This is a genomic window from Photorhabdus caribbeanensis (genome assembly GCF_018448885.1).
Classification (GTDB): domain Bacteria; phylum Pseudomonadota; class Gammaproteobacteria; order Enterobacterales; family Enterobacteriaceae; genus Photorhabdus; species Photorhabdus caribbeanensis.
On the sequence record NZ_RCWB01000031.1, the window covers coordinates 1 to 57,671 of the forward strand.

General features: G+C 42.3%; 49 protein-coding genes (1 of these 49 running past the window's edge). 20 read left to right on the forward strand and 29 right to left on the reverse strand.

Features of this window, described 5'->3' with window-relative positions:
- From EAE90_RS17855 to fbpC, 10 genes are all read left to right on the forward strand, one after another.
- The coding region (locus EAE90_RS17855; protein ID WP_214054609.1) for a type VI immunity family protein at window positions 1–377 on the forward strand (377 nt) is incomplete at its 5' end.
- 37 nt (window positions 378–414) lie between these two features.
- Window positions 415–1,560 (forward strand): DUF3396 domain-containing protein, encoded by a 1,146-nt coding sequence (locus EAE90_RS17860; protein ID WP_214054656.1) that lies wholly within the window; start codon window positions 415–417, stop codon window positions 1,558–1,560.
- A gap of 37 nt (window positions 1,561–1,597) precedes the next feature.
- Complete coding sequence (locus tag EAE90_RS17865; RefSeq protein ID WP_214054657.1) at window positions 1,598–2,743, forward strand: DUF3396 domain-containing protein; 1,146 nt, start codon at window positions 1,598–1,600, stop codon at window positions 2,741–2,743.
- Window positions 2,744–2,746: 3 nt separating this feature from the next.
- Window positions 2,747–3,019 (forward strand): PAAR domain-containing protein, encoded by a 273-nt coding sequence (locus tag EAE90_RS17870; RefSeq protein WP_214054610.1) that lies wholly within the window; start codon window positions 2,747–2,749, stop codon window positions 3,017–3,019.
- 1,852 nt (window positions 3,020–4,871) lie between these two features.
- Window positions 4,872–5,504: a response regulator transcription factor gene (locus EAE90_RS17875; protein ID WP_036782088.1), complete on the forward strand. Its 633-nt coding sequence runs from the start codon at window positions 4,872–4,874 to the stop codon at window positions 5,502–5,504.
- Window positions 5,501–7,045 (forward strand): MASE1 domain-containing sensor histidine kinase, encoded by a 1,545-nt coding sequence (locus EAE90_RS17880; RefSeq protein WP_214054611.1) that lies wholly within the window; start codon window positions 5,501–5,503, stop codon window positions 7,043–7,045. Before EAE90_RS17875 ends, EAE90_RS17880 begins: the two co-directional genes overlap by 4 nt.
- Before the next feature lie 73 nt (window positions 7,046–7,118).
- Complete coding sequence (uhpC, locus tag EAE90_RS17885) at window positions 7,119–8,459, forward strand: MFS transporter family glucose-6-phosphate receptor UhpC (RefSeq protein ID WP_214054612.1); 1,341 nt, start codon at window positions 7,119–7,121, stop codon at window positions 8,457–8,459.
- Between the two features lie 17 nt (window positions 8,460–8,476).
- Window positions 8,477–9,508 (forward strand): ABC transporter substrate-binding protein, encoded by a 1,032-nt coding sequence (locus tag EAE90_RS17890; protein ID WP_214054613.1) that lies wholly within the window; start codon window positions 8,477–8,479, stop codon window positions 9,506–9,508.
- Between the two features lie 134 nt (window positions 9,509–9,642).
- Window positions 9,643–11,721: an ABC transporter permease gene (locus EAE90_RS17895; RefSeq protein ID WP_214054614.1), complete on the forward strand. Its 2,079-nt coding sequence runs from the start codon at window positions 9,643–9,645 to the stop codon at window positions 11,719–11,721.
- Window positions 11,722–11,736: 15 nt separating this feature from the next.
- The gene (gene fbpC / locus EAE90_RS17900; RefSeq protein WP_214054615.1) at window positions 11,737–12,813 is read left to right on the forward strand and encodes a ferric ABC transporter ATP-binding protein; all 1,077 of its coding nucleotides are present in this window, start codon (window positions 11,737–11,739) and stop codon (window positions 12,811–12,813) included.
- A 40-nt stretch (window positions 12,814–12,853) separates the two neighbouring features.
- On the opposite strand, the gene EAE90_RS23955 is transcribed toward fbpC, so the two are convergent.
- The 7 genes from EAE90_RS23955 to EAE90_RS17930 form a co-directional block, all read right to left on the reverse strand.
- Window positions 12,854–13,066, reverse strand: a complete 213-nt coding sequence (locus tag EAE90_RS23955) for a toxin-antitoxin system HicB family antitoxin (RefSeq protein ID WP_246550901.1) — start codon at window positions 13,064–13,066, stop codon at window positions 12,854–12,856.
- Entirely contained in the window at window positions 13,063–13,197 is a 135-nt protein-coding gene (locus EAE90_RS24310) for a hypothetical protein (RefSeq protein ID WP_268747245.1), read from the reverse strand. The genes EAE90_RS23955 and EAE90_RS24310 overlap by 4 nt, the downstream gene beginning before the upstream one ends.
- A 94-nt stretch (window positions 13,198–13,291) precedes the next feature.
- On the reverse strand, window positions 13,292–17,686 hold the full coding sequence (locus tag EAE90_RS17910) for a Tc toxin subunit A-related protein (protein WP_214054616.1): 4,395 nt from the start codon (window positions 17,684–17,686) through the stop codon (window positions 13,292–13,294).
- Between the two features lie 47 nt (window positions 17,687–17,733).
- Entirely contained in the window at window positions 17,734–20,622 is a 2,889-nt protein-coding gene (locus EAE90_RS17915) for a Tc toxin subunit A (protein ID WP_214054617.1), read from the reverse strand.
- Window positions 20,623–20,756: 134 nt separating this feature from the next.
- The gene (locus tag EAE90_RS17920) at window positions 20,757–23,078 is read right to left on the reverse strand and encodes a hypothetical protein (RefSeq protein WP_214054618.1); all 2,322 of its coding nucleotides are present in this window, start codon (window positions 23,076–23,078) and stop codon (window positions 20,757–20,759) included.
- A 404-nt stretch (window positions 23,079–23,482) separates the two neighbouring features.
- Window positions 23,483–24,451, reverse strand: a complete 969-nt coding sequence (locus EAE90_RS17925; RefSeq protein ID WP_246550903.1) for a threo-3-hydroxy-L-aspartate ammonia-lyase — start codon at window positions 24,449–24,451, stop codon at window positions 23,483–23,485.
- A 67-nt stretch (window positions 24,452–24,518) separates the two neighbouring features.
- Window positions 24,519–25,139: a TetR/AcrR family transcriptional regulator gene (locus tag EAE90_RS17930; RefSeq protein ID WP_214054619.1), complete on the reverse strand. Its 621-nt coding sequence runs from the start codon at window positions 25,137–25,139 to the stop codon at window positions 24,519–24,521.
- Between the two features lie 236 nt (window positions 25,140–25,375).
- On the opposite strand from EAE90_RS17930, the gene EAE90_RS17935 reads away from it, so the two are divergent.
- Window positions 25,376–26,587, forward strand: a complete 1,212-nt coding sequence (locus EAE90_RS17935; protein ID WP_214054620.1) for a Tm-1-like ATP-binding domain-containing protein — start codon at window positions 25,376–25,378, stop codon at window positions 26,585–26,587.
- Between the two features lie 346 nt (window positions 26,588–26,933).
- Here the strand turns inward: EAE90_RS17935 and mtr are convergent, their stop codons facing one another.
- The 3 genes from mtr to tnaC all read right to left on the reverse strand — a co-directional run bounded on the left by mtr (window position 26,934) and on the right by tnaC (window position 29,881).
- Complete coding sequence (mtr, locus tag EAE90_RS17940; protein ID WP_214054621.1) at window positions 26,934–28,178, reverse strand: tryptophan permease; 1,245 nt, start codon at window positions 28,176–28,178, stop codon at window positions 26,934–26,936.
- A 79-nt stretch (window positions 28,179–28,257) separates the two neighbouring features.
- Window positions 28,258–29,658, reverse strand: coding sequence for a tryptophanase (gene tnaA, locus EAE90_RS17945; RefSeq protein WP_214054622.1), 1,401 nt, complete (start codon window positions 29,656–29,658; stop codon window positions 28,258–28,260).
- 124 nt (window positions 29,659–29,782) lie between these two features.
- A complete protein-coding gene (gene tnaC / locus EAE90_RS24735; RefSeq protein ID WP_214054623.1) occupies window positions 29,783–29,881 on the reverse strand; it encodes a tryptophanase leader peptide in 99 nt (32 codons plus the stop codon).
- A 549-nt stretch (window positions 29,882–30,430) separates the two neighbouring features.
- On the opposite strand from tnaC, the gene EAE90_RS17955 reads away from it, so the two are divergent.
- From EAE90_RS17955 to EAE90_RS17985, 8 genes are all read left to right on the forward strand, one after another.
- The gene (locus tag EAE90_RS17955) at window positions 30,431–30,862 is read left to right on the forward strand and encodes a bleomycin resistance protein (RefSeq protein ID WP_246550905.1); all 432 of its coding nucleotides are present in this window, start codon (window positions 30,431–30,433) and stop codon (window positions 30,860–30,862) included.
- A gap of 1,364 nt (window positions 30,863–32,226) precedes the next feature.
- On the forward strand, window positions 32,227–33,567 hold the full coding sequence (locus EAE90_RS17960) for an MATE family efflux transporter (protein WP_214054624.1): 1,341 nt from the start codon (window positions 32,227–32,229) through the stop codon (window positions 33,565–33,567).
- Window positions 33,568–34,444: 877 nt separating this feature from the next.
- Window positions 34,445–35,221, forward strand: coding sequence for a HisA/HisF-related TIM barrel protein (locus EAE90_RS17965; RefSeq protein ID WP_214054625.1), 777 nt, complete (start codon window positions 34,445–34,447; stop codon window positions 35,219–35,221).
- Between the two features lie 2 nt (window positions 35,222–35,223).
- Window positions 35,224–36,426, forward strand: coding sequence for a phosphoribosyltransferase (locus EAE90_RS17970; RefSeq protein ID WP_214054626.1), 1,203 nt, complete (start codon window positions 35,224–35,226; stop codon window positions 36,424–36,426).
- Between the two features lie 2 nt (window positions 36,427–36,428).
- On the forward strand, window positions 36,429–36,629 hold the full coding sequence (locus tag EAE90_RS23960) for an HAD family hydrolase (protein WP_246550907.1): 201 nt from the start codon (window positions 36,429–36,431) through the stop codon (window positions 36,627–36,629).
- 3 nt (window positions 36,630–36,632) lie between these two features.
- On the forward strand, window positions 36,633–37,091 hold the full coding sequence (locus EAE90_RS23965) for an HAD family hydrolase (protein ID WP_339921749.1): 459 nt from the start codon (window positions 36,633–36,635) through the stop codon (window positions 37,089–37,091).
- Window positions 37,092–37,275: 184 nt separating this feature from the next.
- Complete coding sequence (locus EAE90_RS17980; protein WP_214054627.1) at window positions 37,276–38,535, forward strand: adenylosuccinate synthase; 1,260 nt, start codon at window positions 37,276–37,278, stop codon at window positions 38,533–38,535.
- Window positions 38,536–38,551: 16 nt separating this feature from the next.
- Window positions 38,552–38,980, forward strand: coding sequence for an NUDIX domain-containing protein (locus EAE90_RS17985; protein ID WP_214054628.1), 429 nt, complete (start codon window positions 38,552–38,554; stop codon window positions 38,978–38,980).
- Between the two features lie 129 nt (window positions 38,981–39,109).
- Here the strand turns inward: EAE90_RS17985 and EAE90_RS17990 are convergent, their stop codons facing one another.
- From EAE90_RS17990 to EAE90_RS18070, 17 genes are all read right to left on the reverse strand, one after another.
- Window positions 39,110–40,264, reverse strand: a complete 1,155-nt coding sequence (locus tag EAE90_RS17990; protein WP_214054629.1) for a hypothetical protein — start codon at window positions 40,262–40,264, stop codon at window positions 39,110–39,112.
- Between the two features lie 61 nt (window positions 40,265–40,325).
- Window positions 40,326–42,968, reverse strand: coding sequence for a fimbria/pilus outer membrane usher protein (locus EAE90_RS17995; RefSeq protein WP_214054630.1), 2,643 nt, complete (start codon window positions 42,966–42,968; stop codon window positions 40,326–40,328).
- 84 nt (window positions 42,969–43,052) lie between these two features.
- Window positions 43,053–43,889, reverse strand: coding sequence for a fimbrial biogenesis chaperone (locus tag EAE90_RS18000; RefSeq protein ID WP_214054631.1), 837 nt, complete (start codon window positions 43,887–43,889; stop codon window positions 43,053–43,055).
- Between the two features lie 49 nt (window positions 43,890–43,938).
- Window positions 43,939–44,673, reverse strand: coding sequence for a fimbrial biogenesis chaperone (locus EAE90_RS18005; RefSeq protein ID WP_214054632.1), 735 nt, complete (start codon window positions 44,671–44,673; stop codon window positions 43,939–43,941).
- Between the two features lie 33 nt (window positions 44,674–44,706).
- Window positions 44,707–45,279, reverse strand: a complete 573-nt coding sequence (locus tag EAE90_RS18010) for a fimbrial protein (RefSeq protein ID WP_214054633.1) — start codon at window positions 45,277–45,279, stop codon at window positions 44,707–44,709.
- A complete protein-coding gene (locus EAE90_RS18015) occupies window positions 45,279–45,995 on the reverse strand; it encodes a fimbrial biogenesis chaperone (RefSeq protein WP_214054634.1) in 717 nt (238 codons plus the stop codon). Before EAE90_RS18015 ends, EAE90_RS18010 begins: the two co-directional genes overlap by 1 nt.
- Before the next feature lie 104 nt (window positions 45,996–46,099).
- The gene (locus tag EAE90_RS18020) at window positions 46,100–46,660 is read right to left on the reverse strand and encodes a fimbrial protein (protein ID WP_036781661.1); all 561 of its coding nucleotides are present in this window, start codon (window positions 46,658–46,660) and stop codon (window positions 46,100–46,102) included.
- Between the two features lie 473 nt (window positions 46,661–47,133).
- Entirely contained in the window at window positions 47,134–47,439 is a 306-nt protein-coding gene (locus tag EAE90_RS18025) for a helix-turn-helix domain-containing protein (protein WP_214054635.1), read from the reverse strand.
- A gap of 29 nt (window positions 47,440–47,468) precedes the next feature.
- Window positions 47,469–48,284: an MrpH family fimbial adhesin gene (locus tag EAE90_RS18030; RefSeq protein WP_214054636.1), complete on the reverse strand. Its 816-nt coding sequence runs from the start codon at window positions 48,282–48,284 to the stop codon at window positions 47,469–47,471.
- Window positions 48,285–48,310: 26 nt separating this feature from the next.
- The gene (locus EAE90_RS18035; protein ID WP_214054637.1) at window positions 48,311–48,856 is read right to left on the reverse strand and encodes a fimbrial protein; all 546 of its coding nucleotides are present in this window, start codon (window positions 48,854–48,856) and stop codon (window positions 48,311–48,313) included.
- An 11-nt stretch (window positions 48,857–48,867) separates the two neighbouring features.
- On the reverse strand, window positions 48,868–49,359 hold the full coding sequence (locus EAE90_RS18040; protein ID WP_214054638.1) for a fimbrial protein: 492 nt from the start codon (window positions 49,357–49,359) through the stop codon (window positions 48,868–48,870).
- A gap of 14 nt (window positions 49,360–49,373) precedes the next feature.
- Window positions 49,374–49,940 carry a fimbrial protein gene (locus tag EAE90_RS18045; RefSeq protein WP_214054639.1) on the reverse strand — a complete coding sequence of 189 codons (567 nt, stop codon included), beginning with the start codon at window positions 49,938–49,940 and terminating at the stop codon, window positions 49,374–49,376.
- On the reverse strand, window positions 49,933–50,517 hold the full coding sequence (locus EAE90_RS18050) for a fimbrial protein (protein WP_214054640.1): 585 nt from the start codon (window positions 50,515–50,517) through the stop codon (window positions 49,933–49,935). The genes EAE90_RS18045 and EAE90_RS18050 overlap by 8 nt, the downstream gene beginning before the upstream one ends.
- Window positions 50,518–50,541: 24 nt before the next feature.
- Window positions 50,542–51,291: a fimbria/pilus periplasmic chaperone gene (locus tag EAE90_RS18055; protein WP_214054641.1), complete on the reverse strand. Its 750-nt coding sequence runs from the start codon at window positions 51,289–51,291 to the stop codon at window positions 50,542–50,544.
- 95 nt (window positions 51,292–51,386) lie between these two features.
- Window positions 51,387–53,942 (reverse strand): outer membrane usher protein, encoded by a 2,556-nt coding sequence (locus EAE90_RS18060; RefSeq protein WP_214054642.1) that lies wholly within the window; start codon window positions 53,940–53,942, stop codon window positions 51,387–51,389.
- 19 nt (window positions 53,943–53,961) lie between these two features.
- Complete coding sequence (locus tag EAE90_RS18065; protein WP_214054643.1) at window positions 53,962–54,510, reverse strand: fimbrial protein; 549 nt, start codon at window positions 54,508–54,510, stop codon at window positions 53,962–53,964.
- 83 nt (window positions 54,511–54,593) lie between these two features.
- Window positions 54,594–55,133, reverse strand: coding sequence for a fimbrial protein (locus EAE90_RS18070; RefSeq protein ID WP_214054644.1), 540 nt, complete (start codon window positions 55,131–55,133; stop codon window positions 54,594–54,596).
- Window positions 55,134–55,817: 684 nt separating this feature from the next.
- Between EAE90_RS18070 and EAE90_RS18075 the strand changes: the two genes are divergently transcribed.
- A complete protein-coding gene (locus EAE90_RS18075) occupies window positions 55,818–56,390 on the forward strand; it encodes a tyrosine-type DNA invertase (protein WP_214054645.1) in 573 nt (190 codons plus the stop codon).
- 394 nt (window positions 56,391–56,784) lie between these two features.
- On the opposite strand, the gene EAE90_RS18080 is transcribed toward EAE90_RS18075, so the two are convergent.
- Together EAE90_RS18080 and EAE90_RS18085 are read right to left on the reverse strand one after the other, a co-directional pair.
- A complete protein-coding gene (locus EAE90_RS18080) occupies window positions 56,785–57,381 on the reverse strand; it encodes an AidA/PixA family protein (RefSeq protein ID WP_214054646.1) in 597 nt (198 codons plus the stop codon).
- Between the two features lie 39 nt (window positions 57,382–57,420).
- On the reverse strand, window positions 57,421–57,671 hold the final stretch of the coding sequence (locus EAE90_RS18085; protein WP_214054647.1) for an AidA/PixA family protein. Its footprint extends 331 nt past the window's final position; only the last 251 of its 582 coding nucleotides appear in the window; its start codon lies beyond the right edge, outside the window — the gene reads right to left on this strand; the stop codon is at window positions 57,421–57,423.

The window sequence follows — 57,671 nt, forward strand, 5'->3', positions numbered from 1 at the left end:
TGATCCGGGCCGGTCAATACCCGGACTTAACACCACTGCCGGGCAGTGTCCCGGAGAGTTATTTTGCTATTAACCAACTGATACGCCCAATACGAGTCATTCCCCGCGAAGGCCATTCCCTGCACTTTTATGGCGAAGGTCATTTTGATGATATTTCCACACTGGCCTGGTATGCCCGTTATGACCGGGGACCGCTGCATGTAACCCCTTTGAGAGGTGATCATCCGGCACTGGTCAGCGGGATCTGGCGAACCGATAGCCTGCCTGGCCAGCAGTATTTCTTTGCTCAGGGGGCGATGTCTTTTGATGTTGAAGGTGCAGAACCGGGCACAACCCTCTGGCATCTGGTACGGGAAGCGGCAAATATGTGGGAATAACAGATTATCCACCGACTCATAACTTACGGAGAAAATGATGGAAACTGTAGATGACTTTGCCCAGTTGAAATCACAACTGACCGCGTTTACCTTCCTCAATGGCGATGGGCTGACTGTTTCTCGTCTTGGGATTTCTATCACTCTGTTTTTTAAACAGGGTTACACCCAGGAGAAAAAACAGCGTATTCTGGCCTGTTACCGGCGTTTTCGGGAGGAGTTCGGCACTCACCTGCGTTTTCACCGTCATGAATTTAAAGGGTTAAGAAAATATTCACCGGAAAATATTGCCAAAGTGGAAGACGGTATTCTTAATCAGAAAAAAAACCAGCTTTCTAGCTGGGATGTTAGTGATGCTAGAAATCTTTATGAAGCTCCTCTCTATCTGATGCATTATCTGGATTCCCGAGAAATTGATGGTGACGATGATAGCTCCTACCTGAGTCTAGTGCTGCCCTGGAATTATTTGAAAGAGCAAGAAAGCATGGCTCGTTTTATGGCCTGGCTGGAGTTTCTGTGTGAACAACTCGAACCGGACAGTGGGGACTGTGGCTACAGTCTGGTCTTACCCAACGACTTCTATGACTACTTTCCTTTAGAGTATCAACTAGCGCAACGTTACCCTTCCCTGCAAGTGAACTCCGCAGTGTTCACAGCTAAATTACAGTATGAACACTCCATTCGTGGCATTAATTGGATCACCCTGCTGTCCAAACGATTTGTAAACCGATTGGGTGGGGAATTCTGGATACGTCAGGTGCTGCGCCCCTACCGGGATGTGGAGATTACCCCTTATTCCAATGGTCTGATGATCCGGGCCGGTCAATACCCTGACTTAACGCCACTACCGGGCAGTGTCCCGGAGAGTTATTTTGCTATTAATCAGTTGATACGTCCGATACGGGTCATTCCCCGTGAAGGCCATTCATTGCACTTCTATGGTGAGGGGCATTTTAATTCAACTTCCACCTTGGCCTGGTATGCCCGTTATGACCGGGGACCGTTGCAAGTAACCCCTTTGAAAGGCAACCATCCGGCACTGGTCAGTGGGATCTGGCGAACCGATAGCCTGCCGGGCAAGCAGTACTTCTTTGCTCAGGGTGCGATGGCTTTTGATGTTGAAGGTGCAGAGACGGGTACAACGATCTGGCATCTGATACGGGAAGCGGCAAATATGTGGGAATAACAGATTATCCACCGACTCATAACTTACGGAGAAAATGATGGAAACTGTAGATGACTTTGCCCAGTTGAGATCACAACTGGCCGCGTTTACTTTCCTAAATGGCGATGGGTTGACTGTTTCCCGTCTGGGTCTCTCAATTACCCTGTTTTTTAAACAGGGCTACACTCAGGAGAAAAAACAACGCATTCTGGCCTGCTACCGCCGCTTTCGCGAAGAGTTTGGCCCTCACCTGCGTTTTCACCGTCATGAATTTAAAGGGTTAAGAAAATATTCACCGGAAAATATTGCCAAAGTCGAAGAAGGCATTCTTAGCCAGAAAAAAAACCAGCCTTGTGGTTGGGTGGTCAGTGATGCCAAAAATGAAGATGAGGCACCTCGTTATCTGATGCGTTACCTGGATTCTCGGGAAGCTAATGGTGACGATGATAGCTCCTACCTGAGTCTGGTACTGCCTTGGGATTATCTGAAAGAGCAAGAGGGTATGACCCGGTTTATAGACTGGCTGGATTTTCTGTGTGAACAGCTTGAACCGGACAGTGGTGACTGTGGTTACTGTCTGGTCCTGCCCAAAGATTACTATGACTATTTTCCTTTAGAGTACCAACTGGCGCAACGTTACCCTTCCCTGCAAGTGAACTCCGCAGTTCATACAGCTAAATTACAGTATGAACACTCTATCCGTGGCATTAACTGGATCACCCTGCTGTCCAAACGATTTGTAAACCGACTGGGTGGAGAATTCTGGATACGTCAGGTGCTGCGCCCCTACCGGGATGTGGAGATTACCCCTTATTCCAATGGTCTGATAATCCGCGCAGGCAAATACCCTGACTTAACGCCACTACCGGGCAGTGTCCCGGAGAGTTATTTTGCTATTAACCAACTGATACGCCCAATACGAGTCATTCCCCGCGAAGGCCATTCCCTGCACTTTTATGGCGAAGGTCATTTTGATGATATTTCCACACTGGCCTGGTATGCCCGTTATGACCGGGGACCGCTGCATGTAACCCCTTTGAGAGGTGATCATCCGGCACTGGTCAGCGGGATCTGGCGAACCGATAGCCTGCCGGGCAAGCAGTACTTCTTTGCTCAGGGGGCGATGGCTTTTGATGTTGAAGGTGCAGAGACGGGTACAACGGTCTGGCATTTAATACGAGAAGCAGAAAATATGACGGAGTAAATAATGCGCAGTGTAGTGGAAAGTAAAAAAATTATCCTTAAAGGTGATACTACAACAACCGGAGGCGAGGTTTTAAATGGCTCCGATTTGGTAAACCAACAACTATCGGTTGCCTGTAAAGGCGACTCGGTGTTTTGTCCTGCCTGTAAACAAACCGGCGCGATTGCGGAAGGTTCTAACTTATTCAATATACAAGGAATACCTGTCGCGCAGGAGGGACACCTGGTTAATTGTGGTTGCCCGACCGGCGCTTGTCGATTACAGGTACGGTCATAACTCTCCAATGCTATACCCGTCATCTTTCAAGCTGCCTCTTTGTTGGCTGCACTCACTCACCCCGGTCACATAGTTACCTATGCTCCCGGGGATTCGCTCCCTGGCCGCCGCGATGCAACTTGAAATCCATAGAGTATAAAGCCTTTAATTGAAATACCCATAAAACCAGAGCAGGTTTTAAACGGTGATTAAAAGTTATTTTTTAAACGTATGATTTTAATCGGCATCTGGTTTTAATCGTTTTTTATCTTTTGGATATCCGCTTTTTGCTAAATTTAAACATTAATGATATATCGTGGTTTTACGTTTAAACGAACATTAATCATATCCGATTTATTTTGACTGACACTGTTTTACCGACATGATTTTACCAATATTGTCTTACTGGTAATTCTGCGAGTTTTTATAAATTATCACCTTTTGTTTTTTCTTTATAAGTCGCTGATAAATAGTTCTCTAGTATAGAGATACCATTAATGTTTCTTAGGATAACGCCTTTTTTAGCATTTAAATTCTGCTAAATTAATATTTTCATCTCTTCTTTATCGTATTTTTTATTGATTTTTTTCGTAAAACGGTGGTGCAAAAATACTTTAATGTCAATCTATTATATTAATGTTATTTTACGTGATTATGTCTTTTCAACTCTCGGTTAATGGTTAGTGAATTTCGACTAAACGTCATTAATCATGCCACTGAATATTTTTATTTTCTTGGTTAAATCAGTCTATTGAATAAAGTATTTAATCTCTCCCTGTTTATCTTTTTAAATAGTCATAGCTGGTTAAGCAAATGTAAAATAAGTGGAGTGTAGTATTACCGATTTACTGATAAGTGGATTGAACATAGCAGGGAATAGGTTGTTTTTAGTCACTCTATGCCTTTTAAAAAGCTGACATTAATGGACTACCTATTTTTTAATCCTTAGTTGATTAATCACCGGTAAAGTTAAAAAAGTAATGTTGAAAATATGATAAGCTTGTACAGTGGTTTTCATTCTGAGTGGTTATCTGTTTTTAATTGTAAATCGGCCATGACGAAAGGTTTTTACATTTTCTGAACCGTATTTAACCTCCTTGTTTTCATTAAACTGACATTTAGATTTCCTCCTTTTTCTATATTTGATTTTTTAGGTTTAAAACCAATGAGGGTAACAGATAAATAACGGTATTAAGATTAACGCCAATTTATTTAATCATTTTTAATATTGCCAGCTTGGTTTTCTACAACTATAGTCTCTGATTTTTCGTAAACTTGTTACAGTCAGGCAAAATCTTTTATTTAAGCAAGTTGGTTTAATGCGGTTAATACTGTTAAATATTTTGATAAGATATATTCTTGTTATTGGGTTAATGCTGTTATTTTTTTCACCTTGTTTAATCAATTTAAAACCTGTTTTTTCTGATGTTTTCTCTTCCAATATCAGCATGACATCGGACTTTTTACCCACTTTTAAAAATCCTTAATCAATTCTTTTTACTTTCGATGATTAAAGTTTTTACCTGTTTTTTCGTGGTTAGCCTGGAATCTTTTCCAGCTTTTAAAACTACGCTGATAGATAAAAAAGGCTTTTTTTAACAATTGCCCCGTAAATCCTAGCCCAATGCGAGGGTTTACGGCGGTTTTTGCCAATCCCTATTTTTCTGGCTTGCGCCACGCCAGTACTCAGAGCATAAAGGTGGCTCATAAATTCATAGTTAACAAACCATCTTTCCCTCCATCTACTTAGTCATCCGACAATTCACTAAATTTGTTAGCTTTCTTGCAGATTTAGTTGATTAATTTGCACAACCTGCCTTTCCTGCACATCATATAAATTATTTCATTAACCATTATCCATTAACGAAAACTTATGATTAGAGTTGCACTTATTGACGACCACGTAGTGGTCCGTTCCGGCTTTGCTCAACTACTCGCGCTTGAAAAGGATCTTGAAATCGCCGGGCAATACGCCAATGCCAAAGAAGCTTGGTTGGGTTTACTCAGAAACCCGATTGACGTTGCTGTGATGGATATCGATATGCCCGATGAAAGCGGTTTACACCTGCTCACCCGGTTACGGCAAAAACGGCCTGATTTTCGTACCATTATTCTCAGTATTTATGACACCACGGCATTTGTACAAAGTGCGCTGGATGCCGGCGCCTGCGGCTATCTCACCAAACGATGCGGCCCGGAAGAATTAGTACAGGCAGTACGTTCCGTACATCAAGGCGGTTGCTACTTGTGCGCCGATGCACTAAAAGCACTGCGTCAGACACCACAAGAGATTAAAGCACTGCAAATTCTGACGCCCAGAGAACGGGAAATATTTTCTCTACTTATCAATGGCATCAATGTTAAAACTATCGCAGAACAACTCAACCTCAGCCATAAAACAGTTCATGTTCATCGTGCCAATATTCTTAGCAAACTCCAGTGCAATAGCACTATTGATCTGGTTCATTACGCTCTGCAACACCAGATTCTAACGGGGAACTTATGAACAGAGGATCACGATTTGGCCTGATATCACTTTTTCTGCTGTTTTTCTATTCACTGAGTTGGCTTGCTCTGTGGACTATCAGCTTCTACCTGAATGATAACGGGCAACAAGCGGCACTGCTTTTGCCACAAGGGTTGCGGCTGGCACTGTTTATCCTACTGGGGCGTCGTTACTTACCAACCTTATTAGCCACTGAGATTATTATTTTGCTATGGCTCGGCAGTGAACAACTTATTACTCACAATATCATTCTGCTATCACCCTTTCTCAGCCTAATACCTGCCCTTACAGTGCAGCAATTCTGGGGACGCTATACCCTGTATTGGCAACGGCTCTCGATTCTGCTAGCCGGCGTAGCCGCCAATAGTGTGTTACAAGCCGTTTGTCTGGGGTTTACGCTGACTGTCGGCGCCAGCCATCTGTTTCTTACCTCGATAACCGGTGGCGTTTTGCTGTCACCTTTTGTTTATCTGATCCATGAATATCTGCGTCAGCAACATCTAAGAAATATGCTGCAACCGAGCGATCCTGATCCGCAGTTACGCCCTTCCTTGTTGATGTGGTGCTGTCTATTCTGCTTGCTCGGGTTAAGCGCTCAGATCTTTATGTCACCAGAAATTGAGAATCTTTTAATCATTCTCATATTTATTCCCAATGTCTTTATGGCCTACCGTTATGGCTGGCAAGGCGGCGTATTGGCGGCTCTGTTAGGCAGTCTAATGATCACATCAGCTCGGCAATTCAGTGGCACTTTTAACGACTTAAGCGAACTGGAAATGTTCCTGACCATTCAGTCCTTATTAGGCATGGGCTTGGGGATAGCAATCAGCCGTCAGCAACAGCTCGCTGAAAATTTGCAACGTTACCGTGAATTGCTAGAACGGGAGTTAACCGCCCGCCGTATCCTGATGAAGAAACTGATTCACACAGAAGAAAACGTTTGTAAAAGCATCGCCCGCGAGTTACATGATGAAATTGGTCAGAATATTACCGCCATTCAAATTCAGGCAACGCTGATAAAACGTACCGCCGCTACCCCGGCAACAGAAATGATCGCAGAGCAAATCAATCATCTTGCCCAACAGATTCATCAATCCACACGTCAATTATTACGCCAATTGCGCCCACCGGTTTTAGAAGAGATGTCTTTAGAAAAAGCACTTCACCATTTGATCCATGAACTTGCATTTAAAGAACAAAATATCGATTGCCAATTGGATTATCAGCTTCCTCAAAATCCAACGGATGAAACGGTGGTTTTTACCCTTTACCGCTTGGTTCAAGAGTTACTGAACAATATCAGCAAGCATGCTCAAGCGACTCGAATCGCTATCATCCTGCGGCAATACCGGGATGTGATCGAACTCAGAATTAGTGATAACGGCATCGGCATTGCAGAAGACAAAATAAAAGGCGGATTTGGCCTCCAGGGTATTGAAGAACGTATCCGTGCATTAGGGGGAGATTGGCAATTAAGTAATGATAACGGCACACGCATAACTGTTAACCTGCCCACAAATTCTGATGAAAATCAGGCATAAATAAGAATTATTCCTAGTTTCCTAAAACCTTACCCCATCCACTTTCATTAATTTTTCTTTACATTTTCTTTTCATGGAGGAGCCTCGTATGCAAGCCACCAGCCAGGAACAGATTTCACAACACTATCGCCGCTGGCGTGGTCGTCTGCTAATTTCCATGATCATTGGCTATGCCGCATTTTATCTGACGCGAAAAAGCTTCAACTTCGTCATGCCCGTTATGCAATCGGAATTAGGACTGGATAAAGGGCATATCGGCTGGATAACCAGTCTGTTCTATCTGGCTTACGGCAGCTCAAAATTTATTTCCGGCGTATTTCATGATCGCACCGGCTATCGCTGGTTTATGGGCGCCGGATTAGTGATGACAGGTGTGTTAAACATTATCTTTGCTTTCTGCTCATCATTTTCCGCACTGCTGATCATCTGGACACTAAACGGCTTCTTTCAGGGATGGGGCTGGCCGCCCTGCGCCAGATTGCTGACACACTGGTATTCCCGCAATGAGCGGGGCTTCTGGTGGGGATGCTGGAATACATCCATCAATATTGTCGGCATTACCGTCCCAATGTTGGCCGCTTTTCTGGCGACAAGTTACGGCTGGCAAACAGCGCTGATGATGCCGGGAATTATCGGCATTTTATTAGGCATCTGGCTCTGCCATCAGTTATGCGGCATACCACGACAACAAGGTTTGCCCAGTGTGGGGCAGTGGCGGCAGGATTTACTGGAGCTTCGACACGAACAGCTATCGCCCCCCATGCCGATGATGCAGATATTGCGGGATACGATCTTAACTAACCGAACTATCTGGTTGCTAGGATTCTCCTACATTCTGGTCTATCTCATCAGAATGGCGATTAACGATTGGGGAAATCTGTGGTTGTCGGAAACACATGGCGCCAATCTGCTCAGTGCCAATGCGACGCTCTCGTTGTTTGAACTCGGTGGTTTAACCGGCGCCCTATTTTCCGGTTGGGGATCTGATTTACTGTTCCGCGGCCAACGCGCGCCAATGATTCTGCTATTCGCGCTTGGACTGTTCATGGCTGTCACCGCATTGTGGCTGACTCCCATTCATCACTACGCGCTGTTGGCAGCCTGTTTTTTCAGTATCGGTTTTTTTGTATTTGGCCCGCAAATGCTAATTGGGCTGGCAGCAACAGAATATTGCCATAAACAAGCCGCCGGCACTGTCACGGGCTATCTGGGATTATACGCCTACCTGGGCGCGGCAATCGCAGGTTGGCCGCTAAGCCAAGTGGTTGCCCACTATGGCTGGTCAGGGATGTTCGCCCTGCTCACCGCCGCAGCCGCCATGATGGGTCTGCTGTTGATGCCACTGTTAATGGCCGACGTTAGCAAAAGGGAACATGGAGTAGCATCACTACTTTCTAATAATAAGCAGTTTTGAATACTAAGGATAAGACAATGAAACTGAAACCTCTCTCTACACTTATCGCAGCCGGTTTGGTCGTTGCTGCATTTACCAACAGCGCTCAAGCCGCCGGACGATTGATCGTTTATTGCAGCGCCACTAACGCTATGTGTGAAACTGAAACCAGAGCATTCGGTGAAAAATACAATGTAAAAACCACTTTTGTCCGTAATGGCTCAGGCAGTACCTTGGCAAAAATTGAAGCCGAAAAACGCAATCCACAAGCGGATGTCTGGTACGGCGGGACTCTGGACCCACAATCTCAAGCGGGAGAGATGGATCTGCTAGAGCCTTACAAATCCCCTAATCTGACGCAAATCATGCCGCAGTTCCGCGACCCGGCTAAACGTAAAGGCAACTACAGCTCCGCCGTTTATGTCGGTATTCTTGGCTACGGCGTCAACACTGAACGCCTAAAAGAGAAAAATCTGCCGATTCCAACCTGCTGGAAAGATCTCACCAAACCAATATATAAAGGCGAAATTCAGATTGCCGATCCTCAAAGTTCAGGCACCGCATACACTGCATTAGCGACCTTTGTTCAGTTATGGGGCAAAGATCAGGCATTTGATTATCTGAAAAAACTAAACGCTAATATTTCTCAGTACACCAAATCCGGCATTGCCCCAGCACGAAATGCCGCCCGCGGCGAATCCGCGATTGGTATCGGTTTCCTGCATGATTACTCATTAGAAATAGAAAATGGCGCACCACTAAAACTTATCGCGCCATGTGAAAGCACCGGTTATGAAATCGGCGGCGTAAGTATCATCAAAAATGCCCGCAATATGGACAACGCCAAACTGTTTGTTGACTGGGTGTTATCCAAAGAAGCACAAGAATTGAGCTGGAAGAAAGGGAAAGCTTATCAGATCCTGACCAACACCAAGGCGAAAGCGGCTCCTTTGGCACTTAAATTATCCGATCTGAAACTAATCAATTACGACATGGATAAATATGGCGCCAGTGATGTACGCAAAGAATTAATTACCAAATGGGTGACAGAAGTGAAAATGGCGAAATAAAGCCAGTCAAGGGCGGAGCATTTCCCGCCCTTAAGAAGCTATCCGTCAGGCTACTTTATGTTCCCGCACCAATAATGCCTCAAAGGATGGCTGCTTACTGCTGCTACCACACAATAATAAAATAGAAGGAAATTATGTCTCACACCTTTATTCTGCCTATCAGACAAAAGCAGGATGCCGTGTTCTGGTGGGTTGCTTTGATGTGGCTGGCCTTCGCGCTTTTGCCATCATGGAGCCTGGACTACGGCCTATTCGAATCTACTCAAGATGAACTGCTCGCCGCCTACGGCTGGAACGGATTAAACATCAGCTTACTGTGGTTCCTGCTGCCCTCGGCGCTGCTGCTACGTCCGCTCACACCAGCAAACCGCAATCAGCATAGCCGCCACTATTTTGATGCAGGTTATGCCTTATTATGTGCGCTATTTGTGGTTATCAGCGCGGCTATTATCGGTCGCGGGCTGGGCTACTCTACGATTCTCCTGTTTATCTCGCTAGGCGCGATTATTACTCTGGCCCTGTCTCGCCTTGAATGGTTAGGTGGTGATAGTTTTGTTATCGGTTCATTAGTCACGGTTATTGCCCTCATCGGCATATTTATCCTTTATCCGAGTATTGCCATCTTTATTCCGATGTTTACGGATGATGCCGGTCAGTTTGCCCCATTTGCTTTTATATCGATCCTGGGGCAAGCACACATTATTCAGGTTATCATCAACTCTGTTTTGCTTTCGCTGGCGGTTGGCGCAGGTTGCACCTTCTTCGGGCTGGTGCTGGCAATTTATACCGCCCGCATCGCCCGCCGTTCCGCGATTATTGGCCGGGTATTCTCCATCTTACCTATCGTCACACCACCGTTTGTTGTCGGTTTAGGCGTCACCCTGATGATGGGCCGTTCCGGTTATATCACTGAATTTATGGCAACCTGGTTTGGCCTAACCAACACCAACTGGCTGTATGGCTTTACCGGCATCTGGCTGGCGCAAGTTCTGGCCTTCACCCCAATGGCATTTATGATCCTTGATGGCGCTATCAAAACCATCCATCCCTCATTGGAAGAAGCTGCCTATACTCTGCGTGCCAATCGCTATCAGACGTTCTTCAATGTTTTTATCCCACTGTTGAAACCAGCACTGGCGAACTCTTTCCTGATTGTCATTGTCCAGTCGCTGGCAGATTTCAGTAACCCACTGGTACTGGGCGGTAGCTTTGACGTACTGGCGACCCAAATCTATTTCTATATCACCGGTTCTCAACTCGACTATCAAGCCGCCAGTACTCTCGGCGCTTCGCTGCTGGTCTTCTCGCTACTGGTCTTCTGCGTGCAATATCTGTGGATTGGTAAACGTTCCTACGTCACAGTTTCCGGCAAATCCTACCGTGGTGATGTACAACCGTTGCCAACTTCACTGGTTTGGGGCGTCTGTACCATTCTATTTATCTGGGTTGTGTTCAACATTCTGTTATACGGCAGCATCTTTTACGGCAGTTTCACCGTCAACTGGGGCGTGGATTACACCCTGACCTTCGATAACTTTATCAAACTGTTCGGTCAAGGTATGCACGATGGCGCATGGCCATCATTACTGGATACCCTGCTCTACGCCGGTATCGCGGCCCCCATTACCGCCATCCTCGGTTTGCTAATTGCCTACATTGTCGTACGTCAGGAATTTCGCGGTAAAAAAACCATCGAATTCACTACCATGCTGTGCTTTGCCGTACCGGGCACCGTCGCCGGGGTTTCCTACATTCTGGCCTTTAACGATTCACCTTTTTATCTCACCGGAACTGCGGCAATCGTCATTATCTCCATGACCATGCGCAATGTACCGGTAGGTATCCGGGCAGGGATTGCCGGTCTTGGACAAATTGATAAATCACTGGATGAAGCTTCACTCAGCCTGCGTGCCGGATCGATGAAAACCATCTTCCATATACTATTACCCTTACTGCGCCCGGCGATTTTATCTGCGCTGATCTACAGCTTCGTTCGTGCGATTACCACCGTCAGCGCGATTGTCTTCCTGGTGACACCAGACACCCGCGTAGCGACCTCTTATATTCTGAATCGAGTGGAAGATGGCGAATACGGAGTGGCTATCGCTTATGGCTCGATCCTGATTGTGGTTATGCTGGCTATTATTTTCTTATTTGACTACCTGATTGGCGAAGCGCGGATCTCGCGTTCCAAAGCCAAAAATACACAGTAATCACGGAGTGACGACATGACACAACAAAATTTTGTCGAACTGAAAAATGTAACCAAACGGTTCGGTAGCAACACCGTGATCGATAATCTGGACCTATCTATTCCGCAGGGACATATGGTGACACTGTTAGGGCCATCCGGCTGCGGCAAAACCACCGTATTACGTCTGGTTGCCGGGCTGGAGAAACCTAGCGCAGGTAAAATTTTCATTGACGGTGAAGACGTCACAGATCGCTCTATTCAGCAACGAGATATCTGCATGGTCTTTCAGTCCTATGCCCTATTCCCGCATATGTCACTGGGGGAAAATATTGGCTACGGGCTGAAAATGCTAGGGCGGCCTAAAGCAGAAATACGGGAACGGGTTAAAGAGGCGCTGGAGCTGGTGGACTTAGGCGGCTTTGAAGATCGTTACGTAGACCAAATCTCCGGTGGTCAACAACAGCGTGTCGCTCTCGCTCGCGCACTGATCCTCAAGCCTAAAGTGTTACTTTTCGATGAACCGCTGAGTAACCTTGATGCCAATCTGCGCCGCAGTATGCGCGAGAAAATTCGCGAATTACAGCAGCAATTTAATATTACCTCGCTATACGTTACCCATGATCAAAGTGAAGCATTTGCAGTTTCCGATGCGGTACTGGTGATGAATAAAGGTAAAATCATGCAAATCGGCACGCCACAAACACTCTATCGCCAACCGGCGTCTGAGTTTATGGCAAGTTTTATGGGAGATGCCAATATCTTCCCGGCGACTTTGGGTACTAGTTATGTTGAAATTTTCCAATATCGCCTGCCACGACCAGCAAACTTCACCACCAACCGGCAATCGGTAACGGTAGGCGTCAGACCGGAAGCGATTACCCTGAGCCATCATGGAAATAGCAACCAACGCTGCACCATTAGCCATGTGGCTTACATGGGGCCACAATATGAAGTCACAGTCGATTGGCAAGGGCAAACTCTGTTGTTACAGATTAACGCTACCCAATTGCAACCCGATGTTGGCGATAATTATTATCTGGAAATTCATCCATTTGGGATGTTTATTTTAGCCGAGAAAAGCAGCAGTGAGTTTGATTGCAGAAGATCCTGACTTTTAGATCAACAGGCCGCCAAATGGCGGCCTATAATCCTCAAGAATGCTTTTCAATGACCAAATCAACACCCTCATTAAGCAGTTCATTGATAGATTGATTAGTAGATTGTGCAGTGATAGCAAGCGCCCGATGACGCTCTGGTGACAGACGCGTGGTTACTTTGCCGCTATACAATTTGTAAGGTTCTATACCCTCTTTTTGACACTCATCAAAGAAGATCGCCAAAGATTTAGTCCCTTCTTTCTTCAACTCATCGACGCTATAGGCGTAAAAGTCTGCGCCGCATTCAACCCAACAAATTCACCACGAAACATCTCGATTTCTGGATCAAAAGTGATAACAGCCACATGGCCGTCAATTTTTAACGTATTGTTCATCATGACCTAATTCTCGACTAAAACAGCAAGAACCTGGTAAATAATATAATTAAATTTCCCAGGCTCCTGATTCAATACAAAAACAACAATAAACGTATTATTTAAGTAGTTCTCTTACTTGACCGGAAAATGCCTCACCACCATCCTTCGCGGTATAACGTACATGTAAAATAATATCTGTCAAATTATCCAGAATATCTCGCTGTATATTGTCTGTTGCCGCTGATGGGAAGGTGAGTTTCCAGTCAGAAACCGCACCCGTTCCTTCAAAAGGTAAATAACGATCATCACCAAAATTAAGATTAAATGTACCGCTATCATTAATCCCTGATGAAAGTGCGATTTGTTGGCTCGCTCTCAAATTCGTAACAATCTGTTTATTATCGCCTTCTTTATTTGAAAGTAAATATTTCACACCATTAATATCCGGTGTTTTCAATGTATAACTTTTGGTTTGAGTTAAAGTCGCCTTAATATCCTGATAAGGACCAATTAATGTCGGCAGCGTGACCGATACAGACGTGATCTGGCGTAAATAATGCCCGGCATAATCTTGATCAAATAATTTCTCGTTCAGTATAAATGTAATTCCTTCACCAGTTTTAAGTTCAGATTGAATATCTTGCCATTTTTTCGTATCAGATAATAGATTTTTTAACGAGATCGTTTTAGTTAATTCTAAACGACGTTCATTACGATTCAAATAAGCCGACTCCATTTTCAATAGATTCAGTTTAATTTTTTCTCCTACCAATAAACCATTATGGTTATCGTCCCAACCATTTTGCACAATAAATTGTGTGGTAAAATCCCCCATTTCATATTGCCAGCATGCTTGTGCATTTAAACATAGCGAAAGCACCGCATCATAAGCCTGACGATATAATGACATCATCTGATCATTCAGCCATTGATAAAGCGAAGATTTCGTTATCCTAGCCACAGTAAGAAACTGATACATATCCTGCTCTTTTTGCAGTTGAGCCTGAGATTGTTGTAATGTTGTATTCGCGGCGGAAATTTGCGCCTCTTGCTGTTCAAGCTGTTTTTTCAACATTTCCAGCTCACTTTCCGCCTGTTTATATTGAATCTCCCACTCTTCACGTCGCCGGTTATAACCCGCTTTAATACTTAATGTATCACTCGCCATTTGCATAATTAATGATGCAGTACGTGTAATACCCGCAGAACAAACAAGCGGCATATGCCATCGTTGCCCGCCAAATGATGTTCCCGCAATGCTAGGTATCAGCGAAGCGGCACCGGCGGCGGTTAACATTCCTTCTTCAACAGAAGAAATAATTTTTGCCGTACCTTGTAAATTCAGAGCATTGGTTTCATCGGTAGAAATGTTTTCATCATAAAGCGCCTTATAATGATCAATCCGTTGTTGTAATGTCTGCTGACTTTTTAATAATGCCTCTTTCCCTTTTTCAGCAATTGCGACAGCATCTTTCTGCAATGAAATGGTGAAAACAGCTAATTCTTTCAAATGTAATTGATTCAACTCTTCCTGTTCCGCACGATCTTTACGTTCTTGCGCACTCAAGAGTAAATCGCCAAAATGACTTAATGTATCTACCGCATGATAAACACTAGGTAATAATGCCCGAAAACGATAAGGCGGTATATTCAAAATAGCCGTGCTACTTGCTGCCAATAATGATCCACCATTTGCCACTAAAGCGAGCAAATTTTTTGGATCGACAGGCGTTGCATATAATGGTAACGACAAAGGTTTACCATCTAAAGTTAAATTATGGCGCAAATTATAAAATCTGCTGGATAAAATATCCCAATACCGCAGTAAATCATTGTTCAAAGGCACTCTGAATATCGCATTATCCACCGCCGTATGAGCACTGACTTTAGTCGTTGGTAGATCAATTAATATATCAGGATCAATATTACGCTCAAATTCGCGTAATTTATTATTCTTTGAAGAGGTGACATCTGCCAATTCAATCGGCAGCCAATGACTGACTAAATCAAAATCAGGTCTGGAGCCAAGTAATTGCTGCGCTTGAAGATAGCGTAATTTAGCATTATTAAGCCCATCATTGGTCAGAAAGCGATAAAAACTATCACCAAAATCAATTAAGTTCTGCACATACATTTGAAATATGGCTTTCTTATAATGTACCGGATCGGCATAAGCTATCGCATCTGGATCTTGTAATTCTTTTAGTTGTGCTGAACTATCTTGAGAAACTGCTAACAGGCTGCAATTCCAATAGCTTGGGCTACCATTAGCCTTATTTTTTACTCCTGGGTTGAAAATATAGTGCAACCAGTTTTGAGCATCCTGATATTGTTGTGAAGCATTGAGTTGATACGCAACTAAATAAGGCACATGGAAGAAAAGCTCCCAAAAATAAATACTATTTGCTCCGTTAAGCGCTGAATCATTATTTTCATCACTCCCTGGAATAGATGGCTCTTTAATATGTTGCGCCTCCCAACTCAGTACATCAGCAATACAATGGTTAGCCCGCGCAATAAGCTCCTTGCCAAATAGGGTATTTAATCTGATAGATCGATATTTAAATTGCAATTCAGTAATATCCAGATACTGTGCTTGCGTTTTTTTATTATAGGTCAACAGCAAATTAGGATAGGGCGTTTTACTTATTTTAACCTCATAATAGTTATAACCTAAATCCGCATCTTCGCCCTCTTTCTTATAACCTAATTTTAAAAATACACTCGAATCATTACCATTTATTTCATCGAAATCAAGTTCTACCGTAGGAATAATACTATTCCCATTAAGTAATTGGCGTTTTGAATATAACAGACTATCGTTCCCTCCGTTAGTATGCCATAAACAAAAATCAGCCTCCCGATAACCTGAATGGTCAATATCTACTTTTGGCGTTCCATCTCCAGAAGCAACAAGTTTACCACCCGATTTATTGAGTTCTGAACTAAATACTTTAGCTTCTTTTAGTCCAGATAACGGTACTTCCATTTCTTTGGTAAAATGATAGGCATTACCTTGCTTTTGTCCCCATTCAGAAAAATTAACGTTCAACTCAGGATAACCACTCTGGCTAGAATTAAACATAATATAAAAATAGTCACCTGATGCATAACTATTATCATTAATAGTCACCGCGACAGAAACTGTTATTTTTCCATTATTTTCTTTAGCGCCATCAGCGAGTGAAATATTAACCTTTCCTGCTTCACTAGATTTACTTTTAAGATCAATATCACATGCTACAGATTTAATAATCTCTTTCCCAATCGACAAACTATTATTACCACTAAGACGTAATTTTCTACTCCCCATTTCAGCAAATAGTGTCATTTTCCCTGTAGCAAGCCCAGGATAACTTCCTGACTCCAGATAAACAGGTTTATCAACTAATTTATATGCATCCCCAAAATAGGCTGACAACATATTTGATTGTGTAAGATCTTCCGTAGGATTAGATTTCATCTGTTGATAAATATAGAGATCTAATGACTTATCACCAACCAGAGGCACAGGAACTTCATTAAATAGTAAATTACAAGAATACGGATAATGTTCTTCTTTTACTGATTTATAAATAGCAGAAATAACTAATACCGGTTCAGCTCGTAAATCCATTAATGCAATCAGTTCAAAGTCATCATTAACTTTATTCTTATCGCCAGTAAAAGTACGTAATTTATTTGGAAGGCTCCATTCACCATTAAATTTTCGATATATCAAATTAATACTATAATAATCTTCTTCTTTATTATTATCAGCTTCATGTGCCAACCAAACGATATGAAGACGACCATCAATAACAATTGGCCGGATCTTAATCACTTCCCCAGTAGCAGGAATACCAATTTTTTCCCACTCTTGCCAAGCTGTCGGGTTAATGACATCTTGCATATTGCGATTAGCCATATTCAGCGATCGCCAGTAATATTGACCTGGCGTAATATTCATCTTACCAATGAAATAATATTCAGCCTGAGCGGGTGCCAATTCTTTAGTCGTATTGATATAGCCACTCATTAACTCTAAATTACTTATCTCTTCAAATTTATTCAAATAATTCAATATAACTTCTTGAACAACTTCATCACTCAATTTACCTTTATTTAAATTATTCTCCAACTCTTTAAAATCACTTGTTTTACCCTGACGTAATATAGGGCTAATATAATTCTCTGGATAATTCCATAACTGTTGAAAACCAGCCCAAATATTATATTGGCTTAAAACATTATTCCATTTTTCTACTTTATCTTCATATTGATAATCATACCCTGGTTCCATGTTAAGCATAATGCCATTAATATATTGCTGAACACTGGAAATCGCTTGTGCAACGACACTGGTATTAACCTGACTAGATACCTGATTATCAATAAGTAAATATTGATACAAATCATCCGGCGTTTTTAAATCAGGTACATTCGCTGTTTTTGCAATATTCCCTAAGTAATAACTAACCAATCCATTACGCACATTCTCAGCTAATTTTTTAGAAACAATATTTTTCATATCCTGAACCTCTATTAAAATTTTTTATTCCACCATGAAAATTACTTTTACAGAGTTGCTACCATCGCTGTACCAACCTGTTTATAATCCTCATAAGAGGAATGAGCATTGATATTTATTGTCGCTAATAATGAACGCATGGAAAGCGCCATTTCCTCAGACCAAACTTTAAGTCTCATCATGATATCTATTTCAGCCAATGTTTTTGCTGTATTATCTTCTTTTCCAATAATATGTGAATTAGCTAATAGCACTTCATCACTCTGCCATGACAATAGTTCAGTTAATATTTTCACCATATTAGTTTTATCGTTATTTTGATTATCCGTATTGACTAGTTCCAAATAACGCAATATTTTATCTTCCGCGTTATCTAAAGAAAAAACTAATTGCATCCAATCTCGGTAGCGACTGAAATAATAAATAACTGATAAAGAAAGTTGCGTATTCTGGCAGCCAAACCATTCAGGATGTTCAGAAAAATGCTTCAACATCACAGTACTCAGTTGGAAAATCTTAATCACTGAAATATATCGCGATAAATCATACATCAGTATCAGATAATCCTGACTGATCATTTCTGGCTGTAAATTTTTCTTATCAAACAATTCAAATGACTTTAATAAAAAATCATAACTACTTGAGCCGATCCAGTTTAAAATAAATAGAGGAAACGGTTGTGATAGCTGAAATGCATTTGCCAACATACTGGCCGATATTGCATTTTGTGCAGATTGAGCTTGAGTAATAATTGCAGCCCATTGTTCAGTAATAGATACTTTGACTTTATCATCAAGTAATATACTTTTTATCGCTTTATTAATTTCATCATTAATATTAACCTCAGGCTTAACCAAACCATATTTTTGATGCGATACTGCATTTAAAACAGTTTGACGTGGAGTTAACCAATCAATCAAATCACCATTATCATCTAATGCAGGTAAGATATTTGATGATAAACTTTCCAGGGTTAAACTCGCTGAATTACGATGCAATCCAACTTGATTAATAAAGGCCACCTGCGCCGCATTGCCGGTCATAACAACTTCATTAGCTGGTAATAAGAATAGTTGAAGCGTACCAACAGATAATTTATTTATTCTCAACCATTCTGTGGTTTGCTCCATCGCAATCATAATATCAAACATATCTGTTTGCCTATTATTTCCTTCCTGCGATAAATAAGGCATACCAGCAACCTGTTTTAATATTTTATTTCCACCTATCAGCGTTAACAGAACCACACCTTCCTGTGGTGTTAACCCCAACATTCTTGACAATCGCACAATGCGATAAAACGCAGAAACAACAGGAAGTGAACATGTTAAACTTTTTTTACCTATCGATTCAGCAACTAATGGCGCTAATAGAGTAAAATCCTTCGCTGCAATTTTCAATCCAGCACATAATTTGCTAATAATCTTATCATCCTGTTTTGTCTCCGAATAAAACTCACGATCATCAATCATCAATGGCTCATCAAATAACGAAGATGAATTGAAAATCTGATCGAAGAAAGAAATATCTGTACCCGTCGAGAAAGGGGTAATTTGATATATTAATGCGGCAAAATCATCAGGTGAAATATGATATTTTTTATTCCAATGATGAAAAATCCCTAACATACGTAAGGTATTATCATTCATCTGTAATTGTTTATTTGCATCCCCTTCTGCCCGCATAGTTGCAGTCACCAATAAATCAATTTTATCTACCGGCAAATTAACCCATTTCCACAATCGTATCATGCGATTTAATCTATCAAAGCGTTGATGATTCACACCGGACAGTTTATTTATCTCTTGTGGCAAATGATCACTGGAGACAAATTCACGATACAAATGTAAAAAATCACTCTCTTTTGCATTTGGCCCATTAATAAAAACAGCGCCATAACTATAAGGAGTCGCAGGTATAGTTAAATTAAGCACATTTTTAGATAATCTCACATTATTTTGTTCTAATGCCCCCCCTTTATTGGTAGATATTCCTTTTATACATAATAATTGCTCAACTTCTGCGACAGAAAGAGCTGTTTGTGCAATAAAAGTCGATAACAATTCAAGTAACTCTGCATTATTAACGCCATAATTATCTTGATAGAATTGACTATTAGATGGATTTAACGGCTCATTAATTATTTTTTGTTGGCAAATACCTAGCTGATTTGCCAAAGGGGGGACAAATTCTCCATTAGCAATATTTAGATTAGATTTAAGAAAATAAGGATAACGCTTATCTGTCTGTTGTATCATTTCCAAACAAAAAAGTTTTTTATTATCAAATGTTAGGTTAATTTGGTTTTGCGCATAATCATAAGGGAGTTGGAATGGATAACGTACATTAGCCAAAAGATCATAACTGGATAAATTGGTCTTTCCTTGTTGTTTTAACATAGCTTCCAAACGTTGACTTAGCATAGTATTAACCAATGACAGTGTTGAAATCTCCTGATTAATACTGACTTCATCCAGCATTAAATGCGCTAAATCAGAACGGCGCTCATCGATTTTAATTGCCTCATCCTCTGCATTGAGTTCAATATCCATCGCTAATTTATAAATCTCTGCTAAATAAGCAACCGGTGAATTATTTGCTTCCGGTGCGCCATTTGGACAGTATTGCTGCCAATTATCCTGAAATAAGGATTGATATTGAGGACCTTGTTTTAATGAAAGCGAAGAATAACTTCTGGCATATGTATCATGAGTGTAATGCTGCTGGCGAAATTTACGGGCTATTTGTATAGCATAGCTGTTTGCCATATCATAAATATCTGCTATCTGATGATTTGAATTATACTTCTTTAAAAATAGACTACGGGGAATTCTTATAATATCAAAAATAGATTTATAACCTAATTCAATTATTTTATCGGTGAAGTTATATTTATTACCTATTTTCTTTAACAACGGGCTAATATCATGACTCATAGAATCGCCTTTATTTATTGGGAATACATGGATGGGTGTTTTATCTAAAAACGATAATAGGCTTGAGAACAGAGATGCAATAAACAATAAGGCATTTATTGCATCATCTGGTAATTATTAAAAGTTGTTAACTATTAACTGATTTTCGGCTCAAGTGTAATCAGAGCATATCCGGCACGATTGGGTTTATTCTTATGTGTCACTCTGAGCAAAACAATTTCCGAACGAGTAATATCATTTGGCGCAGTATAAGTTGCAGTATACTTTTCAATGTCATTGCCAAACTCATCTTTTATGACTTCTGGTTCACCAACCTTAATATTTCCTCTTGCAGGCATGAGGCTCCATTCACTTGGAGAAGTCAAATCATTACCGACAGAAGAGAATTCTATTACGGCATCGGGTGTTAATAATTCTTGATTATAGCTAGGATCAATCTTGAATTCAGCTATGGTACTTTTGCTAATAAGCAAAATATTAACTTTATCTAAATCGCCATTATCAGCAACAGCCGTCACCGTAACCATATTATATCCGGCCGGGAAAGCGGCTGGAGGCGTATATTTACCATTCGCATCAACAACACCATAGCCAGTACCCGTTTCCACACTCCAATTCACTTTCTTATTGCCATAAACAGTAAAATTGGCTTCCTTATTAACATCATTCTCATTGATAACAACAAAAGAAGGACTAACCGATACTGAGGAAGGCAACAGAGTGACAACCGCAGAAGCTTTAGCGTTTGTCTTTGAATCTGTCGCAGTAATTGTCACAATTTGACTATTCCCTTTTATCTTAGTTGGTGCCGTATAATCTCCGGTATTAGCATCAATACTACCCAATTCTGCTGGAGTGATGGACCAATTTACCGCTGCATTGGTGTTGATTGTAAATTTATGCTTAGTTTTCACTGGCATAGTTAATTGAAGATCATTGATTTTAAAAGCGGTTGATGTTGGAGAAATATCACCAAATAGCACCATATCCCCGGGCACATACACTTTATCAAATTCAAGATAATTGCTTTCAGGGAATAGAAGGTGATTAACTGCAAATAGACTAATGCTATCTAATTTAATTTTTGCAACATTGGATAAATTATTTTCAACAACACCTTTAACAATGTCTGCTGTTTTATCAATAAACTCTGATTCAAAATCAGGGCCTATAAGACCTCCCCATCCAGATGCCCCTTGTTTATCATAACGGGAACTCATTCCATAATGTGATTCCAACTTAATTTCATCATTAGATATAACTGTAGGTGTAATATCTATTGATCCATCAACATAGAAATCAATTTTATTTCTAGAATAATGACCAGTTATTAGACTATCTTCCAATACGCCGACGCTTTGATCAAAATGATAAGATTGACCATTATTACCCACTCCAGAAAAGATAATTTTTTCCTTCTCAGGCTTAATATACATCCCAGAATAAGGGATTTTTACTTTCTCTGGCCAAATATTATCGACACCATTATATTTAACCAATCCTGTCCATACAGTGTATTTTCCTCTTTTATATTGTACAGGTTCATTACTTTCAGAATATCCGTTTTTTATATTTAAATATTTGGCTGAATCATTTTGTTGACTATTGAGACTGACCAGCTCTAATTCTACTCCTGTAGAACTCGGTAATAAACTCTCATATTGCGGCTTAAGAATATTCTCAAAAAGTGTCTTATTACTGATAATTAGCATCGCAGAACGATTATCCGGTATCAAATAAGGAAAATTATTTGAGTTAGTTGGTAATACTCCACCGTTAGGATTATAGTTTGTTGCAATAAATAACAACACCGCCCCATGACCATAATTATCAGAACTACGTAAATTAGCATTTGGTGCTGGTTGGGTTCTAATCTTAAACATTTTTGGAACCAGTCCAGCCGTATTATCCAGCTTCAAAATACCTAATTCATAAGTTACGTCATTATCTTTGAGCCAATTACGGAAAAACTCTTTTACTTCTGCTGGCGCATCGTCAATAACATTAACTACACTCAAATCTCCTTTTTTAAACTCAACAACAACTTTTCCATCATTACCAACAGAACCTGTTGCCACAGTCAAATTTACGGTTATCGTCATATGGTAATCATTATTCGGCGTAACTCTTTGATAATTCTTTACTCTACCATCATCATAAAGTTCTACTATCGTGCCAGAAATAAAATTTAATTTTACCGTTGCCTGAGAATCTTCAATTGATGAATTTTCAAAGGAAATGAGCGGCACTCCCAATATCAAGTTGTCAAATCTTATCTTGTGATTTCCACTTTCCCAGGAAATAGGAGAAAAATGTGTACCTTCACTCACTTTTCTCACATATTGCTGTTCAAACAGCATATTTATTTTAGCTCTATCATAGGCAGCGATAATATCCCATCCAAGAGTCTTCGTTTTCCCACTAAATTCATTAACAATACTATTTTCTGTAGACATATAATCACCTATGTTTGAAGTTACTAAAAATATGTTATTAAGGCAAGCGTATTAGATAATAGCTACCGCCATCATATTAGTTCAATAATATGAAATTAATCTCTGGAATAATCTATATTTTCATTCTATTAACAACTTGGAAACAAGTTGAAAAAATATATATTCTCCAATACATCCACATAGATTGAAAATTAATTAGGATGTATATGATTAATATAACATGTATCAACGTGAATATAACATAGGAAAATATTAACAAAAAACATGCAGAGGATAATATATAATATCACCCCTACAATTAATATTTAAATATAACAAATCAATAACTAAAAAATAATAATCACCCTACAAAACACATATTATAAGTTCTGCGAATATCCCCCCGTCTGCGTAACCTATTACGTCTAAGATTGTTTTGACAGCAAAGCACAATAACGCTCAATATCCACGTTACCGCCACTGACAATGATCCCAACTCTCTGTCCTTGCAACTGCGTACTCATTTGGCGTACAGCGGCAAAACTCAGGCAGCCGGTCGGTTCGACAACCATTTTCATTCTTTCCGCATAAAAACGCATTGCATCCACCAATTCTTCATCAGAAACAGTGAAAATATCATCAACATTTTTTTGAATAATATCGAAAGTATATTGCCCAAGATGTTGAGTTTGTGCGCCATCAGCAATGGTTCTAGGCGTATCGATATGAATAATTTTTCCCTGACGAAATGATTGCTGAGCGTCATTACCGGCTTCCGGCTCTACACCATAAATTTTACATTCAGGAGAAAAATGGCGGGCAGCAAGCGCACTCCCTGAAAGCAACCCTCCGCCACCGAGACAAACAAACAACGCATCCAATTCCCCAACTTCTTCAAACAGCTCTTTTGCCGCGGTTCCTTGCCCGGCAATAACGTGTGGGTGATCATAAGGGGGAATTAAGGTCAATCCCTGCTTTTCTGATAATTCACGGCCAATCTGTTCACGATCTTCGGTATAACGATCATAAAAAACAATTTTACCACCGTAACCTTCGGTCGCCGCTACCTTAGCCGCTGGCGCATCGAACGGCATAATGATTGTCGCCGGTATATTCAGTATACGAGCCGCCAATGAAATCGCCTGAGCATGATTACCCGATGAATAAGTCACAACCCCATTGCGGCGTTGTTCGTCACTAAATTGTGATAGCGCATTGAAAGCACCACGAAATTTAAATGCTCCCATTCGCTGATAATTTTCACATTTAAAAAATAACTTGGCTCCAGTCATTTCATCAGCAGTGCGGGAAGTCAGAACTGGCGTACGGTAAGCATAACCTTCTATACACCGGGCAGCATCAATAACATCATCATAAACAGGAATATTTTTCATAGAAATAACCGTAAGTTATACGAAATAGCAGACAAAATATCTACTCCAGGAAAACCTATCAAAATAACTATAATTCAGAATCTCTGTGCGCCTGATTAATAATTGCTTTTGCCATCCATTTAGTGATCTCAATAATTTCTGCATTATCCATCTGCCAAATATCTTTCATCACCAAAAAGACCTCAGAACCATAAATCAGGGAAAAAGAACGGATGACATTTTCCAAGGTATCCGGCGGAAAATGCCCTTTTAATGGTTCAACAACCATTGCCAGGATATCTTTACGATGCCCACGAACCAATTTCTTTTCCTGTTTATCCTCAGATAAGCGCCCCTGAGCCCACTGTTGCAAAGAAACCAACAGAGCAGCTCGTAACGCGCCTTCATGTTCAAACATTCGAGGATAGGCAAAATTCAACAACTCAATAATCCGCTCCTCAGTTTTTTCACTGGTCGGCTTCCAGGTAAGAATCGGCCCAAGGCTGGCGCCAACAATTGCATCAATTAAATCACTTTGAGTCGGAAAATAACGATATGCCGTTGCCCTGGAAACACCTGCATGCATTGCCAATTCAGAAACCGAAGGTATCGCCCTCTGTTCAAAAAGTTCCAACGCCGCATTTATTAGCAATGTATAAGTTTTTTTCCGAGTACCGGTAAAATGAGTTTTCTTCTTCGAGTCCATCATCCCCACAACTCTTTCACAATAAAAATCGCTAGATTAACACTTATGGTTAAAATATTTTTTCGCTATCATCACTCTACTCAACTATCTACAAAACGATCAAATTGATTCAGCTTATTTATGGATAAAATGAGATGACAGTCTCAATTTGATAATATAACTGTGATACTTGAGTCTCATCTTGACTATAATCTGTCCATGAATGAGTAGTCAGCACCAGGGAAGTATTCATAATTATAATGAAAAAAAACCAAGGCTATGTTTATATCGCTACTATTTTTGATACCAAGCGCGCAGAAATTTTCTACGTCAGGGATCTGATCAAAAAAGCCGGCCTTGCTGTTCGAACTGTGGATTTGACTACTCAATCTGGCTCACTGGAAAGAGGTGCCGATATCACGGCCCAAACAGTAGCAGAGCATCACCCACAAGGTAAAGAAGCCGTTTTCTGTGGTGATAAGGGGAAAGCCATTTCCGCGATGTCAGTTGCTTTCAATGTGTTTTTATCAAAACAAACTGATGTTTTAGCAATTCTAGGTCTGGGAGGTTCCTGCGGTACAGCACTGATCACACCGGCAATGCAATCTTTACCCGTAGGTATACCAAAACTTATGGTTTCTACTATGGCATCCGGTGATGTTTCTGGCTATGTGGGAGTTAGCGATATATCTATGCTGTACTCGGTTACAGATGTATCCGGTCTTAACCGTATTTCTCGCCAAGTGCTAAAAAACGCAGCCAACCAAATCGCAGGAGCTGTTTATTTTCACGAAGAGAACAATATTGAAGATAAACCAGCTATTGGTCTGACGATGTTTGGTGTGACGACACCGTGTATACAGTTATTAACCAAAGAGTTGGAACAGCAGTATGATTGTCTGGTTTTTCACGCAACCGGCAGCGGTGGCAAAACAATGGAAAAACTAGCCGAAAGCTGTTTGCTTCACAGTCTACTGGATATCACTACTACTGAAGTCTGTGACTATCTGTTTGGTGGCGTTCTTGCTTGTGGCGCTGACCGTCTGGGAGCCATAGCCCGTACGCAAATACCTTATATTGGTTCTTGCGGAGCGTTGGATATGGTGAACTTTGGTCATCTGAACACTATCCCAGAACGCTACAAATACAGGCAATTTTACCGTTACAATTCGCAAGTAACATTGATGCGCACCATACCCGAAGAGAACCGTCAAATGGGAATTTGGATCGCAGAAAAACTCAATCAGTGCGAAGGAAAAGTAAAATTTATTCTTCCAGAAGGTGGCTTTTCCGCTCTGGATATTAAAGATGGGCCGTTCTGGAATCCTGATGCTAATCAATCATTTATTGAAGCTTTTGAAGCTACATTGATAGAAACGGAAAATAGACAACTAATTAAAAGCCCTCATCATGTGAATTCACCTGATTTTTGCCAACAGGTGATTAACGAATACCGGCAGATGATGGCTTAGCATCAACAGTAATATTGTTGCAAAAACAACACTGACACTGAAAGATTATATACAACTAATTAATGACTAGGCAAAAAGTTGCCAGAAGAGGGCATTCTAATGCTATTGTTCTATCAGTGACGAATTTACGACGTGTCTGTTGGGACGTTGTACTAAAAGAAATTAAAGCAGTTGACTATTCGTGTTCAAAGGGAAGCCATAAGAACTTCCTGTTAATAACCTTGCTGTAAGATGTTAGGAGTTAACAAACTAAATCAAAACATAAATATACCTGCTTTGTTTTCTCCCTTTCGGAGCTTATTTCCGTCAACACCAGGCTCCTGCGGCCCCCACCGCAGGAGTTTTTTTATGAATAAACCGGCAATAGACTAAAATTTGATAGGATATGCGCAACGGCATTCAGTACACCAAATAACAAAATCAAGCCAAGCATCACATTACCTCCCCAAACCCGATACATAGGGCTGCCAAATCGCTTACGGGATGCTCTGGCAAGTAATGCGGGAACGATAGCCGCCCAAACTGTCGCAGCAAGACCAGCAAAGCCAATCGCATGAATAAAGCCATTCGGGTAGATCATTCCACCCACCATTGGCGGAAGAAACGTCACCAACGCCGTTTTGAAACGCCCTAACTTGGTATCATCAAATTTAAGCAAATCAGCCAGATAATCGAACAACCCAAGCGTGACGCCAAGGAATGAGCTGGCAACCGCAAAGTTAGAAAAGAGCGTTAATAATAAGCCCAGAGCTGAGCTGTTCAATCCTCCGCTTAATGATTGTACCAAAACATCAATATTGCCCCCTTTTGCGATGATTTCGACAAAATCAGGCCGGGAAATATTGCCCATTGTTCCAATCAACCAAATCAAATAAAGCACCAAAGCCATTGATGTCCCAATAAACAGGCATCTCTTTATTTTCTCTGGCTCTTTTCCATAATATTTCATCAGGCTAGGGACATTGCCATGATATCCAAAGGAGGCCAGGCAGAAAGGTAAAGTCATTAATACGTAAGGCCAGTAAGTTGGATTCACTTCAGTTGTATTAAACAATACCGCTGGTTTAACGTTATAAAGCAGCCCGCCAAACGTCATAAAGAAAGTTAATATCTTAGCACCAAGAATAATTGATGTTATCCGGCTGACAGTTTTAGTACTTACCCAGACAATAAATGCCACAACAAGAGCAAATAAAAAACCAGCAAACCCAGATGGAAAATCTATCGATAACTCCCTCATAGCATGTTGAATAACCGATCCGCTCGCGGAAATATAAGCGTAGGTCAGTATATATAAAACAAAAGCAAGGGTGATACCATTAATGATATTCCAGCCATTGCCCAACAGATCTTTTGTGATGGTACTGAAACTTGAACCAATCCGGTAATTAAGATTGGCTTCCAATATCATTAATCCTGAATGCAACATGCAAAACCAGGTAAAAATTAAAGCGGCAATTGACCAGAAAAACCATGCTCCTGACATGACCACCGGTAAAGAAAACATGCCTGCACCAATAATCGTTCCACCAATGATCATGGCGCCGCCAAATAAAGATGGAGACGATTTTTCTATCGACGAAGTAGCCATATGCGTTACCCTAGCGTGGCTGTATATAGTAAGCAGTAAAATTGGGGATGCTCTTAAACAAGAAGCATCCCGATATTTATTATTTAATTGGTTTTAATCTTGCAACGAAATGACGTAATACCGATGGCTCATAAGTAAAAGTTAATCCTTTAATCTGAGAAAATCGCTCCTTCAAGGAAATAAAGGCTTCTACAACATAATCCATATGATCATTAGTATAAACGCGACGAGGAATAGTTAATCGCAAAAGTTCCATTGGTGATGGCTTCTGTTTCCCGGTTTCTGGATCACGACCTAATAACAAAGAACCTATTTCCACACTTCTTATTCCCGCTTCCAGATATAATTCATTATTCAGTGCATGAGCCGGGAATTGCTCCCCCGGAATATGTGGTAATAATAATTTAGCATCAACAAATACCGCATGACCACCGGTTGGATATTGAATCGGAATACCTGCTTCTCTTAACCTATCACCTAAATAAGCCACCTGATTAATACGATATGCCAGATAATCTTCATTCATCCCTTCTTCAAGACCAATTGCCAATGCCGCCATATCGCGCCCGGCAAGACCGCCATAAGTCACAAACCCTTCCATTGGCACACAGCGGGTACGCACTTCATTAAAGAGATCTTCATCATCACGGAAACAACAAAGACCACCAATATTGACTAAGGGGTCTTTTTTAGCTGACATTGTTAACATATCGCCATATTGATACATCTCTTTGATAATCTGTTTAACGGATTTATTTTCATAGCCCTTTTCTCTTTGCTTAATAAACCAAGCATTTTCACAGAAACGAGCTGAATCAATCACCACAGGAATATCATATTGCTTTGCAATCTCATACACGGCTTTCATATTAGCGAGAGAGATGGGTTGACCGCCGGAACTATTACAGGTAACGGTTGTAACAATCGCGACAACATTATTAGCGCCCTGTTCTGCTATCGTTTTTTTCAACTCATCAATATCAAAATCGCCTTTCCAATCATAATAAGTGGTTGTATCAAAGGCTTTTGATGTGACGACATTAATCGCTTTCGCGCCATTTAATTCAACATGAGCCGCAGTCGTATCAAAATGGAAATTAGAAATAAAAACCGGATGCGTTGCCCCACCTTGCGCTTTTTTACGGGCAATTAATGTCGGAAATAAAATCTGCTCTGCTCCGCGCCCTTGATGAGTTGGAATAGTATATTGATAGCCAATTAATTCATTAACTTTATCACATAGATGGTAATAGTTACGGGAACCGGCATAAGCTTCATCCCCCATCATCATGCCCGCCCACTGGCGATCACTCATTGCTCCGGTACCAGAATCTGTCAGCAAATCAATATAAACCGCATCACTGGGTAATAGGAATGGATTATATCCGGCTTCTTCTAATGCTTTTTCTCGTTCAGCACGGGTAGTCATGCGAATATTTTCTACCATTTTAATACGAAAAGGTTCTGGAATACGTTTCATATATATTTTTTTATCCAATAGTTGGCTATACTGCATCATTCAGACAAATTTCCAAAAATAGCCAGAAATACGCCAGAATAAATGTAATAATTACAAGACTTAATTTTAAATGTAACCAGAACAACTAATCAGGGAAAAAATGAGAAATACGATGATCGACATTAAACCATGCTTGCATATTACAAGAATAAATAAAATAATAACGTAAAAATATAGAAATCATAAAATGAATTTATTCCCTGATTAAAATCACTCATTAAGATATAGATAATATTTAAATTATCCGTGACCAATTCCACAAAAATAAAAATATCATAAATATCATTTTACATATGAATTCAATTTAATGAATCATATAAATCAACAAGAAAAACAGATAATAAATCGAGTTTAATAAATATAATAATGCAATTAAGCACATCAATTAAATAAATGACTAACACAGCAAACTCCCCTATGAGGGCTTAAAGAAACCAGTTATATAACGTAAAAATTAATAGTGTTATTTACTCAGTTTTTCCAGAAATAAAAAATAGCTTTATTAGATCTATACCCAATGGATTTCAAGACGGATAGCGACAGCAAGGGAGCGAATCCCCGGGAGCATAGAGAACTATGTTACCGGGGTGAGTGAGAACAGCCAACAAAGAGGCAACTTGAAAGATGACAGGTATGTTACTATTTAGTTCATTAGACTATAATATTTTCACTCTGAATCAAATTAATCTATTCTCGTATAATAAAATAGACATCGTAGAATATAGGATGATAAATGGAACAACATAAGCCCTATTGGAATCGTATGGTTCCAGAACTTACTGTTACTGACTTTTCTCTATCTCTGGATTTTTATCAAAGAATTCTCGGCTTCCAGTTGCTTATTCGACGAGGTAATCCAAATTTTGCGTATTTAGCACTTGGTGAAGCACAACTCATGCTTGAAGCGTTACATGATGATGGCTGGAACACAGCCTCATTAAATTATCCTCTTGGCAGAGGGGTGAATTTTCAGATTGAAGTTGATGATTTAGCACCTTTACTGCACAGCTTAAAAGTTAATAACATCAAACTGTACCAAGAGGTTAAAGATAATCACTACCGTATTGATGAAGTGATTGCATGCCAACGAGAATTTCTTGTGCAAGATCCTGACGGTTATCTGCTACGTTTCAGCCAATTTATAGAGAACATAATGTCATATTGAACATAATATTTTGCTATATCAGACAATTTGCGCACATTTTTTCAATATCTAACCTAAAAATATTTAAGTAACACTTATAGCAATATTATGTCATTAATTTAAATAGTCTCATTCAATTGATATTAAAATAGAACATTAGTAACTAAAATTAATTTCAAAAAATTCGCCCTAATTAAAGGGCGAAAAATAGGAATAAAGAAAGGTAAAATTTCGCATAATACTATAACGGTACTAACTTAATATTAATAGAATTCCATTTTCGATTAACTATTTTTTTCAGATACAGTAGACGCTGGATAATCAGTAGTTAAATGATTAGGAGTGTGAGAACCGATAATACATGTTGTAGCATTAGATGAAAAAATAACGCATTTTGCCACACATATAGGAAAATCCGGCTGCAAAATACAAGCATGGGTAGATGTAGAAAAAGCAGAAAAGAAAGTCAACGTTAAAATGGCCCAAAGTAACTGGTGTTGTGGTCTATTTGTCATCATATCACCTCGCTGAATGGTATATTTTTATTTCCTTATATTCGACTCCTTTAAATTAATTATAGAGCAAATTTTAACCACAAAAATTTTTCTATCACTTCGTTTATAAATCGTTTAAGTTGTCACAAAAAATTGAATAACCAGATTCTAAAAATCTCATAACTCAATAAAATTATTTATCAACATTAAACTATAGACAATGTTTTCAATAAAATTACCTAATGATTAGACCAGCATATTAAGATATCAATAGCTGGCAAAGTTGACATCCAATAAATAAAGAATAATAAATTAAAGAAATTATATAAAATATTTTTAAAAATTGGCGTTTAAATTTTTTATCAATTCAGGTAATCATTTAAAAATCTTAATTATTTACCATTAAATTTATTTACTTTTTGATCTACATTTCCTCACAACAAATGTACTATAACTAACTAAATGTATTACTGAATATATTGATTAATAGCATTGTAGCCACAGTATACGTATCCGCAGCGAAAAAATAGGCGCTAAATTTAGCAACCTTATTCGGTAATGACAAAACCGCTTGGTTCCCAAATTCCATATCCACCATGTGCAACATGCCAGACAAAAACTTATCAATTTCGCTAACATATCCTACAAATAGCAATGCTGATATTTATTGCCAATCATTCTCCTTATGATGAACATCGATCGTTATTTAATTCTCACCACCAAGAGTTGTTCAAGCAGAACAAACGCAACCCCAGAATTCATTTTTTTATCTTTCTTTATTTCATCTCTGTTAACGGATAAATAAACCATGTACAATGCTTAAGTATTTCCTGAGTACGCGGCATCTCAAGAAATAATTCATTTACCTTTTTTAATAAGCAGGTTTTTCAAATGCATCAAACTGATGTTACTGAGCGTTCGCTCTTTTCATTAAGCTGGCCGATTTTTATTGATATTCTTCTTCATCTGGCCACTTTATTAATTAATACTTATATGGTGAGCCACGTTTCTACTTCTTATCTGGCTGCTATGGCTGTAGGTAATCAGGTATTTGATCTGTTTATCACCATCTTCAACTTTATCAGTGTTGGATGCAGTGTCGTCATTGCTCAATATATTGGCGCAGGCAAACGGGATAAAGCCAGCCAGGCGATCCATATTTCTATTGCATTCAACTTTTTGCTTGGGTTTAGCTGTGCGCTGATTACTGTCTTCTTCGGCTATAAGATCTTACACATCATGAATATGCCGGAACATCTGATGGAAGATGGTTTTAATTATCTGCACATTCTCGGTATCTGTCTGATCCCCGAAGCCATTTCAATTATTCTGGCTGCTTGTCTGCGGGTTTATGGGAAATCGAAAGCGGCAATGTATGTTACTTTGATTGCTAACTTGCTGACAGTGCTAGGTAATATGATCGTCCTATATGGTTTCTTCGGATTACCTAAATATGGTCTGGAAGGCGTCGCCTGGTCTACAGTCTTTGGTCGGATTGTCGCCGTGATCCTATTATTTTGCCTGCTCAGTTATGGCCTGCGGATCAAATTTACGCTGGCTGGTTTCCTGCGCTGGTCACAAGATATGTTGGGTAAAATCTTATATATTGGTTTACCTGCCGCAGGTGAAAACGTAGTGTGGATACTGCAATATATGGCGGCCATAGCATTCATTGGGCTAATGGGTGAAATTCCATTGGCAGCGCAAACACTCTATTTCCAGCTATCGCTGTTTGTGATGTTGTTTGGCATTTCTGTCAGCATCGGCAACGAAATTATGGTCGGCCATCTGGTCGGTGCTAAGCGATTTGAAGATGCTTATATTCGTGGCCTTAATAGTCTGAAAATTGGCTGTATCGTCACCATTGGCGTAGTCACCGCTTTCTGGCTGTTCAGAATGCCGATTCTGCATTTCCTGACACAAGATGAAGCCATTATCAAGCTGTTGTTGCCTCTATTCTTGCTGTCCGTTTTTCTGGAGCCAATCCGTACCGCAAATATCGTTATGGTGAACGCATTGCGCGCTTCCGGTGATGCGCGTTTCCCACTCTATGCGGCCATGTTCTTTATGTGGTGTATTGCTATTCCGGTGGGGTACTTTTTGGGGATCAAAATGGAAATGGGCATTTTAGGTATTTGGATCGGTTTCTTCTGTGATGAATGGCTGCGTGGGCTTACTAACATCTGGCGTTGGAAATCTAAAAAATGGCAAACTAAACGGCTTGATATTTAAGCGACTCAATATTTAAGAGAATAGTTAAAACCCGTCGTTTCAACGCAGTTTCTTCCAGTCTCCCCACATACAACAAGAGGTACCCAATTAGGTGCCTCTTTAAAACGTCCAGTATTCATGTTAATTGCCTCCGATATTCTTGATGAGCAAGAAACATGGTTAAACACAGCAATTAATATCATTCTAAATATACATTTTAGCCAAATAACCAATGAAATTATATTTTTAAATATAAGCTCTTATTATAGGTGATAAAAATAAATTATTTTATAGAAACACTCCATGTAATATTCTTATATATAATACAAATAAATAATTCCCACAGAATAAATAGCATATAAATACATATTAATCATTGTTACTATTTTAAATTCTCAGCAATTCTATTTCGCTCACAATGAAAATTGACCGCCAAAATAAAAATAATGATTACACGCATTTATTTAAGATAAATTAGCACATATTAAATACATTACCTGAAAAAATAGATCTATATTATCTCCAGCAATTAAGATATTGGATAAATAACACAACACTTTTCCTCTCGACATTAGCAGAATTCATTTCTTATATATTTATGCTGAATCGCTATTTACCTAGCTTTAAAATAACTCTTCTTAAGTAAATATAAGATCAACTAACTTAACAAAGTTATCCAAATTGCTATATTTAGCTAATAACCTTATTGAGAAATTTTTTCTTTCCACTATTATAAATCGATGAACGGTTATTAAGTTCATTAAATTAACCCTTTTGTTCTTTAATCCAATTTCTTTTTAAAAGAAGTAAAAGACATATTTATTCGTTACATTACAAGCTGTAATTACATTAATCACAATCGTTATTAATTTTTAAATAATTAATTAGGATGCATTCAATGATAAGTAAGGAAACATTCGAGATATTTCCCTCTGTAGATATTGTTGACGGAATAGCAATGACATCAAATTCCGCAATTCGATTAACCCGTGGTGAAAGCCCAACATTACGGCGACCTTTAGGCACGCCGGCGGAAGTGGCGCTCGCCTGGCAAAATGCCGGGGCAAAATGGATACATGTTGTTGATCTTGATGCTGCATCAGGACGAGGCTCAAACAGCCATCTTATTGCTGATGTCCTTGCTGCGGTCGACATTAACGTACAGGTCTGTGGCGGAATCAGAGATGAAACCATCTTGCGCAAAGTATTAGCAACTGGATGCCAACGAGTTAATTTGGGAACCGCAGCATTAGAAAATCCAGATTGGTGTGCCCGAGCGATTGCAGAATATGGCGATAAGATCGCCATTGCTCTGGATGTAAAAAGCACATCAGAAGGTTATCAACTGGCAACACATGGATGGAATGTCAGCAAAGGCAATCTCTGGGATGTTCTTGAGCGCCTCGACAAGCAGGGTTGTCAACGCTACGTCGTAACCGATGTTGAGCGGGGAGGCATGATGAGTTCGCCAAACTTCACGCTATTACAGGAAGTCTGTGCAAAAACATCATCACCCGTTATTGCCGGTGGTGGAGTATCAAGCCTGGATGATCTCCGCGCTTTAGCCTCTCTATCCACTATCGGTGTCGAAGGTGCAATTCTTGGTCAAGCTCTACATATTGGTAAGGTTCCTCTCGAAGATGCCCTTGCTGCAACACAATCATCGAGACGTTGAATATGCCTGAATCTTTATTTCCTACTTTGGATCTTCGCTCTATTGGTTTACTGGGCGAATTACGTAGCGTACCCAACACAAGCTATTTAACGAAAGAAGTGATGGCGCTGCCCGGTTTACTCACGGAGAAGCCAGAATTCGTGGGTTCCCGCGGTGCTGACTATTACGAACAAAAACCTTGTCACGAACTACTGATGACGGCGAAATATTACACAGAATATATCGCTCAACTTGAGTGTAGCGACAAGCTGTGTGTCGCCCCATCAAAATATATATTGGCCGATCATAGCCTGGCAAAACTGCTCAGAATCGTTGATAGCTTAATAAGTTCTCCGCAGACGGTTAACGAAGATATTGTGTCATTTATTGATGGCATCAAAGAGTGTGCAAAAGTCGTCAGCTCAACGCTGATGGGCACAGCATTCACTTTTTCACCCTCGCCGATCCATGACCTGAAATTGCCTTCATCTACGGAACACCAAGTGCCCAGACCGTTTATTGAAGGGGATAATCATCTGTTAACTTTGGCCGCAGCCCAAATTGACAAATGCCCCAACTCCTCTGTTGTCGGCATCATGTTAGGAGGATCAGCGGCGGCGGCAGTCACAGCCGCAGCATGGGATAGTGAGCTCAATTTAGTGAAAGTCTCACGTTACGATGATACGTCTCGCAAAAGCAATCATCTTTGGGGGCGCAATATTCCACCAGAGCAAACTGTGACAGTTATTGATGATAATTGCGGAACAGGCGACACCTTACGTCAGGCAATCGATCTGGTCATGGCCCAAACCGGGCAACGTCCGAAGGCCCGTGCCGTCGAACTGCATTGGGAAAAACTATTACGCGCCCGCGTTTATGGACATGCTGATCGTGTATTCAACCCTGAAACTTTAGATGTATTGACGCCTTGGTGTTTCAGACATCATCAAGTCCTGAATCGTTTAATTCATCAGCCTTTTGCTGATGATAAATATACTTATACAACTACGGCGGATTGGGCTGCCTATTCATACAGTTTATTGTCCGTCCTTCATGACACCCTGGCAGACTCAACATGGGCAATCAAATTATTGCGTTTTTTATTAAATCTAAAAGCGCAAACACCATTGAATTATGAACAGCCAATCGATGCATTTAAGGCCCTGGCACATCAATGTCCTGAATGTTCAGCTCGCAAAAATTCGTTTGGAAAGGGAGTTAATTGATTGTGACAACAGCACATATTATTTGGGATTGGAACGGCACATTACTTAATGATGTCAATGTTTCATTGAGCGCCACCAATTTTGCACTGGCAGAAATTGGTATTGAACCACTGACGCTGGAACAATATCGGGAACATTATTGTGTTCCCGTACAAACTTTCTATAAACAAGTGATTGGCCGTGAACCTTCATCTTCTGAATGATCAGTGATCGGAAAAATATTTAATTTTCACTATCGACCAGGCATTCAGAAAGCCAGTCTCACAGAAGGTGTGAGTCAACTCCTTGCTTCCCGTTATAAAACAGGCGCAACTCAGTCATTATGTTCACTGATGGAGCATCATGAATTGGTCCCCATGCTTGATAATCATGGTATTGGCAAATTCTTTACCCATATAGATGGTAGAAATACGCCATTATTGACTACCGGCAAATCAGAGCAGTTAGCGAACCATCTCAAAAAACTCAATGTTTCTCCTAAGCACAGTGTGGTTATTGGCGACGCCACCGATGACGCAATTGCCGCATTAGCAACAGGAGCTCATGCCATTCTTTATACTGGCGGAACCCACAGCCGTGTCAGTCTTGAAACTGCCGGTGTTCCCGTGGTTGATACATTAAGTGAAGCCTTATTAATAGCTGACTCTTTGGTCCATAAACAGTAATAAAAAGGTTGTTCAAAATAATCAGATAAGAAAATAAATAATTCATAATAATGTGAAAATAAATAGTTAGCATATTAAATTTATAAGAGCAGATTATTCATCTTTTTTTTAAAAAAAAGATCACCAAAACTGGATGATTTAACTATTATTTAGAGTAAATCATAAATAATTAAGGAACAGGTTCATGTTAACGGCTGTAGTTGGACTCCAATTTGGAGATGAAGGTAAAGGAAAATTTGTTGACTATTTATCTGGCAATATCAATAACATTGCTCGATTTAATGGCGGCGCTAATGCAGGTCATTGTGTGCAACATGGTAATTTAAGAGGCTCATTTTCTCAATTACCGGCCTCACTCAACAAAAAGAATTTACATATCTGCCAAGGTGCTTTAATTAGTCTTCCCGTTCTGGTTAAAGAGATCGATTTTATACAAAAAGAACACATTGATTCTAATATATTTATCGATCCACGATGCCATATTGTCTTACCATTACACTCCGAATTAAATCGAGCGTCAGAAAAATATAAAGGCAAGCAGAAGATAGGTTCAGTTGGTGTCGGTGTCGGGGCCTGTGTTGAAGATAAAACCAACCGTCATGGCATTCGGCTTATTGATACACTTGATAAAGAAAAATTAAGGAGTAAATTAGAATTTCTTTGGAATATCAGAGAAAAACAAATCAATCATGTTTTTAATGCACAAACCACATTAGATTTTGAAGAGATGTTAGAAACAACGCATCAATATGGCAAGAGGATAGAACCTTATTTCACATTCACTAATGAAATTATCGGTGATTTACTTAATTCGGGAGAGAATGTTTTACTTGAAACATCACAAGCCACTTTCTTAGATAATAGTTTCGGTACTTATCCTTATACCGTGGCATATCAGACACTAGTGCAAACCTGCTTTGCCATGATAGGCATACCGGCACAAAAAATGCATATTGTCGGTGTCATGAAATCTTATATGATTCGTGTCGGTAACGGGCCATTCCCCACCGAATTATTGACAGAACAGGCTGATTATATTCGAGAACGCGGGAACGAGTATGGCACCGTTTCGAAAAGGCCAAGGCGTTGCGGCTGGTTGGACTTATCCCTAATTAAGCATGCAGTGAAACTCAATGGCGTAACAGAACTCGCCATAACGAATGTTGATGTTCTCGCTGATTTACATGAAATAAAAGCCGCTATTGCCTATGAAATTGATGATAAGCCCGTCTGTTGCGATGAAGCATTATTGCAGCTCGATAGAGCCAAACCTATCTATAAAACATTTAAATCCTGGGGCGCACTTAACTCATCATATACCCATTTAACAGAACTGCCTACTGAGCTGATTGACTTCTTAACTTTTATTCAAGACTATGCTGGTATCCCAATCAAATATATTTCCTATGGTCCAGACAGAAATCAGACATTAGTCATGAAATAAAAGCGTGGAGAAAATAATGATTCACTATGTAACAGGGTTTATGTTTTCTAAAGATAAAAAACATGTTTCCCTGATTTCAAAATTACAACCCAGTTGGCAAAAAGGGAAGCTTAACGGGGTTGGTGGAAAAATAGAGGCTGGTGAAAGCCCTCAACAAGCAATGGCAAGGGAATTTGCGGAAGAGGCTGGCATTGAAACACGTCCTGAAGAGTGGCGATTATTTACTGTCTTAACTCGCCCTGACGTTTATCAGGTAAATTTTCTCTATATGTATGATGATCGTGTCTATTCTGTCAATTCTATTGAAAAAGAGATCGTTAATATCTATGAAACAAATTCATTACCCGATAATGTTATCTATAATTTACGTTGGTTGATTCCGATGGCGGCCGATGAACATTTACGTTTCGATAAAGAGATAGAGATAACAGAAATGCGGGGTTAACACAGTATAAGCAAATACGGTATCTAATTAATGTTCTAATAAACACAGAAGCACCGGTACTTAAAATCGGTGCTTCTGTGAAATAGAAAACAACATCATCACCAAACCATTTCGACAAATTCCCCCAGCCTAAGCAGAGGGTTCAATGAAATTAACATCCGACCACACTGAGATGACAGCAACGGCACTGGCTCGCCCTCCAGCGCCATCAATCTTCATCAGAATCGGTACCACAGACAGTTGCGTTGATGCGGTATAGTTATCGTCCCCCCGCTTAATGTATCTTGCATTCTCTCCTTCGCCTCTGTGCCCGGTACCGAGAGATAAGGGTTTGTTGGCAGAATCGGTGAATGCAAAGGCGATATCCTCTATTGAGGAAGCTAATACATTCGGTTTACCCGGTACAAATGGCCCATCGATTCGGTAGAGTAAGCGTGAATTTTGGAATACCGCGTCATCGCCGGAACAGGTGCTGTTTATCCCTATCTGTCTGGCCGACGCCAGTGGATCTCCCGCCTGTTTACCGGCTCTTTTCACCGTTCCCCAATCCACCGATGAGGGCGTCAGGACAACCGCACAGGTGGATGGCTTTTTAACTGGTGAGAGAATAACCGTGGTCAATAGGGGCTTCAACATGCCGTTAGAACCCGATATGGCCGCAGGAGTCCAGCCAACCGCGCCAACTGACAGAGGACTACCTCCTACCTTCGCATTGAAATTACCGTCACTGTCCGGGTAAATCGCCCCTGTCACGGTGCGGACACTGACATCAACCAAGCCGTTGGCATCGGGAACACAGGGAATGTTAACGCCAGCATTCCCCCTGACCAGACTGGCTGATTGATAGGTGCTGGGTGAGCCATGCGTCTGGCAAGAGAGTGAAGATTGTCCGATATCAACCATAAAGTCGCCAACCCTTCCTACCCGGACGCTACTCGATGACGACGAAGAGATTAATGGACGTGTTCCCGATCCCACTGTGTAGGCCATAAACTGCGTACCAATGGGGACACGACAGGTTGCCGACCAATTAAGAGGGCCGCTGGTGGTATAACCGACTATCTCATCACGTGAGTAATCACGCTTATCTTTGTTATTTGGCACCATTGCATAGCCGGTGACATTACGAACCATCTGCACCAGTTCAATCTCACAGTCCTGATGAGTCTCTGCCGCCTGGAGAGGCAAGGTGGTCAATAAAAAGAGCAATAATACCCCCAAGCCGATCAGGGTTGAGACGGGATTTTCTACACCACCGCCCCACAAACGTTCAGTGTTCAACATTCTTCTTTCTCCAAATTGCTCATCGGGCGCATCAGTCAAGCTGCCCACATAAAGATAATGCTTACAGACACACGGCATCGGCCTGTACCAGTTGCCCGGGTGTATCGGATGGCGCCTGATAATGGGTGATGCATTGTTGCGTTGCCCCGTTTCCCCATTTAACTTTCACATGACCAGCCGGGGGCATACCGCTGAGATAAACCCGACCGTTATCACCCACAATGCCGCTGCCGACCTGAGCGGCATTTTCTTCCAGCGTCGCAATAGCGCCAAAAGGCACGGGTTTGCCATGATGTATCAACGTCAACAATAACTGGCTGCCTGAGCGAACTTGATAATTAGCCAACACCACGGCTCCTCTGGTCGGATAAACATTCTTACTGGTCTGGTCAATATCGATCCCTTCCGGCAGGGTGGACGGGTCCAGATTGATAGTGTTTTTTTGGTAGACCGATCCGCCCGGCAGTACGGCGTAGCCCCGCCAATCGGTCTGCACATTGCCGTCCCCGACCGTCACCCCTTTCGCCCCGAGCGCACGAACCAGCACCACTTCATCACCCAGTGAACGTGATAGCGTCATGCCGTAAGGATGGATTAGGAGGGCGCCGGAAGCCCCGTAGGTGAAATGATGGCTATTTGCGCTGTCATTGTAGCCAAGATTAACGTTTCCCTGGCTGCCCTGATAACTCAGAGACAAAGCCCGGCTGTTTTGCTGGCCGCGGTTCCCCCAACCTTGCTGGAGGTTATAATTCAGGCGGTTATCCCATAATATGCCACTGATGCCGGTCTGTTGAGCGGTGCGCCCCTGCGAGTCGCGCGAGACCGTATAGCGAGTGTAAGCGCCCCGTAGCGCAGACGATGATCCAAAGAGACTGAGTGGGACCTGCATATTGAATGCCATCTGACGATTCTCCGACCAGTTGCCGGCTCCTTCCATGCGATAAATGTTATAACTCAGGTTATAGCTGATCCCCATCAGCATCGCGTTATAACCCAAATTCAGATTGTTGTCGGTACGGCCATTCCAATAATCGTTGCGCGTCCCAGAGGCGTAAAGGCTGCCCCAACTTCCCAGCGTTTGATGCAGGTTCACCTGCCAGGTGCTTTGACGTCGGTCAAGCGCCCACGGCACCTGATATTCATTCAGGCTGTAGCCCATGCTGTTAACATCACTGAAACTGTAATAATACTGAGTGGAATAGCGATAGGCGGCCAGATCGATGCTGGTGCCGGTACTGATCAAGTTCTTGGCATATTTCACTCGATAAGCTTGGCCCTGTTGCCGGTTATTTTCCTGCCCCTTAGCCCCTTGCAACTGGGCTCGGGCAAACGTCACATCCGCAGACAGTGCGCCAAATGCCCCCAGTGACACGCCCGAGCCGAATATACCCGACTGGTAGTTGCCTGCGACCAATCCCCCACCGTACAAGGTGATATTATGCGGCAAACCATAGACCAAGGTGCCCAGAGCAAATACCGGGGAACGGCTGCCATCAGTGAGGTTGCCGCCGTGATATTGACCGGCCGTCAACTCATATTTCATGCCGCCGGGACGCTGCATCATCGGGACCGATGAAGAAGCGAGGGTGGAGACACGAGTACTGCCATCTTCCTCTTTGATCGTGACCGTCAGGTAGCCAGAGTCCCCGGTGGTGTACAAATCGGTGAAACGAAATGGACCCGGCGCCACTGTGGTTTGATACACGGTATAGCCATTTTGGGATACGGTCACTTGCGCATTGGAGCTTGCTACACCGGTTATCTCTGGGGCAAAACCGCGCTGACTTTCAGGCAACATTGCATCCTGAGAAACCAACTTCATACCACGCAACGGAATGCTGTCAAAAATATCCCCACCGGTATAGGTTTCACCGGCTGTAAACTCACTGCGCAGTGACTGTACATCACGTTGCAAATAGGTATTACTGACCTGCCATTGAGTCTGCGTAGCGGGGGAAAAACCGGCAGCCCCTCCATTGCGCTGGCGATTGTAACTGTAAGTTTGCGTGCTGCGCAGACGCCACGGCCCCAGATTCAACCCATTACGAAAAGAGGCAAACAGATTGCGGGAGCGTGATCCGCCGCCGGTTTCCTGACTGTCATAACGCCCTTCTGAGCCATTGATGGTGTAGTTGATCAAAAAAGCCGGAATTCCGTTATCCCACAATGACGGATCGACCATCCCAGAATAATGGGGCTGCATAGCCGCCTGAGGAACACTGAGGTCCAGACGCAAACGAGCGAAATCCAATATCGCGCTGGCGTGTGAGATCTGTTTCGTCAGATCCGTGATGGAGCTATCGCCCGCTTTTCCCTGAAAAGCCGACAACCCGCGAATATTGACCCCATACTCTTCGAGCTGTGCCGCCGTTAATACCGGTTGCAGATGGTCGTTGACCAATCTAAATTCAATCTCGCGGTTATCCACCTTATTCTGGTTCATGTAGATATCCACCAGATAGCGCCCCGGTGCGACATAGCCCGCGTTTTCATACGCCGAGAGATCGATATGCTCCTGCTCCCCCGTCGCCCCCATCAAGAAAGCGGGATTAAAGTATTCCCGCGCAGAGGTAGGCAAAGTTGCCGCCGTCAGTGAACATAGCAGACATACATATACAGGACGCAGCCGAAAATTGCCCGGCTGACCGAGCGCACATTGACTGCCCGCCAGCCGCGCAGACGAAAATAAAATGTTTATTGTCATAGCTCATTTCTGCTTATAACTTAAGCCTATGCGGTTAATCTTGAGGCCACTTTGCCGGTCATCCCCCCCACAGATAAGAACAAGTCATAACGGAACATAGCGATCCTGACTGTCGCCGGGAAAACGCCAGACCAGTGGCCCCTGTGCTCCAGCGGTAAACGAATGGGTTTGAAGCGAATGGGTTTGAAACAAATGATTTTGAAACAAATAGATTTGTCTGCCTTTCGGCGGCACCATCGCCTGACGTATGTGATCATCTGCCTGTTGAGTGCCTACTTTCAGGGCAGAAAAGGTCAGAAAATAGGGCGTAGGATTTTCCACCCGTAACTGCGTCCCATGAAGGGAAAATTTCACCTGTTTAGCCACCGTGGCGTTATCCCGGACGGGTACGCCTTGGGGACGATAAAACAGTCGAATATTCATCTGTAAGGCGACCTGCACTTGCGACGCTTTGTCTGTCCGGTGACTTAATGCCGACGCCTCCACGGTATCCGGTACGGCTACTCCCGGGATAGCTCGCAGCGAGACTATAAAAGCCGATTCCCGATCCGGCGGTAATTGCCCCCCAAGCTGGCGAACACGGAACGAAAATTTCTCTCCAGCCTCGATCCGTTTTAACGGCGGCAGGACGACAAAAGGGGGAACTTGCCCGGATTGGGTATCAAAGCGACCGGTATCGTGGTCCATCGGGCTGACAAATCCCTGTACCAGATAGTTCTGCGCTGTGTGATTAGTCATACTGAGCGTCACGCCGCCCGGGCTATCTTTAGCGACATACGATAATTGCATCGGGGAGAACGACAGCCCTTGATTATCAACCGCCTGCGCTTTGAATATATTCCCTAGCAGCAAAGTGAAACCGAGGGAGTAAAGCATTAACCCCCAATGTGTCCGCCCATGCCAGTTACTGACTCTCTTCATACTCCAACTCCGTAGAAAAGTAGAAAAAAAGTAGAAAACAAGGGCGGATTCAACGCGCCACCCTGACGGTAAATATTTTTGAAACCCCGCCGTAATCATTAATCATCGACCAATTCACCGATTTTTTACCCACCAGCCCGGCATAGGTAACACAATCCTGTGGCGCTATCATTGAGGGATAGCGGTTCAGATCGAGCGCCTGTCCATCCAGCGTGAGACTGTCCAGCGACAGGAAATACGGGGAGGGATTGCACGCCTCAATACCATCGGGTTGCGACTGAAAGCGAAGCTGTCCATACGCCTCTTCCGGCAACAAAGGCAGGTTACGCGGTCGCCAGAAAAACTTAATCCGCATCCCTACGCTCATCGACGCCTGTTCCCGAATATGTTCACCCATCATCTGTTGAGTCGCGGGGATAGCGTTCATCTGGACATACCCGAGCGATTCCCGATCCACTGGAAAGGGGGGCTGATTAAAGGTTGGCAAAATACGCAAGCTGTTCTGACTGTTGGCCTCCAACCTGAACAGCGGCGGAGTCACCACAAACGCTGGTGCGGTTTTCTCCTGATCTTCGGTTATCCTTACCTGCACCAGCCACGCCTGATGCGTGGTATTGACCACCGTCAGCGTTTGTGCCCGTTCTCCTTGGGTGAAAATCACCCGAGTTTTATTCAGGCTGATACCGGCGGCTAGACAGGATTCTGTACCAGTCATCCCTAACCCTAGCCAGAACACCAATAGCACCAACCGGTACCGCACTGGGTGTACCCGATCTGTTTCCACAACGCCTCCTGAAACCTGTTGCCTCAGCCGCACTCAGTGATAGTCAAATTGAAATTGAATATGCGCGGTCAGCTCACCGGGAGTCGGCACAACCGTGCCGGGTTCATGTCGCATATTCATCTGGAAGGTAATCTGACTCTCTTTAGCGGCGTTACCCGGTGGCGCCAAATTCACATAATCGCCATTTTTCAGGTAGCTCCCCACCCCGCCTCCCGGCAATTGATAGCGCAAGCCAAATCCCACATTTCCCGCTACCGTGGAAGCTTTATCCCGAAATAACGTCGGGTGGTCTTCTGGCGTGGCGCCGATTATTTTAATCGCCGGGGTACGGCCTGCTCTGGCTGATCCCGCACAACCTGACAACGCTAACGTAATAGGTTTGCTGCCCGCCGCCGCAATATGTTGCGTGCTATACCGAACCTCGGTGAGTGGTACGGATGGAAACTCGACATGAGATGTTTGCATGTAAAGCTCACAGGTTGGCTGCTCCAGCGTCAGCGCCAATGTCAGTTCTGCCGTGTTTGAGCTCGCTCCCGCGGGCTGAGGGGCAGTACAGAGCAAACAAGCCAGTGTTGCCCGTCTGATAAGGGCCCACGGTTTGTACATTACGGTATCTCCCCTTGATAGGTGGATTCTCCGCCGAGGTCATTAATCACCGTCCAGCTTACTTTGGCTGGATAATGCCCACCTTTAAGTAGTAGAGAGAGGTCAGAGAACGGGGAGACCATGTTCTCTTTCTGCTGCGTCATCACCTCCTGTCCACCCACTTTTAGGGAAGTTAAGGTGATGTAATAAGGTGATGGATTTGTAACCGTGATTCCTGCGGCTGTCGGTTTGAAGCGCAGTGAACCAAATCCTTGCTCCGGCGAAACCGATAGCCCTGACGGGCGATACATCAGCTTAATCGTGTTGGCTATAGCAAACTGTATTCCGCCGGAGACATTCCGCTGGGAGCGATTATCGGATTCAGAGCTTAACGGAATGACCTTCGCCGTAAACCAGAACAGGGATTCCCGGTCGGTAGGCAGCGACGGACCAGTTTTGACGATGCGCACCTGATTCTGGCTGTCTGGCTCCATACGAAACAGGGGCGGCGTCACCAGAAATGGAGCGGTTTTGTCTCCCGCAGAAGTAGAACTGACTGTCGCCTGTATTAAATAGACCGCCTCTTTACTGGTATTGCTCACTGAGGCGGTTGTCGCGCGGCTATCCGCTGGATAGATAATGCGGGTAGTACTGATCCCCACCCCTTCCGCCTGCGCGGAAGTAACCGACCAGCCTAACAGACCGGTCACTATCATTGCTGTCATCAATCTTTTCACTGACATCACCTGAAAATGTCTGGTTTGGTATTGCGTAAGTAAGAATTGGGCCTCCCTGTCCAATTCCACGACTATCTGTTTCTAACGTCTATCGGCGTTGAGAATTAGTCATACGCTATTTTCACGGTCAGGTTCCCTTTGGACTCTGCGGCTTTTACCGCCCCCACACCAAGCTTAGCCAGCCCTACTTTAAGCGTGATGGCATTATCACCGGCTACTGCGGGACTGTATGAGGCATCTTTTAGGTTAACTGGCGCACCTGGCGGGATAAGCTTGTCATTTATCGTCAGGCCAATCGCATGGTCGGTAATTGCAGCATTACCAGTGGAGTTAAGAAGCTGAAAATAATTGCCTCCTGGTCCTGCTGCGGTGCCGCCAACCGTCAATTTAGCGCTTTTCGCGGAACTCCACAGAGGGCATTTTTCCGTTTTAATCGTGACGAATTTTTGCGTGTTAGTTAAAATTGCGCCATCTCCCTTCCCAGAAAAATCAGATACCAAAGCGGCGAGACTAACAGGCTCTATTGCTGCAAACTTACAAGTCTCTGCGGTCACTGAAGAGTTTACTGTCAGGGTACCGGCACTCACTTCCTCCGCCATCGCCTGCGACATCCCCCCCAGACACAGCGCCGCTATCGCACAGGTCTTCAAAATGTGTTTTTTCATTTCATCGATTCCTTTTATTTATTCGATACATTTTGACTAAAACAACATCACGACAAGTTAAACAACCAGATCGCTAATGCGCTGCGTTTTACTTGTCATTTGAGTTATTTTTATTTGCTGATTAACTAATCTGAATTTAGTTAAACCGTCGCTAACATATCTATTTCTGAGCGGGAAATATTGAATGGCAGTTTGTTCTCTTTTTGAGACAATTAGTTATTAACCCCGACATATTCAACATTAATTCCTAAACGTTATGGTGTCGGGAGTATTTGTTCCTTAATTAAATTACTATCTGAACTTTAATAACTTCGTCAAAATGGGAGATAAATAAGAATGGACTTTTTAATTTGTGGTAATAACGTTGTGGTAATAACATGGCTAACGAATAAATCATAAAAGTGACCGTTCCGTCGGTCACGAAACTCAGTCATCAACTGGTTTATAGATCCCCTGATTGGCGTCGAGATCAGTTAACATCCAAATTTACCCAATGTAGCCTCCGCAATAGGGATATATTGGTCTGTTAATTTATTGATGCTGTTATTGGCTACAGGATAACTACAATCAAGGAAAAACCAGTTTATCGGCGTCTCCAATATTGAAGCTATCTGTACCAGATGGGATAAATTAATTCGGTTTATCCCTCTCTCATAACGTGAGAGTTGTTGTTGACTAATACCTATTTTTTCCGCCAATTTTACCGCGGTCATACCCAACTCTTTCCTTCTTTTTTGAATACGCTTCCCTACTAATAGATGATCTTGTTTCATTTTCATCCCAGCCTTTAAATTAAAAAAACACCTTTTTATGGCATCGCCAAAATTATTGCTCCTGATCCTGAGAAAGGTCCTGCCTCTACTCTGCCATTTTTCTGTAAAATTGATTTCACTGTAACGGGTACATTTCCTCCAGCCGGTACAAACACAGCAACACCGTCTTCACCATTTTTCTCATTTAATAGCAATTTAGCTTTCAAGCTACCATCACTTCTTAAAGGTACTAATCCCCTGTCAGGTCCCGTCGCTGTCACAATAATCTCGATATCTACATTACAGGTTACATTGATATTTTCCGCTCTGGTGGCCCCTTCCAGTTTTGCCTCATCAATACTACCGTAATTAAGTTCAACGGAGCCTTCACTGACCTGACAAAATCCTATTGGCGGTGGTGCAACGCCACATAAAGATCCAGGTAATAATCTTCCATGAAAACCATTTTGATCGGTTTCATAAAATAACCCGACACATTCCTGATGCGATCGAATCGCAGGACCAAAATGTTTTGCAACTCCAGTGATCGGAAAACTGGTATATTTCAATATCTCCGCCTGCACTTGTTTCATTGTCTTGAATCTTTCCACGCGAGTATTGAATATCCTATAGGGCTGCCCTGAATAACCATCAGCAAAATGGCGATGGTTAACCGATATCCAACACGCAGAATAACCATAACAAGGATTTGGCGTAAAATCGTTTTCTGGGTCCCAACGTTCAATGACAAAAGTATAATAGGCATTTGTCGGAATCCCCTCGGATTTAGTGATATATGAAAATATCGATGCAACCGCATTTGATGAAAACAGCGATAAAAGTACCAGGCAAACAGAGAATAACTTTTTCATTTAGTTACCTAATAAAACTGTGCAAGTTAGTCATAATTCAGATTAAAGGTTGCAATCGCATGAAATGCACCTCGCTTAATCGTCTGGTTAGCTAGCGCAGTGGGTTCTGCCTGCACATATGCTTGCAGTACAATCAAGTTTTCCCTCTCTTTTAACGGATACTCTTCCCCCTCTTTATTCAACGACAACCGTTTGCCTTCTGCCGTTTCTATACCGATGGCAATTCCAGCGGCTTGGCTCCCTGCACTTAACGCCAATAAGCCCGGCAACTGCGTATTTTCTATGCCGCTAAATGTCAGTTTAATCGATTTCCCCACACTCATATCGCAACCAGATAATCTGAGTAGAAAAAGCTCACTATGGGTCCTGCCATGCAGATACAAATATTTCTCAGAAATTGTTGCAAAATCGAGCTGGATATCTTCATCACCCGATTTCATCGTGCAAGGTTCTTTAACCAATGCTCCGTGAAAACGCATATTATCCGCAGCCTGTACCACTTGATGGCCATAAACCGTGGCAGCGATAACCATAAAACCAACACGCAACACGAATAATTTTAAATATTTCATTAATTTTCCTTTCACTGGTATTCCGCCAGCAATGTCGCCGTCACTTCAAATGCCCCTTCCGGCAACGTACTTCCTGGTTTTTTCACCGGCACCGCTTGTATTACCGGCTGTTTCTGCGACGTCACCGGAATACGCTCATTAAGGGTGAATGCTTTACCATCCAACGTCAGACGAATGCCTAAATCCGTAATATTGGTTTGCAACGCGGCGGCATCAAATGAGGTTGGCGGGCCAATCACGGTCAATCCTAAACTCCAATCTGAAACATTAGGCGCACATACCAACTGGTAATTCACGGGCTTGGTATAATTCACCCCGTCTACCTGATGGATGCCGACATTGTTACCAAAATCGACATCAATCATATTGCCGTCATTAATCACGCAAGGGGGCGCTTCAAGCAGTGTGCCGTGAAACCACATATTATCTGCCGCCTGTCCCGGCATCACACTGATTAACCCCAAGCACGCACCCCAGAAAACACGGTAGATCAGAGGATTCATTGCATGTCTCCTGTTCACTGGTATTCAACCATCATGGTTGCACCCGCGCCAAAGTCGCCGCCTCGCAATACCGCAGACATATCTTTTACCGGCACCGCATGTAATTCAGGAAAATTAGGATAGCTAAATTTCATCCAGTCATTGACGGGCAATTTTCGTCCGTTATGAATAACGGCGATACCTAGCCCAGAGTGATTGGTTTGCAACACCGTTCGATCAAAACTGGCAGTGTTACCCGATATCATCATTTTCATCGCATTAGCTGGCATTTTTTCACATCTCACCGTGTATTTGACGGGTTGCATATAATTAACCCCATCAATGCGGGTAATCATTACGTCGCCAAAGTCCACATCAATAGTATTGCCGTTATTAATCACACAAGGTGGAGGAGCGATAACCACACCGTAAATATTGACCGGTGTTTTACCCGCAAAATTACTGACAGGTCTTGCGGCTAAATTTGTCAATAAATCAGCCTGAGCATTAACACTCAATAAACAGCCAAACAGTAATACGCGCCATTTTTTCTGCCTGCGATGCTGTCTTTTTATTCTCAGAGAACACAGAGAATTAATCATAATTCACCCTGAAATCCACTACCGCGCGATATTGCCCAATCCCTAGCGCTCTCGGCGTCCGCACCGGCGTCACGTAATATTCCAAGCTGTCCTGCCCGGCTGCTACAAAACGTGGACGTCCCCGCTCTCCCAACCGGATATCATTATTCGCGGTATCTGTTATCTGTAACCCCAACCCGGTGATACCGGCCACCTGCACCAGATGTGGATAATCGCGATCCGCTGGCGCCGCAAAACTGACCGTCGCCACCGGTTGTAACTGATCCCACGTCAGATTGCCGGTCCGACTGTCATTGACTGCCCCTTTAGTTCTTAGACAATCACGAAACTTCAATGTGAACGGTATCGGCGTTCCTTTATCACCTGGCTGGCGTAAGTCACTGTTTGGCGTGCTCCCCAGATTCACCTCCTGCCATGCAGAGGTCATGTCCAGTCGACAAGCCGCCTCAGTCAGCCCACCAAACACATGCAGTTCACCGTGCAACCCGTTTATGTCTGCGGCCCTTGCCTGACTCGCCGTCACCGGTATCAGCCAGATAGTCAGTGCCAGTACGCAACTTATCCGCTTGATGTTCATCGTCGCCCCTCCCGACTTTACCCATCACGACGAACGTTCAGTCACCTGACAATGGTTCCCCGCACAACTAAAAGTCAATTGCGGTCGGCCACCATAATCATTGACATACGTCAGTACTGGCGCACTCCCTAATGCGCCGACACTACCACTCAGCACCGCACTACTTTTAGGCGCTATCATAAATGGTTTAAAGCCCGCTACCGTCTCTCCCTTAAGCTGGCTCGATGCATCCACCACAGTGATGTAATACGGTGTCGGATTGTTCACCTGATATCGATCCCCCTTACGGGTCAAAGTCATCTTCTCTTGCCACGGATTATCCAAATCGGTGCGGCTGGCAAAAATGGCTTTCGGGCGATAGAACAGCTTGATTCGAGTTTGTAGCGCAATCTGCAAGGTATTCGGCTTCTTACTGCGCGGCGGAATTTCACGCAAATTAAAATAGAACAAGCTTTCCCGATCTTGTGGTAACTGTGCGATTGTTGGCAGTGACTGTATTTTCACCTGACTCTTAGCGCCCGGCTCCACCCGCTGTACCGGCGGCGTCACGACTAACGGACCATTGATTTTGTTACCCTGTTCATCTTCTATCCATCCCTGCGCCAGATATGGCAACTCTTTGTTCTGGTTGCTGATATCCATACTGGTGGATTTGTCCTCGCCGTTAAACACGACGCGGGTACGATCCAGCGCAATAGCCGCCATTGATTCACTGATCACTGACAGACTTAAGATAGCGATCGTGATTACATTGATTGTATTGTTCAATTTCATGCTCTCAATTACTCATGCTCAGAATAATCATTACAGATCACCGCGATACACTTCGGTGACAGCAATAAGGTTTTCACACTGCCAGTCAATCAAAGTTATGGTTGTTTGTTACCATCGGCCAGTTGGCAGAGCAGCAATAACGAAGCCATCTCTTCTACTTTTGGTAATTGATGTGGCAGCTCAATCACGCACTGCAATTCTCCATCCCAACGCACATCCAGTTTCTCTCCGGGATTTATCCCGCTCAGGTAGGTGTTTCCACCATCACTGACGATACCGATCTCCCGTTGATCCTTATTCAGTACCGTTGCCCCAAACGGCGGCGCGCTACCGTCCGGCAAGCGGATCAGGGCCATCGCTTTTTCACCGGATATCACCTGGAATTTGCGATAACCAATCGCCCCTTCCGTCAGTGTTGCTTGTTGTACCGACCGTACGGCCTCCACATTGTCCGGCAGTTTGTTTAAATCAATACTCGCACTGTTACGGTAATAATTGTTCACATCAGAGATCACCGCTTTACCGAACATATTGGTATGGGTAATCGCGCCGAAACCTTTCACAGGTACGCCGCCGACACCATCGGTATCGACCATCAAACGGGTAGTACCCGGCATATTAATGCGATGCAATGCCGCGCCTTTCGGCGTCACGGTCATGCCCCCCTGGATAGAAAGCGCTCCCGTGGTATAACGTCCATCCTGATAACTGGCGCTGGTGGTCAGTTGAGCACGATCGCCGTAATGGGTTAAATAACCGTTAGCCGCAGCCTTGCCATCAATACTGGTGCCAACCGCTAAACGATAGTTACTGTTTTCATTAATTCGGTCGTAATAACCTACCGTGTGGGAATTACCTTCCCGGTTGGCCATTGCGTTATAACTGATAGTTCCTGAATTACCCCACGGCAGGGATAATGTCATATACATCCCATCGTCATTTTTACCTTCATATTTATTACGGTAAGCAGACAGGTTCAGGTTAATGTTCTTATAACTTCCAATATCAAAATAGCGTGATATTGATACGTTATAGCGATCGTTATTCGAACGATTCCAGTAAGTCTGGTGGCTGTAATTCAAGTAGATACTGGTGCCAATATGTGTGAACTGCTTGTTCAACATAATGGTGTAAAGTTCTTTATTGCTCTCCGCATCACCATCGTGGTAACGACGATCCAGATACTGGCTCATGCTCATAAAGTCTCGTTCCGAGAAACGATAACCGGCAAAAGTCACCTGGCTGTCATACTCCGCAAAACGCTTGGAATAACTGAGACGATAAGAGCCGCCAGTCAACGTTTGGTCCTCAGCCGGTAAGTGGGCGCGGGATTCAGTGACATCAAAGGAAAGCGCTCCGAAAGCCATCAGATCACGACCAACCCCCAACGACAACGCATTATAATCCCCGGCTCCCAGTATCCCGCCATACAGCGACCAACCGTTGTTTATTCCCCAGGAAAATTCGCCGATACCAAAGCCTGATCCTTCACTGTGATGCTTCCAATTAGTTGGCTTGCCCGCTGCCAGTTTGTACTGCACCCGGCCCGGACGGGTTAAATAAGGAATATTCGCGGTATCGATCTGAAATTCTTGTAAACCGCCATCCTGCTCCTCTACCCGTACATCCAGTTTGCCGCTCACTGCGTCATTGATGTCCTGAATACGGAATGGCCCTGGCGCGACTTGAGCCTCATACAACACTCGTCCCTGCTGACGAATCGTTACTCTGGCATTGGTTTTCGCCACCCCGGTCACTTCCGGCGCATAGCCGCGCAGGTTCGGAGGTAACATATTGTCATCCGTCACCAAACTGACTCCGGTAAAACGGAAGCTGTCAAAGATATTTGAATTGAGGTAATCCTCACCCAACGTGAGTTTAGCCTGCCAACGCGGTATTGCCCGGTATAAGTAATAACGGCTCCAATCCCAATTTTTCTCAGTGCTCCCTCCCCGCCCCGTGGTGTGGTTATACTGTGATTGCCAGTCTGCCCGCAGACGCCACGCCCCCAAATTTATCCCAGTCGTACCATTAGCGCTGATATTCTGATTTTCATTGCCCTTCGCCGGTTTAGAGACTTGGGCATTGACGTTATAGTCAAACATCATCCCGAAAATCCCTTCATCCCAACGTGACGGCGGGTCCCAGTCGGGTGAGCTATATTCGAGATAAGCTTGAGGTACGCTCAGGTATAACGTGTCACTGCTCAGATCGCCGCGCACCGTCATGCCCGGCAGCGTTTTAGTCTCCAGACACTGGTTATTGTTCCACCAAGAAATCTTTGATTCCCATTCCGCCTGCAACCCCAACTGCTTCACCAATTCAGGCGTCAAACACGCCGCACTTCCTTGAGGATCATCCGGCGGAGCCATAAAAATGACCGACATTTCCGGCAATTCGCTTTTGTTCAACCTGATCGTCATCTGATAATCCCCTGGCATGATATAACCTGCACGGGAAAACTCTTTTAAATTAATCCGAGAACGATCCTGAACATCCAATACATCCGTATTAAATTCAATTTCCTCTTCCGCATACACCGCATGAGTACCGATTAAAGCCAACAATACCGAAATAATAAGAGGTTTCAGGACACACCGAACCGAGACCACCTTGTCATATTCAGCGGTCGAACCCAAAAATAAAGCCATAACATTCCCAGATCGATGATTAGTGATAATCCAGCCTGAACCGAACAGTGGTTCGATACTGCCCCGCTTGCAATAACTGGTGATTACTCACCAATCGCATTGCGTAATTAAGCGTCATCTGCCCTGCCTGTAAGTCCCTCACCGGTAATGGCGAGCCCGGATACGCCTGATTGCCGTACATGTCGGTAATTTGTAACGCTACTCCTTGAGCCACACCAGATAAGCGGAAATTGTTCCCATCCGGTACGCCGTCAAACGTCACCTGAAAGTGGCGCCAATCGGGTTTAGCCAAGGTGGCGGAAGTTAGTGCACAGTTAATCAAACGGATGGAAAAGGGGCGCACTGGTCCCTGTCCATCATGTATCATCCGGCTTACCGGGATCGTGGCTAACTCAATCGTCTGGTCACGGCTACCTGCGTCAATCGCACAGGCCGTATCAATGATGGTGCCTTGCATGCTAACGCGACCATATCCTTGTGTTCCTCGTAGAGCAGCCGTTTCAGCTGCAATAACACAGGAAAACATTAACAGGCAGGGCACTACAACAACGGCAGCATATCGACTCATAACTTCTCTCCAGCTAAACTTATTCAAAACTTTTGATTAGGAAACGCCCGCCTCCCTGTCAGCGTTTCCGTGCATGAAAAGACTTATTGATAAGTCAGCTGGAAGTTAGCAATGCCGGTGAAATTACCCGGAACAACGGCATCAGGTGAAGTATCCCCCTGAAGATAGGCAGCAAAATGCAGATCATTATTACCATCATGCAGAGCTACAGCCGGTGAGGGGGTGCCTAGTTTGATTTTGTTACCGCCCGCATCAGTGATCGCAATACCCGCACCTTTAGCAACGCCTTCGATACCTAGCAAACCATCACCGCCGGTGATGCTAGATTTGGCGCCAACAAACGTCGTGGTGACTGTACTTATCGTTTCAGTCGTACAGTTATCTAAAGAAATTTTGAATGGCGTGGAAGAAGAACGGCCGCCGTTTTGCAAAGATTTGCTAGAAATAGAGCCCATTGGAACTACCTGATCAACCGTTTCCGGGGTGATAGAACAAGGCGCATCAGTAATAGACCCGGTAAAAGTCACCGTTCCGTGACCTTGGCTAGGATTCGCTGCATTGACAGAACCCGCAGCCAAAGCGACGCCTAACCCCAGGGCCATAACCAATTTATTCAATCTCATGTGAATTAATTCCTTGAATTTAAGGATAAAATACCCAATACCATAAAAAAATAACCGTGCAGGACTCCAGCTCCATGCACCCGATATTCGGCGCGAAATAGTTTAAAAATCTCGGATTAATATTTTTTTAAACCAAACAAAATGCACCAAACTGTTTTTTTTAGTCAAAAACACTAAGAGCGAATAATATTTCGGAGCTAACACTCGAAAAAAGACATTAATTTGAATTTATAATCTAATTAATCAATTACTATTTGATTGAATTCAGATGAACACACCAATTCTTTACAATAAATTAACGTAAGAATATGAAAAACAGTAAAAAGTAACGAAAAAAAACCATATATTATAAACAGTTAAGCATTGGCAATTTGTCATTACACAAAATTTGACTTAATCAGTCGTTTTATAGGAACATATTTACAGTTTGGTGCATTCTGTTCGGTTTCTTTTTATTGTTAAATAATTTCCAAATATATAATTGCAAAGCTTACAAGCTGATATTTTCTATTAAAAAATGGCTATCTATAACTATCTAAAAACGATAATTATAGATTTTGGTCAAAATCAATAGAGTTACCAGCTAATAATTTTATAAAAGTTCTATTAATTGATATATTCCGGTAGATTAATATTATTTTTCTACCTATAACTATCCGCCCCAATTGCACAGGAATTATTTTCATGAAGAAACGTAAGTTTTTAACCAGATATGAAATTAATGCGATTTTAGAAAAAGCACGTCAGGGACGTCACGCTGAGCGAGATTATTGCATGTTATTGATGTGCTTTATTCATGGTTTTAGAGTGAGCGAGCTATGTAATCTAACGTTATCCGATCTTGATCTTAGCTCAGAAATTATTCATGTCAGGCGATTAAAAGGGGGATTATCAACAACCCACCCGCTAATACCAGAAGAAATTAAAGCATTAAATCAATGGCTTAATATTAGAAAGAGTTGGCGAGAATCAGATACAGAGTGGGTATTTCTATCACAAAAATCAGGGGCTATTTCACGTCAGCAAGTTTATGGTTTATTAAAACGTTATGGCAAGCAAGCATTAGTTAATATTTCACCTCATCCACACATGTTAAGACATGCTTGTGGTTACGCGCTCGCTGATTTAGGGAGAGATACACGCCTTATTCAAGATTATCTCGGTCATCGAAATATATCCCATACCGTTATTTACACCGCAAGCAATGTAAAACGATTCTTCAAGATATGGGAGGCTCCTGTAAAAGGATTCGATTAATTTCAATATTTTTTATGTAAGACATGTAGCATGAGAAACTATTTCTCTTGGAAACAAAAAAATCATCTCATTATCCAATGGTAAAAATCCTCGTCCATCTATTGATGAGGGTTTTTTATACGATATAAATCGTTATTAACCTTATAATATATTACCTATTATTTCTTATAGTTACTTTTAAAATGATTTTTTAGAAATTAATTAATGAAAAAATCAAATAAAACCATCTATTTAAGGAGAGTTTAAATAATAAATTCCATTATTAGACGAATGGATACTTTCTCAAGAATGAAGAAAATAAAATCACTGGAAATTATCCCCTATTTTCCAGTGATAGCCTGCTGACTTTTAATATTTCATGGTTGATTTATTCAATTTTTAGGTCATGTTAAATTTAATCAACTATTTGAATATTTGGAGAATGAGAGAGATAGCCAATAAGATTACCAACGTTGTCTTTAACATTCCATCTTTCGAAAATGGATATATACCATGAATATTTGGCTGTACCTGGAGTACGTAATTTAGATCCTTGATTGAAAATATTACGAGTTTCCAGCACTACAGGATAGTCTTGGTTAGTCCCTAACGTTGCCTCTTTACTTGGGGCCGCAACTTGAGATACAGCCGAAGTTAGAGTTGGTGGCGAAACTAGTGATTGGGCGCCGACTCCTTCCATATGATATAGAAATACCTGATCATCAAATTGAGCTGATAAAGTTGAAGCCCGCCATCTAATGATATCCCCTACTTTACCTTGAATTAAAAGTGTACCTTGAGCATTATTTTTGGGCACATAGATATTATTTTGAGAGGTAATGTAATAAATGTATTTATCATCCATTACAGTGGGTTTGCTAGGGTCCTTACTAATAGAATTACCGAGATCTTTTGTGATAGCTTTTACATCAACAATAGCAAGAACATCAATTAGTTGTACACCAATAATTGGCCTTGCATCATCCAACTCTGTATATTCAATATTATTCATAATACTATTCCTATTCTTATATATTAGTTTTATAAGTATTTAATTATCTAGAACTCTAATGAAAGGATCATGACAGACATATCCAATGAGTTGTCTTTTACGATATATTTTCATATACCAGGTATATTGACCGAACCCCTCTCTCTGAGCTGTTGATTGATGATAATATCGTGTTATTAGTCCACCATGACTTTCGCCATCTCTTTTATATACCACACTATTGATATTATTATTATCAGCCTTAGCCAAATAAGGAATAGAAATATCACCATAATCAAGTTTCGGTAATG

Excerpts from the sequence above, each read along its gene's own strand:
- EAE90_RS17860 (WP_214054656.1), top strand. The coding sequence starts at position 415 with ATGGAAACTGTAGATGACTTTGCCCAGTTGAAATCACAACTGACCGCG.
- EAE90_RS17865 (WP_214054657.1), top strand. The coding sequence starts at position 1,598 with ATGGAAACTGTAGATGACTTTGCCCAGTTGAGATCACAACTGGCCGCG.
- EAE90_RS17870 (WP_214054610.1), top strand. The coding sequence starts at position 2,747 with ATGCGCAGTGTAGTGGAAAGTAAAAAAATTATCCTTAAAGGTGATACT.
- EAE90_RS17875 (WP_036782088.1), top strand. The coding sequence starts at position 4,872 with ATGATTAGAGTTGCACTTATTGACGACCACGTAGTGGTCCGTTCCGGC.
- EAE90_RS17880 (WP_214054611.1), top strand. The coding sequence starts at position 5,501 with ATGAACAGAGGATCACGATTTGGCCTGATATCACTTTTTCTGCTGTTT.
- uhpC (WP_214054612.1), top strand. The coding sequence starts at position 7,119 with ATGGAGGAGCCTCGTATGCAAGCCACCAGCCAGGAACAGATTTCACAA.
- EAE90_RS17890 (WP_214054613.1), top strand. The coding sequence starts at position 8,477 with ATGAAACTGAAACCTCTCTCTACACTTATCGCAGCCGGTTTGGTCGTT.
- EAE90_RS17895 (WP_214054614.1), top strand. The coding sequence starts at position 9,643 with ATGTCTCACACCTTTATTCTGCCTATCAGACAAAAGCAGGATGCCGTG.
- fbpC (WP_214054615.1), top strand. The coding sequence starts at position 11,737 with ATGACACAACAAAATTTTGTCGAACTGAAAAATGTAACCAAACGGTTC.
- EAE90_RS24310 (WP_268747245.1), bottom strand. The coding sequence starts at position 13,197 with ATGATGAACAATACGTTAAAAATTGACGGCCATGTGGCTGTTATCACT.
- EAE90_RS17910 (WP_214054616.1), bottom strand. The coding sequence starts at position 17,686 with ATGAAAAATATTGTTTCTAAAAAATTAGCTGAGAATGTGCGTAATGGA.
- EAE90_RS17915 (WP_214054617.1), bottom strand. The coding sequence starts at position 20,622 with ATGAGTCATGATATTAGCCCGTTGTTAAAGAAAATAGGTAATAAATAT.
- EAE90_RS17920 (WP_214054618.1), bottom strand. The coding sequence starts at position 23,078 with ATGTCTACAGAAAATAGTATTGTTAATGAATTTAGTGGGAAAACGAAG.
- EAE90_RS17925 (WP_246550903.1), bottom strand. The coding sequence starts at position 24,451 with ATGAAAAATATTCCTGTTTATGATGATGTTATTGATGCTGCCCGGTGT.
- EAE90_RS17930 (WP_214054619.1), bottom strand. The coding sequence starts at position 25,139 with ATGATGGACTCGAAGAAGAAAACTCATTTTACCGGTACTCGGAAAAAA.
- EAE90_RS17935 (WP_214054620.1), top strand. The coding sequence starts at position 25,376 with ATGAAAAAAAACCAAGGCTATGTTTATATCGCTACTATTTTTGATACC.
- mtr (WP_214054621.1), bottom strand. The coding sequence starts at position 28,178 with ATGGCTACTTCGTCGATAGAAAAATCGTCTCCATCTTTATTTGGCGGC.
- tnaA (WP_214054622.1), bottom strand. The coding sequence starts at position 29,658 with ATGAAACGTATTCCAGAACCTTTTCGTATTAAAATGGTAGAAAATATT.
- tnaC (WP_214054623.1), bottom strand. The coding sequence starts at position 29,881 with ATGATTTCTATATTTTTACGTTATTATTTTATTTATTCTTGTAATATG.
- EAE90_RS17955 (WP_246550905.1), top strand. The coding sequence starts at position 30,431 with ATGGAACAACATAAGCCCTATTGGAATCGTATGGTTCCAGAACTTACT.
- EAE90_RS17960 (WP_214054624.1), top strand. The coding sequence starts at position 32,227 with ATGCATCAAACTGATGTTACTGAGCGTTCGCTCTTTTCATTAAGCTGG.
- EAE90_RS17965 (WP_214054625.1), top strand. The coding sequence starts at position 34,445 with ATGATAAGTAAGGAAACATTCGAGATATTTCCCTCTGTAGATATTGTT.
- EAE90_RS17970 (WP_214054626.1), top strand. The coding sequence starts at position 35,224 with ATGCCTGAATCTTTATTTCCTACTTTGGATCTTCGCTCTATTGGTTTA.
- EAE90_RS17980 (WP_214054627.1), top strand. The coding sequence starts at position 37,276 with ATGTTAACGGCTGTAGTTGGACTCCAATTTGGAGATGAAGGTAAAGGA.
- EAE90_RS17985 (WP_214054628.1), top strand. The coding sequence starts at position 38,552 with ATGATTCACTATGTAACAGGGTTTATGTTTTCTAAAGATAAAAAACAT.
- EAE90_RS17990 (WP_214054629.1), bottom strand. The coding sequence starts at position 40,264 with ATGTTGAACACTGAACGTTTGTGGGGCGGTGGTGTAGAAAATCCCGTC.
- EAE90_RS17995 (WP_214054630.1), bottom strand. The coding sequence starts at position 42,968 with ATGACAATAAACATTTTATTTTCGTCTGCGCGGCTGGCGGGCAGTCAA.
- EAE90_RS18000 (WP_214054631.1), bottom strand. The coding sequence starts at position 43,889 with ATGAAGAGAGTCAGTAACTGGCATGGGCGGACACATTGGGGGTTAATG.
- EAE90_RS18010 (WP_214054633.1), bottom strand. The coding sequence starts at position 45,279 with ATGTACAAACCGTGGGCCCTTATCAGACGGGCAACACTGGCTTGTTTG.
- EAE90_RS18020 (WP_036781661.1), bottom strand. The coding sequence starts at position 46,660 with ATGAAAAAACACATTTTGAAGACCTGTGCGATAGCGGCGCTGTGTCTG.
- EAE90_RS18025 (WP_214054635.1), bottom strand. The coding sequence starts at position 47,439 with ATGAAAATGAAACAAGATCATCTATTAGTAGGGAAGCGTATTCAAAAA.
- EAE90_RS18030 (WP_214054636.1), bottom strand. The coding sequence starts at position 48,284 with ATGAAAAAGTTATTCTCTGTTTGCCTGGTACTTTTATCGCTGTTTTCA.
- EAE90_RS18035 (WP_214054637.1), bottom strand. The coding sequence starts at position 48,856 with ATGAAATATTTAAAATTATTCGTGTTGCGTGTTGGTTTTATGGTTATC.
- EAE90_RS18040 (WP_214054638.1), bottom strand. The coding sequence starts at position 49,359 with ATGAATCCTCTGATCTACCGTGTTTTCTGGGGTGCGTGCTTGGGGTTA.
- EAE90_RS18045 (WP_214054639.1), bottom strand. The coding sequence starts at position 49,940 with ATGATTAATTCTCTGTGTTCTCTGAGAATAAAAAGACAGCATCGCAGG.
- EAE90_RS18050 (WP_214054640.1), bottom strand. The coding sequence starts at position 50,517 with ATGAACATCAAGCGGATAAGTTGCGTACTGGCACTGACTATCTGGCTG.
- EAE90_RS18055 (WP_214054641.1), bottom strand. The coding sequence starts at position 51,291 with ATGAAATTGAACAATACAATCAATGTAATCACGATCGCTATCTTAAGT.
- EAE90_RS18060 (WP_214054642.1), bottom strand. The coding sequence starts at position 53,942 with ATGGCTTTATTTTTGGGTTCGACCGCTGAATATGACAAGGTGGTCTCG.
- EAE90_RS18065 (WP_214054643.1), bottom strand. The coding sequence starts at position 54,510 with ATGAGTCGATATGCTGCCGTTGTTGTAGTGCCCTGCCTGTTAATGTTT.
- EAE90_RS18070 (WP_214054644.1), bottom strand. The coding sequence starts at position 55,133 with ATGAGATTGAATAAATTGGTTATGGCCCTGGGGTTAGGCGTCGCTTTG.
- EAE90_RS18075 (WP_214054645.1), top strand. The coding sequence starts at position 55,818 with ATGAAGAAACGTAAGTTTTTAACCAGATATGAAATTAATGCGATTTTA.
- EAE90_RS18080 (WP_214054646.1), bottom strand. The coding sequence starts at position 57,381 with ATGAATAATATTGAATATACAGAGTTGGATGATGCAAGGCCAATTATT.